The sequence below is a fragment of the Pirellulaceae bacterium genome, assembly GCA_019636385.1.
In the GTDB taxonomy this organism is placed as follows: Bacteria; Planctomycetota; Planctomycetia; order Pirellulales; family Pirellulaceae; genus Aureliella.
In genome coordinates, this window is sequence record JAHBXT010000001.1 from 461,372 (window position 1) to 519,042 (window position 57,671).

Genomic DNA, 57,671 nt, shown 5'->3' on the forward strand with positions numbered 1-57,671 from the left:
GATGGCTCAGCAGCGGCTGTTGGATCTTTATCACGAAAAGGGCATGAACCAAACAGCCATTCAGATCGTCGAGGGGAATCGACCTGACCAGCGGCGGATATTCTTTTCGATCGACGAAGGTCCGGTCGAACGCGTGTGGGCGGTTCACTTCGTGGGCAACAAGCTGTTTCGTAGTGACGTCTTGAAGACCAAAATCCAAACACGTGACTCCTGGCACGGTGTCAAACCGTTTGGGAATCTGGCCAACTCAATCAAGATTGAGGACGATGTGCAGACGCTGATTGAACTGTATCGTTCGCTGGGCTATTTCCAGGCTCGAATTGGCCACCGTATTAACTATCATCCCAACAGCGCCTGGGTGGATGTGACCTATGTGATTGACGAAGGCCAACAGTTCCACATTCGCAATATCTCGGTGATGGGCAATCAGTATCCTCCGTTCACCGATCAACTACTGTTGGACTCGATGGACCTCAAGCCGGGCCAAGCGTTCAATCACGCTAAGCTGAGCAAAGATCAGCGGCGCATAACCGATGAATACTATGGTCGCGATGGATTTATCTTCGCAGACATTGTTCCTCAAGCGGTTTTTCTGGAAGAGCCGGGCTGGTTGGATTTGGTATACAAGATCAGCGAGGGTGATCAAATCGTGGCCGGCGATATCAAGATTCACATGGCGGGCGATTCGAACCATACCAAGCGCAGCGTACCTTTGAATTTGATAGATATCGTGCCAGGGCAGTTAATCGACCGTCGCAAACTGAACGACTCCGAACGCCGCTTGAAACTTAGTCAGATATTTGAAGTCGATCCGGCGCAAGGCGATCCACCCCGCATCGAAGTTCGCCGGATGGATCGCGATGCCGATTACTAACAGTGGTCGCTTTGGAAGTCAGGATTGGGAAATCGTAAACGGTGGCAGCGCAGTCGGCCCACATCGACCAATTACGAACGCGAATGTGAATATGAGTCAACCTAACGCAATTCCGCTGCTCGCCTGCCGCTGTTATGGCTGGTTGGTGGGAACACTCGCCTGCCTGACGTTGGCACTGCCGGGCTGCCAAATCGCTCAGCCGACAGCCAACAATCCCGCGATGACAACCGGTGCTCCTGCGATGCCAGCCATCGTCCGCGGACAGTCACCTACCAGCCCATTTCCCAACAACCAGTATCTCACTAATCCAGCGCCTGCGGGCACCTCCATTCCCTTTCCTCAGACTCAACCGTACACCGCTCAACCAGGGCAACCTGCGGCACAACCCGACGGCTGGGTTACATCGCAAGCCGGTGGAACTTATTCACAGCCGGCTCTGGCCACAACTGAGTTTCCTCAGCCACCAGTAGGGTACACCGCGCCGCAATACAACACCGCGCCGCAATACAACGTAACTCCCTTGCCGTATGCTTCCCCGACCGGCTCGACCCCGTACCAAGAGGCAATCATTGCGCCAGGCGCTATGCAGGGTCAAGCTGCGGTAGCACCTGGAATCGCCAGCCCAAACGGCTGGCAACCTGGGGGAGTTGGCGGTACGGGACTGGACCCTGCGGGAGGTTTAGTGCTACCGAACATAACAGCACCGGGCGGTTATCAACCACGAGTTCAAGTGGCTCCGCTGGACGTCTATTTGCAAGAGGCGCGTACCGGACGCATCATGCTGGGCGGATCGGTTAATAGCGACTTGGGCGTTGCGGGCCAGTTAATTATCGACGAACGCAATTTTGATATCCGCGCCTTTCCGCGCAGTTGGTCAGACCTATTTAGCGGATACGCATTTCGGGGTGCTGGTCAAACGTTCCGCGCTGAATTGATGCCAGGTAATCAGGTTGAGCGGTACACGATTAATTGGACTAATCCCAATCTTTTCGGCTATTTACCCTACAGCTTATCGGTAGGCGGATTTTTGTTCACCCGCATCTACCGTGACTGGACCGAGCAACGGCTGGGCGGTCGTATAGGTCTGGGATACGCCATCACCAAAGATCTATCCATCGGTACCGAGATTCGTGGCGAAAATGTCAATATCTCTCGGCCGAGAATCAATGGCGTGGCACCGCTGGATGCAGTATTGGGTGATAACGAACTGTATACAGCCCGCCTGCGTTTGGCGCGCGACAAACGCGACAGCGTGTTTCTGGCGACCGAAGGAAACTTTTTAGAGCTCATCTACGACCAAGCGTTCGGGAAATTCGACTATCCCCAAGGTCAGATCAATTTCTCGCAATACGCGCGCGTCTATGAACGCCCAGATGGCATGGGGCGTCACGTGCTGGCTAGCACCTGGCGATTCGGGTTCTCGGGTGAGGACACACCCATCTTCGAGAATTTCTACGCCGGTGGATTTTCCAGCATGCGGGGCTTTCGCTTTCGCGGTGCCAGCCCCAAGGAGAGCGGTGTGCAAGTGGGCGGTCGCTTCATGTTCCTAGGAAGTCTGGAATATATGTTTCCTCTGACCGCCGACGAGATGCTGCGCGGTGTGGCCTTTGTGGATTATGGTACAATTGAACGCGACATCACCATAACCGAGGAGAACTTCCGTGTCGCTCCGGGACTCGGCTTGCGAGTCTCAGTGCCGGCGTTGGGACCAGCCCCGCTGGCCTTTGACTTCGCAGTGCCAGTGGCCAAGGCCGCCGGTGACGAAAAGCAGTTGTTCTCGTTCTATATGGGATTTACGCGCTAGCTGACCAATTTCCAACTGGATGCGGCTAGCGTGATTCATCTGAGTGAACGAGTCAGGGGGACAACGATGATTTCACGTCGCAATTTTCTGGCGGCTTCGGCAGCCGCATCAGCGCTGACCGGAAACGCGGTCGCACAAGATTCTTCAAACGCCGGGTCGCAGCGCCTGCGCGTTGGGGTGATGGGACTCAGTCGCGGACTGGCCCTGGCTATCGACTTGGCTGGACTGCCGGGTGTTGAGGTAGCGTATCTGTGCGAAGTTGACGATGATCGACTGGCCAGCGCTGCCCGCAGCTTTACCGAGCAGCGTGGCAGAACTCCGCAAACCGTCAAAGACTTTCGCAAAATTCTGGATGACAAATCAGTCGATGCATTGGTGTGTGCGGCACCCAATCACTGGCACGCGCCAGCGACGATCATGGCCTGCAAAGCGGGCAAGCACGTCTATGTGGAAAAGCCCTGCAGCCACAATCCACTAGAAGGGCAGTGGATGGTAGCAGCTGCCGAGCGATTTGATCGCTGCGTGCAAATGGGCACTCAGCGCCGCAGTGCACCGGGAACGCTTGCAGCCATCGAGAAGCTACATTCGGGCACCATTGGCAAAATTCACTTATCGCGCTGCTATTACCACGCTCTACGAGGTCCAATTGGCAAAGCTGCCGACGGTACGCCGCCTACACAATTGGACTATGACCTGTGGCAGGGGCCGGCTCCCCGCCGGCCCTACCGGACCAATTACGTGCACTACAACTGGCATTGGTTTTGGCATTGGGGCGGAGGCGAGCTAGCGAACAACGGTGTCCACGGTCTTGACTTGTGCCGCTGGGGATTGCAAGTCGATTACCCAACGCGCACGGTCAGCTCTGGAGGTCGCTACTGGTACGACGACGATCAAGAGACGCCCGACACGCAATCAGCATGTTTTGAATTTGCCGACGGCAAACAAATCACTTGGCAGGCAATGTCCTGCAACAAGCGCCACATCGACTTTTTCTGCGCATTTTATGGCGATCAAGGTAGTTTAGAATTGGACGGCGATGGAAACTATCGTATTTACGATCGTCAGGACAAACTGATCGAAGAGGGTGGCGAGACCGCCGTTGGCCAAATTCAGCACCTGACCAACTTCGTCGATTGCGTGCGCCGAGGGGATCGCGGCCAACTGAATCAGCCGATCTTGGAAGCGCACAAGAGTACGCTGTTGTGCCACTTGGGCAATATCGCGCAGCGAACCGGCCGCACTGTAAACACCGATCCTACCACCGGTCAGATCCTAGGCGATGCACAGCAATTAGAACTGTGGAGCCGCGATTATGATCCGGCTTGGAAGGAACAAGTCAGCATGAGCTAATCGGTCCAAGGTCAACATTCTGAGGCAAACGACTAATCAGCCTGAATCATGAACCTCGGTCAGTAGATGGTGAAGACGATATTGGCTCGCCGCGCGAGCGACAGGTACTGTCTGGCCTCTCGCCCTAGCGTGCCATTTTGGCCGCCAGCTTCTGGCGTTTGCTTTTCACAAGTTGTAGCAGTTTGGCCTGGTGGTTGATCCACCAAACGACCGAGTCTTGTCGAGACCACGGAAAACGCTGCGAAAGCTCCTCCAGTTCATCCAGCAGCGACTGCATGCTTGAAGGACGTTCAGACGGATCCGTAGACAAACACATTCCAAGCAGCTCGCCGAAGGGAACAACTGCACTGGGCAAGTCCAGCGTTTCGATTCCAGGCTGTTCATGGGCACTAGGTCCGCTGAGCGTAAACAACGGCGGCAGGTTGCCGGTGAGCAAAAAATAGGCCAGGGCACCCACGGAATATATATCGACGCGGGGATCGGCCAGCCACGGAGCTTTCAGCCGCTCGGGAGCCATAAAACGCGGCGTACCGACCACAATCTTGGTCTGGCTGGCGGTTGGACTGACGCCCGGCGCAAAGGCTTTGACCAGTCCATAATCAAAAAGTTTTACAAAGTCGGGTTCGCCGCCACGATTGCAGACCATAATGTTTTGGGGCTTGATGTCGCGATGGACGACGCCGACTTCATGCGCTTCGGCCAGTGCCCGGCACAGTTGTTTGAGAATAAAAATACAGCGACCGGGATGCAGCGCTCCTGAGTACTCAACAAGCTGGCCGAGATGCGCTCCGTTGATGTATTCCATGGCATAGTAAAACAGCCCTTCTTGGTTGCGCCCAAAATCATAGATGGCGATGGTGTTAGGATGAGTCAACTGGCTGGCTAATTGCACCTCGCGTTCAAACCGACTGATGGCCGTTTGGTCCACGGCTGGACCGCTCAAGACTTTCACCGCCGACTGTCGGCACAGCAGGGCGTGTTCAGCCAGGTAAACTCGGCCCATGCCGCCTTCACCCAGTAGCTCTTGTACTTGATACGGACCGACATCGCTCAGGTCAGCCTGAAGATAGCGCGATGTTCTTAACATCCATAGAAGCGTTAGCCCACCCAGGGCCAGCGTAAATAGTCCTGTTAAGCCAGCGATGGTACGTCGCACATGGGTCGCCATGCCAAAAGCATCTGCGGCGCGTTCTTCGAAGGCGATTCCCAGTTCGTGAGACGGAATCCACCGCCAAGCACCGACAACCGTTTCGCCAACATAGTTGCGATAGCCATCGACGCTCATCCCGTTGTTGCCACTGGTCAATTGCTGGGCCAGTAGCGTTGGTGGCCAAGCTGTGGGAATCAAGTCGGGCAATTGTCCGGCCAATAGATTCACACCTGGATCGCGAATTAGTATCTGCTTGGAGCCCAGGCTGTTGGTAGTGGCTAGATCGAACTGTTCGAGCGATTCGGCGTAGCGGCTCTTGGTGAGTAGCGCACCGCGATCACTGACCAAGTATGTCTCGCCCACGCCCTGCGTACTCCAGCGAGCTACCAGAGCATTGAAGGCCTCGTCCAATCCATACCCCCGAACCATCAAGACCGCTGCAACCGAGCCCGTTGTATCCGTAATGGGCAAAAACACAGACAGTTCTGATTCGTTGTCCTGCAGTCGGTAGTTTTCAGATATCGCTTGACTCTGTGATTGCAGATACATTCGAGCTTGTCCGCGCAGAACCGGGGTTAGCATGGCCGCGCCGGCAGGGGTCACAAACGACCCTACGACCTCTGGTCTGCTCTTCTGATTCCAATCGGCCACAGTAATCATGCGGCGATCCCAAACGGCAAATCGAACCGAGTTACCTGCCAGAGATCGCAACTGCTGCTGAAGCGCTTCGTAAGCTTCTGCCTGGCACAACACCGCCTGCAGCTGTTGCGAATCGTCATCAGCAATTGGTCTGGACAACTCCAACAACTGCCGGATGGGTGCCACGACATTCTCCTGGCGCGACCACGCCAAAGCCTGATCGATCATTTGCGATTCCCATTGCCGCAAGTCGATTACGTGTTGGTCGATCTGCTCGGTCAACCTTTGCGATAACATGCTGCGCAATGACGCCTGTACACGGTTACTGGTCCAGTATCCCGCCATGAGGCCGATCAAACCAAGCAGCAGCGTTGGCCACAGCCAGCGAAAAAGATATCGTAAGCGGCTGCTCAAGCTAGATTGGTAGGTCGCGCTGAGTGTTGATCGGGTGCGGATCTTGGGCGCCGGGATTTCCGGGATGCGCGTGGTGCGCAGAGTATGGAAGTTGAGTAGCGAGCGGACTTCCTGAACCACTTCGGGAGCCGCAGGCTCCAGTTCGGCTAAGCGTTGCGCTTGAACTTCTCGCGACAAATCACACAGTTCCGCGAATAGCTGCTTGGCGCGTTGATGCAATTGAGCATTCAAGACTACAGATCCTGCGAATCAAGCCATCGCCGCAACCACGCCTTGGCCATCGTCCAATCGGCTTCCACCGTTCGCTTGCTGAGATTGAGCCGCTGTGCAACCTCGGCCACTGTCAACCCGCCAAAAAAACGCAGTTCCACAATTTGCGACTGTCGCGCATCGATGCGCTCGAGCGCCTGGAGCGCTTCGTCGATGGCCAGTACATCGTCGGAATCTTGAAAGCTAATCGCGTCCCAATCTGCCAGGCTTCTTTTGTTTGCTCCGCCACCACGTTTCTTGCGTCGACGATGACGGGCCTGGTCAACCAAAGCTCGCCGCATCGTCCCGGCAGCCAGGGCGAAGAAATGGTTTCGAGTCAGCAGGCCGGTCTGCTCTGCGGGCAGTCGCAAATACAGCTCGTGGATCAACACTGTGGGTGATAACGAAACCGTATTCTGCTCGTTCTTCAAATAGGCGGCTGCCATTCGATGCAGATCTTCATACTGGCGCTCGATCCACCGCGAACAATCGACAGAGCCCGTCGATTCATCGAGCGCGTTTGCCTCTGGAGCACTCACAAATGGTCTCTCGGGAAACCCACAAAAATTTCATACATCGGTTGCGGTCTACAGTACCAAGAGTGACGCTTTAGGCCTGCAACACGACCCAGAATGGGATTTAACAACTAGAATTATACCATCTGTTCGGCGGCCTGGGCGACCGTGAACTTTTGGTGCTAGATTTGGTCTTAGAGGGTGTGCGTGATCGAAATGCTGACCAACACTGGCAAGATGAAAACCTATACCACTTAAATCCAGGCGATCACTCTCTTGACGCCGCTCTGGAAAACAACTAGTCTAGTTCTGAAAGCGGAAGCGTATGATCAATCATTTGACCGGAAATTTACTTGGGCTCCTTCTACTTCTCCAGCACGGCGAGTGTTAGGGTCCCGTTTTTCAATTCAATCATCAAGACCCCGATGCTCAATGGCTTCGGGGTTTTTTTGTGCCTGGCCCCAAGTAGCCCTTGAGCATCCCTGAGACGCGGATATCGTTTCCTCAACAGGCGCAGCAAGGACCAGAAAAGACCATGAGCATCAACAGCCAGCAAACCAACACCTCAGGCAGTGCCCCAAGTCTGCGACACATTCGGATTTTCGACACCACCCTGCGCGACGGCGAACAATCGCCGGGTGCCAGCATGAACCTGTCCGAGAAGCTGGAGGTCGCCTCGGCCCTGGCCGAATTGGGGGTAGATATTATCGAGGCCGGATTCCCCATCGCGTCGCCTGGTGATTTTGAAGCCGTTCGCGAAATTGCCAATCTGATTCGCAGCACCACGGTCTGCGGTTTAGCTCGCTGCAATACTGCCGACATCGAACGCGCGTGGGAGGCGCTGAAAGGTGCCACCAGCCCGCGAATTCACGTATTCTTGGCGACCAGTGCCATTCATCGCGAGTTCAAGCTCAAGATGACTCAGCAGGAAATCATCAACCGGGCTCGGCAAGGCGTTGAATTGGCAGCGCGGTATTGCGATGACATTGAATTTTCGCCAGAAGATGCAGCGCGCACCGAACACGATTTCCTGTGCCAAGTGGTCGAAGCAGCCATCGACGCGGGCGCGACAACGATCAACATCCCCGACACAGTGGGTTACACCACCCCAGGAGAAATGTACCAGCGTATTGAACTGCTGATCAACCGCGTGCCCAATATCGACAAAGCTGTCTTAAGCACGCATTGCCATGATGATTTAGGTCTGGCACTGGCCAATTCGCTGGCCGCTGTCCAGGCCGGTTGCGGTCAGGTTGAATGTACGATCAATGGCATCGGCGAACGGGCGGGCAATTGCTCGCTGGAAGAAATCGTTATGGCTCTGCGGACTCGCAGCGATTTATTCGGCTGCGAAACCGGTATTCGCACCCAACGCTTGGTTCCTACCAGCCGTCTGTTAAGCAAGATCACGGGACTGCAGGTTCAACGCAACAAGGCCATCGTGGGTCGCAATGCATTCGCCCATGAATCGGGCATCCATCAAGACGGCATGTTGAAGGAGCGCAGCACCTACGAAATCATGTTGCCCGAAGACGTCGGATTCACCAAGACCGACCTGGTGCTGGGTAAGCACAGTGGACGAGCCGCCTTGGCCGATCGGGCGCGCAGCCTGGGATTTAACATCTCAGCCGAACAACTGCAAAAGGTGTTTGAGCGCTTCAAGGAACTGGCCGACAAAAAGAAAGATGTCTACGACGGAGATATCGTGGCCTTGATCCAGCAAGAGATCACCGGTGCGGGCGCCGATCAAGATGCTTGGAAACTGGTCAGCTACGATGTCTACAACAGCAGCAGCCGACCACCCAAAGTACGCCTAACGCTGTCGCGCGGCGGTCAGGAATCGACAACCGAGGTCGAACAGGGCGATGGTCCCATCGACGCGGCTTTTTGGGCCGTTGAAAAGCTGACTGGCGTCAAAGTCGTATGCAAAGAATTTCGATTGCAATCGGCAACACTGGGGCGGGATGCACAAGGTGAAGTATTGGTGGAAATTGAACATGAGGATCAGAGCTACAAAGGCACCGGCGTGTCTACCGACTCCGTCGAAGCCACTATCACCGCTATGCTGGCAGCCATCAACCGTATCCTGGCCTGCAAGCAAAAGTGATTTGTAGAGTGGACCTGCACGGAGATAAGCGGGACCCGTACTGCCTCCTCACAGTGACGCTAGAAACAGCAACCCCCATGGTTACTGTAGATGAACGTATCTAGCCCCTGCGGCAGTCCGCCAGCATCGCAAATACCGTTTGATGTGGACACAATGATTCCTATGCAGACCCTGCCACCGGCCATCGACATTCAGTGCTTGACGCATCACTACGGCCAGCGCTTGGCCCTAAATGAACTGAACTTGCAAGTGGCCCGCGGTCAGATATTCGCGCTGCTTGGCCCCAATGGCAGCGGCAAGTCGACTCTGTTTCGCATTCTGTCGACGGTGATGCCGTTTGAGAATGGTCGAGCCGGTGTGCTGGGCTACGATGTGCGTCAGCAAGCAATGACCGTCCGCCAGCATCTGGGAGTCGTGTTTCAATCGCCCAGCTTGGATCGCAAATTGACAGTGCGCGAGAATCTACGCTGTCAAGCGGCGCTGTACGGCGTGCGCGGTGCCGAGTTGACGAGCAAGCTCGAACAGCTCTGTAACCAGTTTGGCCTGCAGCATCGGCTAGCGGATCGAGTGGACACGTTATCCGGCGGCTTGCAGCGGCGCGTAGAACTTGCCAAAGCGCTGCTGCATCGACCTCAGTTACTATTGATGGACGAACCTAGCACCGGCTTGGACCCGGCGGCCCGACTGGATTTATGGCATCTACTGCGCCGGCTTCAATCCGAAAACAACATGACCGTTGCGATAACCACACATCTGCTGGACGAAGCTGACAAAGCTGACTCAATCGCCATTTTGGACCGTGGAGTCAATGTCGCCAGCGGTCGCCCCGATCAATTGCGTAGCCAGTTGGGCGCGCAAGTATTGAGCATCACCACGGTCAATCCTCAGCCGATGTTGGATTGGCTGGCACAACAGTCTGTTGAAGCTCGCCAATCAGGCCGCGAGATTCGCGTTTCCGGAACGGGCGTCGCGCAGTTGGTTGCCCCGCTGTCGCAACGATTTCCCGAAGACCTCCAGTCACTGACGATTGGCAAACCCAGTTTGGAAGACGTCTTCATCGCCCGCACCGGCCACCGCTTCAACGGCAGCGTAGGGTGGGATGTAGCAGGGGACAAACATCCCGAATCAATTAGGATTTAGCTGCAGGTTGAAACATAACCGAGCAAGTGAATATGGAACTCAGCTAGTTCGGATTGCGCCGGCCCATCACCAGCCTAGCAGAGTCTGCTTTTAGGATTACCAAGAGATTTGTACATGTCAACGATCACAGCCTCACCCACAGCCGCAACATCATCCGGACAATCAAACCCCTGGTCGGTGGTTGCGATGTTGGCTGTTCGCGAATGGCGGAGATTTTTTCGCCAGCGGCAACGCGTGATGGCCGCGCTGGGGCAGCCCATCTTGTTCTGGTTGTTGTTTGGAACGGGGCTACAATCCAGCTTCCGCAGTGGTGACCAAGATTTCATGACTTACTATCTGCCGGGCACCGTCGGACTGATTCTGCTGTTTACGTCGATTTTCACCACCATCTCCATCATTGAAGACCGGCGCGAAGGCTTTTTGCAGGGCGTGTTAGTCGCCCCCGTGCCGCGCTGGACGATCGTCGCCGGCAAGATTATCGGCGGTGCATTGATAGCCTGGGTACAAGCCATGCTGTTCTTGGCGCTGGCTGTTGCCATTGGGCACGTCGAACTGTCGGCCAGTTTGTTGGCTGCTGGCATACTGATGATCTTGGCTGCGCTTGCTTTGACGGCCGTAGGCACCTTCTTCGCCTGGCCCATGGAATCGACTCAGGGCTTCCACGCCGTCATGAGTCTGGTGCTGATGCCTATGTGGCTGCTCAGTGGAGCCTTTTTCCCTGTGCCCGTTGCACAAACGCTGCTCAGTGGCTCGTGGCTGATGCACTGGATCATGCGCTGCAATCCGCTCACCTACACCATGGCCGGCCTGCGGCACCTGTTGAGCGATCCGTCGGCCAGTATTCACGTGACCAACGGGAGTTGGTTAGCAAGTCTGGGGACATGCTGGCTAGCCACCGTTGCCTTCGTCGTACTTTCCTTCGTCGCCGCCTGGTGGGTTGTCGTGCATCGCAATGCATCCGCCTCCTAAGTTTATGCTGCCATGCCTTGGGAAGGCACCCGGCCAGGCTGCGCTGGGAGGCCTACACGGCCTGCAAATCTCCAATGCGACGACGCCTAGAGTAGCTCAGAGTGGAGCCCAATGGTCAGATTGCCGACGTAATTCCGGGCGACTACCCTCTCAGAGCGGCGCTAATATTTCGCCGCCGCGTCGGGTGGCCATGGCACGCCATGCTTCCAAGTCCACGCGATCTGAAATAAAGGCCACTGATCCATCAGCCCGCAAAGCATTGACACCTGCTGCATGGCGACTGCGAGCCGTCTTCCAGCCAAAGGGGGTGTAGATGGTTGGAAATCCTCCCCCCAAAAATACGCCAATGCAATCAGCGGTTTGTGAATTCGGCAAGTAATAGTGGTTGTACAAGCCATTGCGATACTCGCCGTTGACCCACGAAAAACCGCGTGGATCAGAATAGTTCCAGGTTGGTGCCAAGTTGCATCCTGCGTCGGTAAGTGGAGCTGAGAATACAAAGCGATACCCTACGCGAGGGTCACGAGCTTGGGCGCCTGCTTGGCCGAGTATGCTTTCTGACGCGATCAACGTTTGCGACGTTCCGTCAGTGATGTCTTCCAGTCGCGTCTTTGAGTTCACATACAACGTTCCATCGGTATCCAGCGGAGTGCCGCCACCAGCACCGGTTCCCGTCGTGAACGCATAGTTGGTCGGACCAAAGCTGTCGTGCAGACGCTGCGCCCCATCACTGGGGCACAAAAATGTGGGCACCATGACTCGCGACCCCTCGACATTCTGAGCCGTAACGGCCAAGTTGGCGCTGTACAGGGGTAGCGTTAGGTCCAGAGCGTTATAGGCAGCGGTGTTTTCCAGGTGAGGAGACAGCGAGGCCAAAGCCGACCAGCGATAGAATGTCCAAGGCACGGTGGGGGAGGAGGGATGCTGCTTAGCGACGCTGCCCGGCGGCAGTAGGCTGTATGCCGAATGATAGTTATGCGCGGCGATACCCAATTGCCGCAGATTGTTACTGCAGCTCATTCGACGACTGGCTTCCCGGGCCGCTTGAACAGCGGGCAACAACAAACCGACCAGCGCACCAATTATGGCGATGACCACTAGCAATTCCACCAAAGTAAAACCGCCACCACGAATGACATGGCGATTCGACCAAGTTATTGATCGTACGGACATCGCTGTCGCACAAAATGGCATCTAGTGAACCGTGATATTGCGCAATTGTTGACTGACGTTGTCGCGCATGGCTGTGATGTCGGCGAACGAAATGATTCCGTTCTTATCGATATCCTGATCGCTGCTGGAATTCACGATAGCAGAGACGTTGTCTCGAATCACAGAGATGTCGGCAAATGAAACGGTGTAGACATTGGCCACTGGCCCGTCGACCTCACCACGCAAATGCCCCAAATACAAAGTCACTGGAGCCGCCAAATTGGTGTTGGCAGTTGGCTTGGCAGTCACGCGCAGCCAACGATTTTCGATACTGTTGACGGCCCACTGAATCTCGACGTAGGGCAGGCCAGTTGTTACTACCGAAACCGAAGCGGGCGCAGGTGCGGCAGCCCAAGCGGCAGGGGGATGATCTACCTCTGTGTACGGCCCCTGAGGACTCATCCGAAAATCAAAGTCTGCCGCGTTAATCAGTCCGGGATTTCCCAAACCGGTAAAATGGATGCGAATGCCGGTGATACCATTCTTGGCACGAATCAAGTTGTTCGCAGACAGAGTGGCCGAACCCGGCGTGCGAAAATGCATGGTTTTTCCAGAGTCAACCGCCGTACCCGATCCGCTCCAGCCGACATGCACAACCGCGTTTCCGGCATACATGGCTGGAACCGTCGAAGGCACGATAGCGATGGAACTGTAGGCTGATGTGGCCGAGTCAAAGGTGTCGATCAGGTTGCCGCTGGTATCAAACTTAAACAGTCCACCCCGCTCGCCCCCAGGATCGCCCGGATTTGATTTTCCAAGAGCAGCCACCAGCACATCACCGGCGCTATCGACTGCGATACCTGCCGGACTATTCCCGAAGGAACTTCCCGAACCGGTGCTCTGCACCATCTGATCGGTCACGGTGATCGCGCCAATCAGATTTCCTGTGGAATTAAATTTGAGCGCGCTGTCTGAGTACCCCAGTCCGTGACCAATAAAAATATCTCCGCCCGCAACTTCGGCGACCTGGGTCGAGGACAACTGCGCGGCAGGATCAGCGGTAAATGGAGTTACCGTTGTCCCGTTATAGCGGTGTACACCTGTGCCAGGCGTCGCGATGATCACATGGCCATTGGCCAGCAAGCCAACGCCACTGGTTACGCCGGCAACCGGCACAGCGATAGTCGCCAAGGGAGGGCTGGCTAGCGAAGTGTTGAAAACTCGTACCAAATTAGAGGTGAAGTCGGTCACGTATACTTCGCCGGTCGGCGCTGCGGCCAGTCCACCGGGGCCAAAGCCCAGCATCACAAAATTCAACATGCCACCTGACTGTGCGTCGAAAATGTAAACCCCACCATGATTGAGCGCACTGACATACACTTGGTGATTGTGAGGATTGTAGGCGATGCCCGACAAACCCGGATTGGCGGGTATCGTAGCAAAGGTGGTTCTCGCCTTGGTCGCCTCGTCATAGCGGTAGACGACACCATCAAAAAAACCAGTGACCAGAATATCGGCGCGCACCGCCACTGCATGCATGGCAACCATGAGTGCACACACACGCAGTAAGCTGTGACCAAACAGGGAAACCTTGAATGCTGGACAGATCATGTAGTAACTCGAGATGTAAATTCGTTCAGGAACAGGGCAGGGCAACTAGTTAATCACTTGGCCGTTTTCGGGATTGACTCGCAAGCTGAGTTGCTCGTCGTTGTCCACATAGAAAGCAAAGCCGTTGAACATTTCATGTATGGTTTGCGGGCCATACTCGACGGTGTCGCTGGGGTCAGGGTTGTAAGGATTGAATGGTGAGTTGTCGTAGTGCGCCACCACACGAATCTGAGTTCCCTTGGGGAAAACTTTCTGACCAACAGCAATTTCGTATCCGAGCTGCCATTCAAAATTGAAATTCGGAATCTGCAACAATGTTTCTGGCTCTTGACCTTCCTGAACAGCAAAGTAGGTCATGTCGCGACCGCGAACGTGCATATGCGTAAACAGTCCCAACAAATTCGCGTTGTGAGGCAAAGTATACTTACCCTCAATACGGAACGCGGGATCCCCGGGAGTAATACTCCAACCGCGTGGGTCCACTACAAAGTGGTGCAGCTTCTTACGAATCTCACGGCGCGGGAAACGCAGCCCGACCTGGATTTTAGCCTTCTGTTCAGTGCCAATCGTAGTGTAGTGAATTTGCAAACCCAGTGAAGCTCCTGCCGGCAGCCGATAGGCCACACCGTTGTCGTAGTGCCCCAGATCCAAGGGCTGGCCACCTGGAACGTAACCGGTAATGAACGTATTCACACCGGCGCCATCCTTGGACATGTGAAACATATTGCAGTGGTGTACCACGGCAGTATTGAGCGGTTTAATCTCAAACGCTTCCACCCAGGTCTCCTCGCGAAAAATATGTGGCAACATCACATATTTGTAAGGAATAAAGCCGGTGGGCTCGATCGTATGCTCTTCGGTCATCGTCAGGATGAGATCCGGTTCGCCAATCCGCCATTCAGACTGAATTGGTGCCGGAGGGGTCGGGCTGGCGTTCAAATCGCCGGCGGGGCACCCCGCATCAATCCATGCCAGCAGAGTCCGCTTTTCGTCGACCGACAACGAAGTATCGTTTTGGAAGTGGCCATGCTGGCGCGCCGCATACCAGGGCGGCATGGTTTCCAGTTTGACGACCTCGGCAATCATCTCGGCATTGCCTACGACTTCGTCATAATGCCTCAGTTCAAACGGAGCTGCCGTACCCGCCTGATGGCAGCCGGTGCATTTGGCGTGAATCAGCGAGCCAATAGTACTGGACCAAGTGATGTCGCTACTGGGTAGAGTCGGTTTGACCGGCTCGGTGATACGGCAGCCATCGGCGGGCGTGCTACTGACGCTGACCGACTTGCCTTCCAGAATCTCTTCTAAAGCAATTCTCAGGTCTTCTCGGGACGCCGAGGGCTTTGCTCCGCCCACTCGCATTTGATCATCGATCCGACCGCGATAACGGATTGTATTTGCAGCATCCAGCACCACCACCTCAGGCGTTACCTTGACTCCCAGCGCCTTAGCGCACGAACAATCAAAGTCTTTAACTGAGTAGAACGGCAAACTGAAGTCTATCGCCTGCGATGCCATCTGCTTGACTGTATCATCCGCTCCGACATTGACCGCCACAAATTGGACGCCACGCGACTTAAATTCGGCGCTCAGCTCCACCAACTTCGGCAAGTATTTGCGGACCAACGGACAGGTGGTGGTCGTGAAAACAAAGACTGTGGCTTGATGCTGCCCCAGCTCCTTGAGGTTACGACCAAGTCCACGAATATCGGTGAACTTCAGATCATCTACCGTGCTGCCAATGGGGCGAATGGAATCCTGATCGAGCGGTTCGACGGCATGAATTGCAGTAGATGCGGCTACCAACATGCACGCGACCAATAGTCCACGGAGAGTCATTGTTTAGACCTCATACGATACAAGCCTGGGGGAAAGATCGGCATCCAGCACCGAACTTACAACCCAGGTATTATAGCAAGATTCGCTTCCAGCAATCGCCAATCGGGCGAGAATTCAGGCCGCTAGCAACCCAAACACGCGTCAGCAGAAAGGTCGCAAGTCTGGAGGCAGCGACCCTCGCCAAAGGGTGGTGGGCCATGATGACCGACATTCCACGGTACACGCGACCGTAACTACAACAATTCAATGCGACGACCACCTTGGGGATCAAGGTCGTGGTACAGGCAGATTTCTACCGGCCATAGAGCCCAGGCTGTCAAAATCCAGCTGATGTCAGCTGTCCAGGAGAATACTGGGATTAAGCGTTCGTGCTAAGTACTGCCACCGTTCTATACGCCAGCCAGCCCCATACAGGCCTACGAGTGAAATTGGCGGCAATACTCGTACACGGCCATGGTAGTGGCGGTGACGACGTTGTAACTGGCTGGGGCGCCATAGACCGGAATCTCGACGACCGCGTCCAGTAGGTCTAGCACCTCCTGCTCCAACCCTTCCCGCTCAGCACCAATAACCAAGGCTGTGCGGTGTTGAAATTGATATTCGTACAGCATTTGCGAACTGGTAGTCTGTTCCAACCCCACGCATTGATAGCCCTCAGACTTCAGGCGTATGATCGTTGGTAGCAAACTGCGCGGCGTGGTCAACTTCACATGGTCGATGGCGTCGCGAGCGATCTCGCGATCGACTTTGCCGGTACCGCAGTGGATCAACTGGCCGATGCCTGCACACCCGGCCAGACGCACCAACCGGCTCAGGTTCACATTGCTCCTAAGCGGCGCTGCTACCAAAATAAGTTCATGGGGTCGAGCCAGCGTGTACGGCGGCTTGTGTCGAATATGCTGAAATCGGGGTGTCATAGAGCAAGTGATAGTTGAGTTTAGCCGGGGTTTATTGGGGCTAGTCGGTGGCACCCCAACGCAGCCACCCCCGCGCACTCGGTGGAAGTGGTATCAAAAGGTAGCCAGGGTCGCGCAGACCTTGGAGCCTGAATGATTAATTTCACAGCAAAGGGGTTGACCTAGCTGCTAAAAATGAAGTGCCAACAACCCGCCCATAACCCACATAACGTCATCGCCATCGCTGGCTCTAATCTTCGCCAGCCCCTGCCTGGGGGCTGATGGCCCTCAGAAGCCAGACAACTCAATCTACCAACACCTGGCAACGGCAACCACCCGATCAGTAACATTCAGCGTCTGGCAATGGTGGCTACTAGATGATACAATGAGTGGCACGGTGTAGATTCCGGTGGGAGAGTTTTTGATTGCCTGCGAGCGATCAAAACGCCGAAGGCGCAAGGTGTAGCCCTCAATCGCTCAGGTACCCAGAACTGCCGGAAGTTCGACCGTCTCTGGAGAGAGATTCCGCAAAATAAATTTGCGAGAATCCACCGAAGGGGAAACGATCGCACCATCCCTGCATCACGTGTGTATGCAGCGGTGTGTTGGGATTGGACAGCTCTCAGGTACACGGACAGAGGGGCCAGTTGGTCGTTGTTTACTAGCGCTGCGGTAGTTGCGCTGGCAGCAGCGACGCTTTTGTGGCTTCTATATCGAATGAACCTTGCATGTCCCCTTCGTCTGCAACATCGGCATCTGCACCCTCAGATTCATCTGTCACCTCCGCCTCGGTAGCGGGTCGTTCAGCCAAGCAAGCGAGCGAACAATTGTCGCCGTTTGTTGGTCGACATATTGGTCCTCGATCAGACGAAATCCAGCACATGCTGCGCAGCCTGGGCTTCGAAAGCCTGGAGGCACTGACTGCAGCCGTTGTACCGGCGAACATTCTGGAACTCACGCCTATCGAATTACCCTCTGGTGTCAGCGAACAACAAGCTCTGGCGGAATTGCGGGCCATGGCTGCGCGAAATCAAGTTCTGCGCAGTTTTATTGGCCAAGGCTACTACGGCACGCATGTGCCGCCAGTGATCCAGCGCAACGTACTGGAGAATCCAGGTTGGTACACGGCCTACACGCCTTATCAACCGGAGATTTCTCAAGGCCGCTTGGAGGTGTTGTTTTATTTCCAGACGTTGGTTTGTGAGCTGACCGGGATGGACATTGCCGGTGCTTCGCTGCTGGATGAAGCCACGGCAGCCGCTGAAGCGATGACGCTAGGCTTGCGACATGCTCGCCCCGGTGCCAATCGTATTCTCGTATCCACCGCCTGCCATCCGCAGACAATCGCCATGATCCACACGCGGGCCCAGCCGCTGGGGGTGGAGATCGTCCAATTCGACGAACGTCAAGGCGTGGCGGATTGGCAAGGAGTTTTCGCGCTGTTGGTACAGTATCCGGCCAGCGATGGACGGGTTGAAGATTGTACTCCACTGCTGGAACAAGCCCGGTCCCAGGGCGTGCGGACCATCGTAGCCAGTGATTTACTGGCGCTGATGCTGTTGAAAAACCCGGGTGCGATGGGTGCAGATGTTGTCATCGGATCAGCCCAGCGATTTGGAGTGCCGCTGGGATTTGGCGGTCCGCACGCCGCCTTCCTGGCAACTCGCGATGCGTACAAGCGATCGCTGCCCGGTCGGCTGGTGGGCCAAACGATCGATACACACGGTCAGCCAGCTTACCGCTTGGCGTTGCAGACTCGCGAACAACACATTCGTCGCGAGAAAGCAACCTCGAATATCTGCACGGCTCAGGCACTGCTGGCTATCATGTCTACGCTGTACGCCATGTATCATGGTCCCGAAGGCCTACAAGCTATAGCGGCTCGCGTCCACAAGCAGGCCAAGCGGCTAGCAACTGCGCTGTCGGCAGCCGGTTATCAACTGCGCCATGGCTCGTTCTTCGATACGCTGGCCGTTCATACGGGTGCTCAGACGGCTGCAGTCATGCGCCGGGCTGTCGATGCTGGTTACAATCTGCGCGGCATCGACCAGCAGACCATCGGTATCGCTTTGGATGAGACTACGACCGAAGAAGATCTGCACAATGTAGCTCAGATCTTCGGTGCTATGCTCATGACTGACGATCCAGCTGTGACGACAATTGCCAAGGCAACTCCAGTCTCCGATCTGGGGATTGGCAAACAACTGTTGCGCCAAGACCAAGTGTTGACTCAACCAGCCTTTCATGCATACCGCAGCGAGACCGAGATGATGCGCTATCTACGGCGTCTGGCCGAGATGGATATTGCGCTGGACCGGGCGATGATACCGTTGGGTTCGTGTACGATGAAGCTGAACGCGGCCGCCGAATTGTCGCCGGTTTCTTGGCCTGAGTTTAGCCACATCCATCCGCTGGCACCTGCGGACCAGTCTGCTGGATATCGGCAATTGGTCGAGCAATTGGAAAGCATGTTATGTGCAATTACCGGCTATGCTGCGGTGTCGCTGCAGCCCAATGCCGGGTCGCAGGGCGAGTATGCCGGGCTACTGGCGATTCGTCAGTATCATCAATCGCGTGGAGATGGTCAGCGCGATATCTGCTTGATTCCTAGCAGCGCTCACGGTACCAATCCAGCCAGTGCGCAGATGTGCAACATGCGTGTGCAAGTCGTGCAGTGTGACGCAGCAGGCAATGTCGACCTGACCGACCTGGATGCCAAGATCGCAGCCCACTCCGGACGCATCGCAGCCATCATGCTGACCTACCCTTCAACGCACGGAGTGTTTGAGGAAGGGGTGCGCGCGATATGTGACAAAGTTCATGCCGCTGGCGGCCAGGTGTACATCGACGGAGCCAATCTGAACGCGCTCGTGGGACTGGCCAAACCGGGCAGCTTTGGTGGCGATGTTTCACACTTGAACCTGCACAAGACGTTCTGCATTCCGCACGGTGGTGGCGGTCCCGGAATTGGCCCAGTGGCAGTTCGCGCCCATTTAGCCCCATACCTGCCGCGTGATGGACGCGACAATGGCCGTGGTGGGCCGATGGTCAGTGCCGCCGCCTTTGGCAGTGCAGGCATTCTGCCGATTTCGTGGATGTACATTCGCATGATGGGTGCCGCGGGATTGCGGCGCGCGACCCAAGTAGCCATTCTGAGCGCCAATTACATTGCTCAGCAACTCAAGAGCAAGTACCAGGTGTTGTTCACCGGTCGCAGCGGCTTGGTAGCTCACGAATGCATTTTGGATACGCGACCGTTGCAAGCTGGCGGTTTGATATCGGTAGACGATCTGGCCAAACGGTTGATTGACTACGGCTTTCACGCTCCAACCATGTCCTTCCCGGTAGCCGGGACGCTGATGATCGAACCAACTGAGAGCGAATCATTAGCCGAGCTAGATCGCTTTATCCGGGCGATGCTGTCGATCTACAGCGAATATGAGCAGGTGCGCGACGGAGTCTGGCCCAAGGACAACAATCCGCTGCGCGGTGCACCGCATACGTTGCAGTCGATTTTGGATGACAGCAAGTTAGCCTACCCCAAGCGACTAGCCGTCTGTCCTGATCCGCACAGCGACTACCGCGTCAAATACTTCCCGCCCGTCGGCCGCGTGGACAATGTCTATGGCGATCGCAACCTAGTATGCGCTTGCCCGCCCCCTGCTCGGTATGAGGAGTAGGCGTGTGCAACATGCCAGTAACCCGATCACGCAGGTGGTGGTCCGGCTCAGAGCCCGACCGACTGCGTTTGATCTGAGTTGCTGGCCGGTCGAATTCTCTGAGCCTCGCTGCCAGATTGCGCCAGCTCCGCTGGTCTCTCCCCTACAAGCCTTTACGAAGGAGAGTCCACCCTAAATAGACGCCGGTCCCAATGGCGAAAGTGGCCAGCATGGCGATGAATTGCTGGGTGCGCTGCTGGGCTGCGGCCACCAAGAAGCAGAGACTCATCGCTAAGTAAATGGCGGCGGACAGTTGTTCTATCCTGCCCAGCGGCGGAGAGTGCGGTTGACGGCGGCGAATCCACCACAGGGCCGCGACCGTCATGGATCCACACGCTGATAGCGTCAGCCCCAAGTAGGTCATCAGCTCCAAGATGCTTCCGAGAAACACAGCGACAATACTCAGCACGGCTTGCAACGCGATGGCCCAACGAAAATTGTCGGCATCTAATATCTTTGGCATAACCCCATCTGCAGCCATTTGTCGGTAGACTCGTGGACCGAGCATCAACATCGCAAACACGCTGGTCAGCATGGCTAGCAGGATGGTTGCGCGCAGCAGTTCGGCCAGTCGGTCGCCACCCAATACTTGTGCCGCGATCAGGGCTACATTTTCGCGCCCACTGCCATCTGCGTGCACTAACGCTTGAGGGCCTGGTGCGTACACAATTATCCAGTTCAATACGCAGTACAACAGCGTCACAAGTAGCGTCCCCCACAACATAGCTTGCGGGACTTGGCGGCTGGTGCGCGGCGACTCGGCGGCCACGTATACGGCAGCGTTGAATCCGGTGTAGCTGAGAGCGATCCAGGACATCGATCCCACCAAGGTCCACCACTGGCTGACCTCGGGTGGCAAAAGATTGCCGGAGCGCTCAGGCAACGGTGCCCCGCCGAGCCAGTTCCCAGCGCTGAATTGCCATAATCCTACAATGATAAACGGCAGCAGCAACAACAACTTGACGGCCACCAAACCGTTCTGAGTCCGCGTGCCCAGGCGTATTCCGAACGCGTGGCACAGCGCTGCGACCATAATGCACACGGCCGCAACCCAGGCAATCTGCGGTTGATCTGATCGCGTTTCGGGTAACAGATGTACTGCCGCGGCTTTAGCCGACAATGCAATGGGCGCGGTGAATCCAGCTATCAGCGAGATCCAGCCAGCCAAAAAGCCGATGCTCGGATGCGCCAATCTGCTCAGGAAGGCATACTCGCCGCCAGAAATTGGCAGTCGCGACACAAGACTGCCGTACGCGTGGGCTCCACTGATGGCCCACACGCCGCACAGCATCCAAGCCAGCATCACGCGACCTGGATTGCCCAGCACCGAAAGTGAGAAACCGCTGGAGGTAAATACACCCACGCCAATCATGTTCGCTACGACCAGTCCGATCAACGACGCAAACCCCAACGATTTCTCGGGGCTGACTGGACTGGGCGAATTGGCGGTATCTGTTTCCGATGGTGGCATGGTTGCATTTTAGCTGGCTAAGCGTCCAAGGGTCTTGTAGAGTGGGTCCAGCGGATGAGTATCGAAATCTTATCGCAATGCATGAAGTCACTTCTGGGCCCAAGCGACGCAACCTCGCGCCGGCCCACCACGGACATGAACCGTTATGCTGATAGTTTATCTGTGAGCGGGTGATTGTCATGGCTACCCGAATATGCCATGCTCTTGTCTTGTGACAATGTAATGGTTCGCGTTCCATCCAGCAGCGCAGCAAACGACAAAACATGACGCAGACAATTAGCTTTCGACAGCAGGTCAATCGGTACTTTGACTCGGCAGCGGCTTGGACCAAACACGACCCAACGCTGCTAGCACAAATTCGCGAGTGTAATTTTGTGGGTCGATTTGCGTTTCCCGTTGAGCTGGACAATGGCAAGATCCAAGTCATCCATGCCTGGAGGGCGCAGCATAGCTGCCACAAACTGCCCACCAAAGGCGGCATTCGCTTCAGCACTTCGGTCAACGAGGACGAAGTCACAGCGCTGGCCAGTCTGATGACCTACAAATGTGCGATTGTCGATGTACCCTACGGCGGCGCGAAGGGCGGTGTGGCCATCGACCGACAACGCTACTCGGCTGCAGAATTGGAACGGATCACGCGGCGATTTACCTTTGAGTTGAATCGCAAACATCTGATTGGTCCCGGCATCGATGTGCCTGCGCCCGACATGGGTACCAGCTCGGCGGAGATGGCCTGGATTGCCGACACCTATGCGACGCTGAACAACGGCGAACTGAATGCGATGGCGGCGGTTACTGGCAAACCGATTCCGCTGGGCGGCATACGAGGCCGTACGGAGGCCACCGGGCTAGGTGTGTTTTTTGGGGTGCGCGAAGCCTGCAGTATGGTCCAAGATATGCGTCGTCTGGGACTATCACCCGGTATCGAAGGCAAGACGGTCGCCATTCAAGGTTTTGGCAATGTGGGCTACCACACCGCCAAGTTTTTGGCTGAGGCCGGTGCGAAAGTGATCGCTGTCGGCGACTTGGCGGGGACGATCTGTAACTCGCAAGGGCTGGACATCGCAGCCGTCGACCAGCATCGGCAGCAAACCGGTTCGATCATCGGCGCTCCAGGCTCACAATTGGCTTCACCCGGCAGCAGTGTGCTGGAGCTGGAATGCGATATCCTGATTCCCGCCGCACTGGAAAACGTGATCACGCATGAGAACGCAGGCAAGATTCGCGCCAAGATCATCGGCGAAGCCGCCAATGGGCCCACGACGGCCGAGGCCAATCGAATGCTGGTCGAGCGCAATATTCTAGTCATCCCCGATGCCTACCTGAACGCAGGGGGAGTGACAGTATCCTATTTCGAGTGGCTCAAAAACTTATCCCATGTGCGTTTTGGTCGACTGGAAAAGCGTTTTGAAGAACTGTCATTTCGGCGGTTGGTGGCTGCGCTTGAGTCAGCCACGGACAAGCGGTTTGGAGCGAGCGAGATTAGCATGTTGACGCAAGGGGCCGACGAGCAGACTCTGGTCCGTTCGGGATTAGAAGAGACGATGGCTAGCGCTTATCAGCAGATTCGCGAAACGCATTTGATGCTGGATGGCAAAGTCGATCTACGGACAGCCGCCTTCGTCAACGCTATCAACAAGATTGCCGTCTGCTACGAAGAGCTGGGCATTTTCCCGTAATTCGTTGCCCCTGAGGCCACTCAGGTAACAACACCCCAGTCGGTCGCATAGCTTACAACTGCTACCTAGATGTAAAGTCTATGCAGAGTAACGTGATATCAAGCTGAAGGATCAGGATAGCGCGGCTGGAGTTGACGTTACCAAGCGATGCCAGCCGACTGGCTGGTTCCGGCTCACGTTCAGCCGTTGGATGGCTCTTCCTCTAGTTCTCATGCATCTCCGTTGTTGTCGTCTAGAATTCTAATGTACCCATTCTTCGAGTCGATCTGCGGACTTGCGAAAGCCTGGGCTGGTGTGGGACACAGACTGGCGGCGCGTGAGGCAGGCGGGAGCGCATCCTGCAGACTAAGACTGGGCCTGAAACTCGGCTCAGCCTTGGGCCGGTTTCATGTGCGATTGCAGATAGTTGGCGCGTTCAATGTTGCGTTCGCTGCCGGACAAGTCATGCCCGAGCAGTTTCTGTAAATGAGCCGGCTGTGTTTGCACAAACAGTTTGTTGATCGTGGGGATGTCGATAGCCTGGATCAGGCCCAAGTTAACTCCCATGCGAACCTTAGACAGATAATGCAGCGTCTCTTCGCTGCTGATCTTCTTGGCGGTACACAAGATCCCATAAGCGCGGCTCACATCATCGTGCAGATCTTGCTCACTTTCGACGAGCAAAAACTGTCGGGCCTTGCGTTCGTATTCGATGATTCGCGGCACGACTTCGCTGACGGTCTGCACCAATTCATCTTCGGTGCGCCCCAGCGTAATTTGATTACTGACCTGGTAAAAGTCGCCCATGAATTGTGAGCCCTCGCCGTACAGTCCGCGGACAGTCACGTTGATCTTCTGCAAACTGCGAAATACCTTTTCGATCTCGCGGGTCACCACCAGCGCGGGCAAGTGCAGCATGACGCTGACGCGAAGTCCGGTGCCAACATTGGTTGGGCAGGCCGTCAAGTAACCGAATTGCTCGTGAAAGGCGCAATTGAGTCGTTCTTGCAACAAATCGTCAATGGCATCAATCTGCTTCCATGCTTGTTGCACATCCAAACCGGTACACATAACTTGAATGCGCAGGTGATCTTCTTCGTTGATCATAATGCTAAAGCGCTCATCATGGTCGATGGCCACCGCGCGATCACCCGTGCCTTCGGCCAGTTCCAAACTCATCAATTGCCGCTCAACCAAGAAATGGCGATCGATATCTTTGAGCGTTCCTACCCGCAGAAACATCATGCCGGACCAATCTGGGACAGACTGGATGTGTTTGTGAACCGTCTTGACGATCTGTGTTCGTTCTTCGTTGTTGGCCCGACGAACAAACGGGAATTCAGCCAGGTTGCGTGCCAGTCGCACGCGACTGCTAATGACGATGTCGGACTCGGGGCCCGATCCGCGTAGCCACTGTCCACACTTGCCAACCAGATCGTTAATTTCCACGATTTACGACGCTTTGATTAATAACAGCACTAAATGATTGAATCTGGTGTTTCTCACGAGGTTGACCAACGGTCAGCTCAACCTTCATCGGCTGAGTGCGGTGGAGTCTGTTGGTTGATTTCATCCCAAACCGCTTCATCACCTTGTTGAGTCCGCTGAATCCAGTCGCGAATTTTGCTAGCCTTTTCGTAATTCTCGTGGTTGATCGCATCCTGCATCTCTCTGCGTAGTTGCAACAAGCGATGCTGACGATCTGGTGCTCCCAACGGCCGACTGGGGCGTTTGCCTTGGTGGGTTGTCGAGCCGTGAATATTCTTGAGCAGCGGTTCTAAATCCGGCTGGAAGCATACATAGTCATAGGCACATCCCAAGCGACCTGCCTGACGAAATTCAGCAAAACTAAGTCCACACATCGGGCAAGTCTTCTTGTCGAGCTTGGCAAGTTGTTCGGCGGTCTGTTCCAGTTTGAGTTGTTTGGCCAACAAATTGGCCAAGGCATTGGGCGGGACGTCCTCGGTCTCTTGAGCCAGATAGATTCTGGCATGCTCTTCGCATAGATGCACCTTCACCGGACCGCTGGGCTGAGTCAGCTCGGTAATGTGAAACGTGGCAGGCTTTTCGCAATGTTGACACTTCATGACGGGCCGCGTGAATCAAGTTCAATTGTCGTTCGGAAGGTTAGACACAAAACGATACAATTTGCAGGACTATGTAAATGGTTAACATGAACAGGGTAATCCGAAATGCGTTTCCCATGATCTCACCGATAATCAAGTCTCGCTTTTCATGGCGAGTCGCACCGATAACCGCTGCGCTAGCGGCTAATAATGGCACATACATTAACAAGTACATCCACGAAACGCTTACCAACATGATCCATGCTCCGAAAACGACGAGCCCACGCCCGCCAACTCGCTCAGTACAACTTCACCTAGCCTGTAAACTCACTTGCCTGTATCCGCCTCATTTATCTACAGCCTCATTTATCTTCTGATGGCGGGTTTTTCTTATGCGAACCTGGTGGCGGCAAAGGCCCAGAGTAAGCATCATAGACCGCCAGAATATTCAGCAACCCCGCGACCATCGTATATAACGTTCCCAGATCAAACCCAGATGCGGTCTTCTGATGCCACAGGTCCAATTGTTTGGTGCTGGTGGGTGCCGCAAAAATTGCTTGGTTATCGTCCGCATCAACGTTCGGGTCGTTTTCGAAAAACCAACCTTCAAACAGCGCTGAATTGCCACCGCTTTTGCGCCATGCTTGAACTGCAGCGGGGATGGCAGGTAGCCCCACGCCTGCTTGCAGAACATACTGCCATCGACGTTCCACCCCATTCCATGAAGCATACACGCACCGCCCACCCGACACGATCATTCCCACGATCAGGCAGGACATAATCGACACAAAGTAGATCGCGGCCTTGAATTTTCGCTCTTGATAGTAATGTCCGGCACCGGGGACCAGCCACCCCAGAAAAGCTGCTAACCTGCGATTGTGCAAATTCAGCGGTTCGCCATCGGCAATCACGAACTCGCCTGCCGTGGATGGATTGCGGCTTTGAGCCATACAGTCAAACTCGCTTGCTACCCAGGGCAAATATGTGTGCCACTGGAGGGATCGTTAGTGGTTTTGTGGCGTGTCGCAGCCGACTTACTCAGAATCAAACCGATTCTGATCGGGCGCGACCGCAAGGAAACTCTCAGATCGGTATTCTATCCGGTTTGGTGCATGGGCAAAGAGTAGTTCAGTCTCTACCACTGCCACGAATTGCCGTCGGCCCCGCCTGCCCTTGAAACTCCTTCGGTCAAATTTTCATTCGATTCTCAAAGTAGAAATATTGGACTGCCCAGCTAAACTGGTCCAGTTCGCTGCTGATTTTGGCTTATATTGGTGGGGTTAGGCCAGTTGATTCCAATGCCATCTGCAGCCACCCTTGCCAGAGAGCGGACGCAATGTGCTGGTCCACGACCTAGTAACCGAAGCGACTACAGATTCAGAACTCCGATCAGAAATTTCAGCCATGCACACGTTGACGAATTGCATTGTTTGGGGATTCCATATAGCTGTTTTCGGATGCTGCCTGTGCCAGAGTCTGCGGGCGGATGATTCGCCGGTGCGAGAACTTCGGCAATTTGAGCGACAGCAGTTAACCGGCACTTACTATTCGGAAGGCATCGCTGTTGGAGATCTCAATGGCGATGGCACCCAAGACATCGTTTATGGTCCGATGTGGTACGCAGGTCCCAGTTTTGAGCAGGGGCATGAAATCTATCCGGCGGTTGCCCAACCAATGGAAAAATATGCCGACCATTTCTTTGCCTGGGTCTACGATTTCGACGGCGATGGCGCTCAAGACGTGTTGGCGGTTGGCTTTCCAGGCACAGCCGCCTATGTCTATCGCAATCCCGGCAAAGGCGTTGGTAAATGGAGCAAGCATCAAGTGTTGGACTGGGTATCCAACGAATCGCCACAGTTTACTCAATTAACCGGCAATGCCACACCGGAACTTATTTGCACACGTGACGGGTTTTTCGGTTTTGCCACGATTGATGCCAGTCGTCCATTGGAAGCTTGGACGTTTCATCCCATCTCGGAGAAAATCGCTCCTGCGCGGTTTGGCCACGGATTGGGCGTCGGCGATGTCAATGGTGATGGCTTGATGGATGTGATTCACTCCGGCGGCTGGTTCGAGCAGCCGGCCAGCGGAGCCAACAATGGTCGTTGGCGATTGCACGAGGTGAGCTTGAGCAACGCATACGGCGGTGCCGATATGTTCGCTTATGATGTCGATGGCGACGGTTTGAACGACATCATCACCTCCGAGGCGGCACACGACTTTGGCATTTCCTGGTACAGGCAGGTGCGCGACGGCGATCACACCAGGTTTGAGCGTCAGGTCATCATGGGGCAGCAAGCCGCTGACAGCCAATACGGCGTACTGTTCACTGAGCCGCACAGCCTTCGCGTGGCGGACATCGATGGTGATGGCTTGCAGGACATCGTCTCAGGCAAGACCTACTATTCGCATCACCGCCAAAGCCCGATGTGGGATGCTGGTCCGGTCGTGTATTGGTTCCGTCTAGTCCGTACGGAAGCGGGCATCGATTGGTTGCCCTATCTGATTGACTCGGCCAGTGGCATCGGGCGGCAGGTCATCGTGGCAGACATCAACGGCGATGGATTGCCAGATGTGGCCACTGGCGGCATGTTGGGGGCTCATGTGCTGCTGCAAAAGGTTCAGCAGGTCAGCGAGGAGCAATTCAGGGCCGCGCAGCCCAAACCGTTCGTCGCCCCAGCACCTCCGGCGACACCGGCAGCCAAGCGACTGCGCGGTTCGCGCAATCCAATTGGTGCCGACGGAAAGATCTCCGACGCCATCGAAGCCGAAAAATTGAAAGTCGACGTCAGCCGCGGCACGGCACAGCAGCAGTCGATGCAAAGTTTTCCGGAGGATCGCTGGAGTAGCGGTAAGCAGCTCTGGTGGACCGGCGGCAAGCCCGGCGATCGGCTGACTGTCGAATTGGACGTTTTGGCCGACGTGACCGCTGTGCAACTGGTTCTAACCTGCGCTCCCGACTACGGTGTCGTTCAGTTCTGGATCGACGACCAGCGGTTGGGCGAGGCCGTCGATCTGTACGAACCTAAGGTTGTTACGTCTGGCCTGTTGGAATTCGCATCGCCTCAACTTCAGGCGGGTAAGCATACGCTGTCAGTTGAAATAGTGGGTGCCAATCCCAAAGCGGTGCGGCGTTTCATGTTCGGCATCGACTGCATTCGGTTTAGGCAATCCAATCAGCCGCTGAGCGGCCCGCTGGATGGGGTACCACCTGTGTCCAGTGACGGACGCAAATTGAATCTTGACTTTGAAACGGGCGATCTGACCGACTGGACGGCAGAAGGCCAGGCGTTTACCGGCCAACCGGTTCGTGGGGATGCAGTCGCCTTGCGCCGCGACGACGATTACAGTCGGCATGAAGGCAACTACTGGGTTGGAAGTTATGAACGGTCCGGCGATGCACCTCAAGGTACCTTGACCAGCGTCGCCTTTCGAGTTTCTCAGCCCTACGCGGCGTTTCTAATCGGTGGCGGCAACTCTCCGCAGACGCGGGTCGAGCTGTTCGTGGAAGGCCAAGCCAAGCCGTTCTTCGTAGCCAGCGGCAAACAGACTGAAAAACTCTCGCCGGTCGTGGTGGATCTGCGCGAAGTGCTGAACAAACAGGTTTATATTCGACTGGTTGACGAAAGCTCAGGTGGGTGGGGACATATCAATTTCGACCATTTTCGACTGCACCCGCAAAACCCTGTTGGCTCGATTCCCACCGAACAAGAGTTATCCCCTGACCAGTATCCCTACGCTGGGCTACCGGCCCAGCAAGCCGCTGCGGCCATGAAGCTGCCTGAAGGTTTTCACGTTATTGCCTGCGCTGCGGAGCCGAATGTAAAACAACCGATCGCCATGGCCGTAGATGATCGCGGGCGAGTCTGGATCGCTGAGGCATACGAATACCCAATCCGATCTAAAGCCGAAAAAGGGCGTGATCGCATTCTGATTTTTGAAGACACCTCTGGCGATGGTGTGTTTGATTCACACACCGTGTTCTACGAGGGCCTGAATTTGGTCAGCGGATTGGAAGTCGGGTTCGGGGGCGTGTGGGTTGGTGCAGCCCCCTACTTGCTATTCATCCCGGATGCCAACGGCGACGACATTCCGGATGGCGAACCTCAAGTATTGCTCGACGGCTGGGGCTATCAGGATACGCATGAGACACTCAACACGTTCTGCTGGGGGCCGGATGGCTGGTTGTATGGTTGCCACGGCGTCTTTACGCATTCCAAAGTTGGCAAGCCCGGCACCGAGCCTGATGCACGGGTGCCAATCAATGCTGGTGTCTGGCGTTATCATCCGTTGCGGCATGAATTCGAGGTGTTTGCCCACGGCACGAGTAATCCCTGGGGACTGGATTTTAATGAAGTTGGCCAAGCCTTCGTCACCGCCTGCGTCATTCCGCACCTGTATCACATCATTCCGCAAGGTCGCTATCAACGCCAGGCGGGCCGACATTTCAATCCCCATACTTACGACAACCTCATGACTATTGCTGACCACTTTCACTACCTGGGGCCAACTCCTCACAGTGGCAACAGTCGCTCCGACGCAGCGGGTGGAGGTCATGCACACGCAGGCGCATTGATCTATCAGGGCGGTGCCTGGCCCGATGAGTATCGCGGCGCACTGCTGATGAACAACATCCACGGCCAGCGGCTGAACATGGATCGTTTGATTCCATCCGGTTCAGGTTATGTTGGCAAACATGCTCCCGATTTTCTTTTGACCGGCGATCAGGCATCGCAGATTCTGAATATGCAACTGGGCCCTGATGGGCAAGTGCTGATGATCGACTGGTATGACATGCAAGCTTGCCATCGCAATGAAGTCGAGGTACACGATCGTAGCAACGGACGGATTTACAAAATCTGCTACGGTCCTCATCGCGCGGTACAGGTCGAACTAGCTAAATTGACCGACGCGCAGCTCGTACAGCACACGCTTAGTGAAAATGAGTGGTACGTCCGCCATGCGCGGCGATTGCTCCAAGAACGTGCGGCACGCGGCACCCTGGCATCTGCCGCAACCGACCAATTGATAACGATCGCCACCACGCATGCGAGCGTGAGTCGACGCCTGCGCGCCATCTGGGCCCTGCACGTTGTCGGGACCTTTGATCAAGGACTATACGGCAAGCTATTGACCGATAGCAGCCCGCAGGTACGCGATTGGGCCGTGCGCTTGCGCATGGAGCAACTCGGCTATCGGCCGTCAGCAGACGAGCTGCAGCAACTCGTTCGGCTGGCGCAGCACGATACTTCTCCCGTGGTGCGCTTGTCGCTGGCATCGGTAGGCGCGCGACTGCCCACTGCGCAGCGCTGGTCGCTGATGGAAGCCCTGACCGGACATGGTGGGGATTCCCAGGATCATAACTTGCCACTTATGTACTGGTACGCCATGGAGCCATTGGCCGACGAAGATCCAGATCGTGCCATGGCATTGGGCATCAGGGCCGGCCAGAACATTCCGCTGCTGCGCGAATTTATGCTGCGGCGCCTAGCAGCCTCTGGCGGTACCGGCGATGTGCAGCGGTTGGTCAATGCGTTGGGGCGAGTCGATTCGGCTGAGATTCAACTCACGTTTTTGTCAGCAATTCAATCAGCATTGGCAGGTCAGCGACGTGCGCCACAACCCGACGGCTGGCCCGCGTTGTACGCTCAACTTGCCAGCAGTTCGTCCGCAGCGGTTCAATCGGCGGCAACGCGACTGGGCGTCGTATTTGGTGACGCGGCGGCCAGGCAACGACAACGCGAAATCCTGGCTGATACTAGTGAACCCGAATCAGCACAGTTGAGCGCCCTACAGTCGCTGCTGTCTGCTGGCGATGACCAATTGGTCAAGCCGTTGCTGGACATCATCGGCCAACGTATGGACCGCGATCGGCTGGTCGAACAAGCCATTATTGGTTTAGCACAGTACGAACAGGACACTGCAGCTCAACAATTGGTCAACGTCTATGATCGCTTGACCGCCAATCAGCGACGCGCCGCCATCGCAACATTGTGCGCGCGAAAGAGTAGCGGACACGTTCTGCTGGATGCAATTTCCGCTGGACGCATAAAAGCTGCTGACTTGACGGCTGACCTCGCGCGACAATTGGAGCATTTGTCAGATGCTGGATTGTCCGAGAAGCTGGCCAAGCAGTGGGGACAAGTGCGGCGCACAGCTGAAGATAAGTCGCAACAAATCAAGCACTATGCGCAATTGATCCACCGTAGCGACTTGCCACCCGTTGATCTGGCATTGGGGCGTGCATTGTTCGCCAAGACATGTCAGCGCTGTCACGTATTGTATGGAATCGGGCAGCAACTTGGACCAGACATCACCGGTTCAAACCGCACCAACATCGACTATCTATTGGAAAATATCGTCGACCCCAGCGCTGTCATGGCCAAAGAATATCGCCAGTCGATCGCCCTGACCTACGATGGCCAAGTTATCACGGGCATCGTCCGCCAAGAGACGGACGCAGCAGTCACGATTCAAACTGCGGAAGCTAGCCTGGTGGTGCCCAAGGCCGAGATCGACTCGTTAAGCGAAAGCCAACAGTCGATGATGCCCGATGACCAACTGAGCCAGTTTAGCGATCACGAGGTTCGCAGCTTGTTGGCCTATCTGCGTCACTCACAACAAACACCACTGTTGGCGACTACCGAGAATGCTCGCGACCTGTTTAACGGGCGCACGTTGGATGGCTGGTCTGGTAACATGCAGGTGTGGAGCGTGCAGGATGGCGAGATCGTCGGCAGTAGCCAAGGGCTGCACCGCAATGAATTCTTGGTCAGTGATTTACTAGCTCGTGATTTCAAACTGTCGCTTGAAGTCAAACTGGTGGACAACAAGGGCAATAGCGGTATCCAGTTCCGCAGTCGTGTCTTGCCCGAAAACGACGTGGCCGGCTACCAAGCCGACATCGGTGCGGGCTGGTGGGGCAAACTGTACGAGGAGCATGGCCGACAGATTTTGTGGAAGCAGGGAGGCGAGCAGTTTCTCAAATCCGGCCAGTGGAACACCTATGAAATTGAAGCTATTGGCAGTCACGTCCGCACGTGGCTTAATGGCAATCTGTGTGTGGACCTAGACGATCCCGCGGGAAGCCGAGAAGGCATCTTTGCCTTGCAGGTTCATAGCGGCTCGGCAACCGAAGTACGATTCCGCAACCTTAAGCTGGAAGTCAAGTAAGGCGAGCCAAGTATTGGTCGCTATTCTGACGCTCTCGGTGGGCCAACTGCATTGCTACCGTCACGAGGCAGTGGCTACTGGGAGATTTCGCCGTTTGCCTGAGCAATCACGACGCGCCAGGCTCCCTTGGCTCTCGGCCACAGCATGTCACAACTCGTGTTTGGCGGGTATACTTAGCGGCCTGGCCTAGAACGCAAACCGTTTCCAATATAGGAGAGTAAATCATGCGAGGCGTAACCGGTTGGCTGATGTCGGCGCTTGTGGTGCTGGTCGGAATCAGCGGCTGTGGAAAATCTGAACCCCAAGCCACTTCACAGAATCTGTTGCCTGACGAAATGCCTGTGTGGTTGGAGTCCTATGACGATGCTCAGGCTGCCAGCGCGCGGACCGGCAAGCCGATTTTGGCAAACTTTACCGGTAGCGATTGGTGCAGCTGGTGCATTCGCCTGCACAAAGAAGTGTTCTCAACCGCCGAATTTAAGAAGTGGTCTGACAAGAATGTTGTGCTGTTGGAGCTGGACTTTCCGCGTCGCAAAGAGCTGAGTGCCGAACTGGCGCAACAGAACCAACAGTTAGCCCAAAAGTTTAAGATTCAAGGCTATCCCACGATCGTCTTTATAAACTCGGCAGGTGAACAAATCGCCACCTACGGATACGACCAAGGTGGTCCTGAAGTTTGGACGCAGCGAGCCGACGAACTGCTAGGCATCTACCCCACCGCCACACCATCCGCAACGAATTAGGCGAGTGGCCAATACGACAAGCCTGTAGTTACTTGCCAGCCTATGGCCTGTTGCGATTGCCGTGCTCTCCATCATTTGGTGCTACCCGCCAATATCCAGTTTGGTCATCCGCTGAGGGAACGACTTACTTTTTTCCACACACTGACCAATATCGGTGCGGCCGACGTTGGTGCGTTCTATCAGCCTGGGGATATCGTAGAGAAGACCAACGCTTCGCAGCTCCAAAGTCGCTGGCCGTAAGTTGGACTAGATAATTGATGAAGCGAATGGAATCTCCGCTGGTTATTTAACATCAGCTTGCAGGTGTTGGTCGGCGAACTGCCTATCGCCACATGGCTGAACCATTGCGAGCGGCGGGAAGCACAAGGGGCCGATGCGCAGACTGTCCATCGCCGGGGAATAGATTGTGCGGGGGAATCGGGGTGGCCGGCTGACCACTGGTCGAATGCAGCTTGCGTTTGTACCAATCTTGCGAATCGTTAGCTGCATCGGCAGCTTGCGAATGCAATGGCTCAGGCCGATCCTGTACCGCGCTTGGTATAGGCTGGGCGGCGGCCAAGGCAATGGCTTGATCCAGCGAAATCAATGATTGCGAACGTTCCGGTAGAATCAGCGGGACTGCCGAAGGGTCCTGAGTCGATGCACTGGTCGCGCTGTCCACGGCAGCGCTGCCGGCCATCGCTAACGGATCGCTGGCATGCGAGGGCGACAACGAAAGCGCCTGCTGTCGATCGCGCAACGGCGGTGCACTGGATTGAGCAGCCGATGCAAGCTGCACATCGGCTGCTGTGCTTTGTTGGCGGCGCAGGCGAGGCGCGTAGGCTAACAGGTCTTTCGGACTATCGTCGATCAACCATTGATTCCAATTGACCTGAAAGTCGCCAATCGACTGGTAGCCGTAGGTCTGTGCCAGCGCCTGCGGCCAGTTCTCTGAACGCATACCCGCGTTTAGAAATTGGATGAACTCGTGTGGGCCAGCTTGGTCCAACAGGAATTGCACTGCCGAATGCCCTTGAGCATAAAGTGGCAAAATATCTTGAGGATATTCCTTCAATCGAAACATTTCATTGAAGGCCAGGCCCCGTCCCGATTTTAGAAACTGGCGTAAGAAGTGGCGATGTTTCTGCTTCTCTGCTTCATGTTCGACGGTGGTCGCCGCGCCTTCGTCGGCCCATCTGGGAACGTACTTGTTCAGTCGGCCGAAGTACGTGGCCAGCAGAGTGTGCGTAATTTCATGAGGTAAGACACTATCCAAGATGCGCTCACGTGTTCCTTGCACGCTCATCATCCAATTGCCGGGAATACCATGGCTGAGCGCAAATCGCGTCTCGCCACCTGCACCTAAGTTCTCCGAGTCTTGTACATGGATAGGACAGCGCTGCGACCAGTCCGGCAATTCGTGACCAAACCAATGCATGGCCAGCTCTTGGCGTTGCGATTCGGCAGCTTCCGCCACCTGCTGAGCCCAATGCGACTCGGACGCAAACACGATAAAGTTTGTGGAATGCGCCACGAACTGACTGCGGCGCGGTGCTGGTGTTGTTCCGCGCACCACTGAAGGTCCAAGCTGTGCTGGGGACATTACGGGAACTGAAAACGGCATCATGTTTGGAGCCATCCCGGGCAGCATCTGTGGTGTGACGCTGGACATCATCGGACCAGGATAGGCCGCATGCATGTGAGCCGCTGGCGGGATCGCCTGATGCAGAAACTGCGCCTCAACAGCGGCCGATAAGCAGACAGATAGTACTAGCCCCAGGACGGGGCGCAATCGACGAGCCTCCATGCTCGATTCTCCCTTTAATTTTGCTCTATCACGACAGTTCCCGTCGCGGTCAGGCGGCAGTCTAGTTAACCCACTCGACCGTCGAAAGTGCAATCCGTTGATAGCATTACCGTGATCCGATAGCAGCAAATGGCGAAAGGTTGTACAACTGTGGAGTCATGAACGTGTGCCGACCACGAAATTCGCGTGGATGCACGATACATTGAAAGGACTTGACCCAGTGGATCAAACGCGACAGCCGCTGGCATCGCAGGCACCAAGTGAACTGCCCACAAACCAGCGTGAACTGCTAGCCAAGCTGCTCCGCGAGCGAGCTGCAAGCGAATCGCGATTTGCGATGTCCGCCGGGCAACAAGGGCTATGGCATGCCTACCGCCGCAATCCGAATTTAACTGCCTTCAATGTCTTTCTGCCCACGCGAATACGGGCTGCACTGCAACCCGAAGTTTTGCGACGAGCGATCAATCAGGTGGCTGAGCGCCATGCCGCCTTGCGGACAACGTTCAGCGATCATGCTGGCCAGTTAGCGCAGATTGTGCACCGACACCTGGAACCGGAGTTCATTTGTCGCCCACTGCCCGGCGCAACGGATGAAGCCATACGCCAGCGATTGACGCAAGAAATGCTACGACCGTTCGATTTGCAGCGCGGACCGCTGCTGCGAATCAGCGTGTATCAATTGGCTGACGACGACTGGGTTATATTAGCGCTCACGCATCACATCATCGTTGACTTCTGGTCGTTGATTCTAATACTCAGCGAACTTCGACAACTCTATCCGCAGCTGGCCAGTGGCCAGGAGTTGCAACTGCCTGCCGCGGTCGACAACTACCAGCAGTTTGTAGTTGAGCAACAGGCGATGCTTGATGGCAACGAAGGTTTGCAGCTGGCCCAGTTCTGGCGTGAGACCTTGCAGAATACGCCACCGGTACTGGAGATCCCGAGCGACCGTCCGCGCCCGGCTACATTTACTCACCGCGCCGACTGCACGGCGATCCGTTTCAGTCGCGATGTTTCACAGCGCGTGGTGCAACTGGCCAGTCGTCTGCGGGCCACATCATTTGCTGTTGTTCACGCAGCCTTGCAGGTACTACTGAGTCGATACAGTCGCCAAGAGTCATTCTTTATTGGCAGCCCTTTTTCTGGTCGATTGCATCACAAGTATGAACAGACGGTCGGATTTTTCATCAACATGCTGCCGTTAAAGGCGGAAGTACGCGGGCAACTAACGTTTGCCCAGCTCGTGCAGCAGACTTCACGTCATTTGGTTGACACGCTGGAGCACGAAGCGTTTCCAATTGCCGAAATCGTTCGCCAAGCTGGTATCGCCCGTGATCCCAGCCGTAGCCCGCTGTTCCAAGTCAGTTGCACGTTTGAAAAATCGCATAGGCCAGAAGAAGCCGGGCGCGGGGGATTCTTGTTTCCTGACCAGACGACGGTGTTTGACTTCGGTGGTTTGAGACAGGAAAGTTTCTATGTACCACACCCGACTTGCCATTACGATCTGGAGTTCGTGTTTGAGCAAGCGGGCGACAGGCTGCAAGGCATGTTGATCTTCTGCCAAGACTTGTTCAACGCTTCGTCGATGCAAGTCATGTCGGAAAACTTCAGTTCGCTGTTAGATAGCCTGTTGGCTCATCCCGAAATGCCACTGGCCGATGTGCCTTGGGACATGTTTCAGCATTTCACGGGCAAGCAGAGGCAAACTTCCGCAGCGACTGACGCCAGCTTAGCTCTGACGACCGTCCATGAGATGATCCTACAGGCGGCGGCTCGCAATCCAGGCGGATTGGCGCTACAAGCCGACGGGCAACAGGCGACCTACCGCGACTTATTCATGGTAGCTCATGGGTTGAGCCATCGCTTAAAGGCTTGGGTTACACATACCGACCAGTTGGTGGCTGTCGTTTGCCGGCAAGGCAGCCATGCTTTCGTTGGTATGTTGGCGGTTCAGTTGGCCGGTGGTGCCGCTGTACCTATCGACGCGACGCAACCATCGATTAGTTTGAAACAACTGCTGGGCGATGAAAACGTCCGCTGTGTACTGACCGACTGTCGCGAGCTATTGCCCGACAGCCCATCGATCCAGCGAACATTGGATATATCGTTACAGCCGATGGCTGTTGCTACGCCGCGAGCTGCCGCAGTTGGCGTGGCCGCCGGCGACTTGGCCTACATGATCTACACTTCGGGATCCACCGGCGTCCCCAAGGGCGTGATGGTCCAGCACGGCAGTATCTGCAATACCTTGGCCTGGCGAACACGAGCACTTCCGCTAACCACCCAAGACCGCGTGCTGATGCTGTTGTCTCATCAGTTTGATGCGGCACTGGGGATTGCCTGGAGTTGTCTGGCGCAGGGAGCGACACTGATCTGGGCGGACCAGGCAGCACAGCGCGATCCAATTCTGTTGTTGCAGCAGATTCAGCGCGACGCAATCAGCGTGCTGCCGTCTGTCCCAAGCCTGCTGAAGATCTTGGTGCAACATCCGCAGTTCGCTCGCTGTGGGAGCCTAAAACAGGTTTGGACCGGCGGTGAGCCGCTGCCGCCAGAATTGCCGACCTTAATTCGCTCCAAATTGCCGGTGCAAATCTGGAATTTGTACGGTCCCACGGAGGCTGCGGTGGAGGCAACCGCCGAGGATGTCACGCACTATTGTGCCAATCAAAACATGACCATCGGTCGGCCGATCGACGCGATGCAAGTATTGGTGCTGGGCGAGCAGTTGGAATTGCTACCCGATACGGTACCGGGCCAACTGGCGATTTGCGGACCAGGGTTAGCGCGAGGTTACTTTGGCGATCCGACGCTGACTGGGCAGCGTTTCGTGACCAGCCCACATTTGCCAGGCAAGCGCCTCTATTTGACAGGCGATTTGGGACGACGACTGCCCGATGGGCGGATCGAATTCTTGGGAAGACTGGATCATCAAGTTAAGGTTCGTGGCTATCGCATCGAACTGGGCGAGATCGAATCTGTCATCGAGTCGCATCCACAAGTTGAGCGTGCAGCCGTGATTGTGGATCAACCCGATTCCCCCAGCGCGCAATTGGTGGCCTACGTTGGTCCAGTGGACAAGTGCAGCTTGGACCCCGAAAGCTTGCGAAGCTACCTGGCAGCTCGATTGCCGCATTTCAAAGTGCCTGCGGCTATCGTCAGCCTGACTAGCATGCCACTGACCGGTAGTGGCAAAGTCGATCGTCGGCGTTTGCCGCAACATGTGCCTCCACAATCTTGGCTGGAACGTAGCGTGCCACCTCGAAATCCGTTGGAACAATATCTGGCAGACCAGTGGTCCACTCTGCTGAATTTGCCAACGATGGGGATTCATCAGAATTTTTTCGCGGTCGGTGGCAGTTCGCTTCAGGCTGCCATACTGACCGGACAATTGAGCGACCAATTGGGAGTTCATGTTCCGACCGCCTTGCTTTTTGATCTCGCCGATATCGCTCAAGTTGCCAGGCGCCTGGTTGAACTGCATCCACAGGTGATGATGACGCGCTTCGGACTTGAGTGTGTCGAGTTCTATCAACAAACCGAAAATACCACCGTCAGCTCCAGCGCTCACCCACTGCTGGCTCCGCTGAAGCCATCGGGCAATCGGCCTCCGATTTTCATGGTTCACCCGCCTGGTGGCATTGTGGTCTGCTATCGTGAGTTGGCGCAGCACTTGCCTGAAAGTCAGCCGCTATGGGCAATTCGTTCCCGAGGCTTGCACGGTCATGAACAACTGCCCGAGTCGATTCAGCAGATGGCCAGTGAATACTTGGCGGCTCTTGGCTGGGTTCAGCCCGCTGGTCCCTACACCCTGGGAGGTTGGTCACTGGGCGGCCTCATAGCCTACGAGATGGCTCGACAATTGATCGAGCAGGGGAAGCTGGTCGAGCGGTTGGTTTTTCTGGATACGACCATTCCCGAAGGCGCGACCGATTGCGTGCCATTGGATGAGCAGGTCAATGTGGGGCAAGAGTATGGTATCCAGCTAACATTGGATCAGCTTGGGGAACTTTCGCCAGAGCAGCAGTTGCCGCTACTGCATGCACATGCAGACAAACTGGGAATCCTAGACCAGCAGTCGCCAAAGGATGTCGTGGCCCGGGTGCTGAGCGACTTGCAGAATCTGTTTCATCATCACGTCAAGTTGTCGCGGCAATACAAGCTGCAGCCCATCCCGGTGCGGCTGTTGTTGTTGCGGCCCCAGGAGGTACCGTTTGAGCTGGCGGTCAGTCCAGATCGCGGCTGGCGCCATCTGGTGGATGATGTGCAGGTTCACATGGTTCCCGGCCATCATCACAGCATGGTCCAGTCGCCGCATGTTAGCAAACTTGCAGCCATACTAGCCCAGCAACTACAGCTTATGGCACCTTGATTGGTGGCAAGCCATGCAAGTCATGCCCAGGCTGCGTTAGGTTGATAGGATTTCCGACCGACGCATAGCGGTCAGTCAACTCCAACCGGCAGTCAGCGGTTTGTTGGTAACCAAAGCCGACGTCGGACACTGCTGGGCATCTGACAACGAACTGGAGCCCGTCTCAGAAGGCAGTTCGATGCGCGTTGGTTGCGCCTGGCTGGTCATCTGCTGAGCGCCAATCAGAAAGCTACTGAACTGCCATTGGCCAGGATCGCTTGCGTCAAGACTGGGATTTGGAACCCAATCCACGGGCTTAGAGATAACCGGTCCAAGATAGGGGCGGGCGAAGGCCAAAATCTCTTCATGCGGTAGTTGGTCAGGTAAATTCACGCCGCGATTGGGATTCTGCAACATCCACACGATGGCTCCCAGCATCGACGAGGCGACTTGCAGCGTCGTTGGATTTTGACCCGGCACCAGCCTGCGGGATTCGTGAATGTCTAGCAGGCTGCCGATCCACCAAGCTCCATAGTCGTGTCCCATCAACAGACAACCGAGAATGTCAGCACCTTCGGTGATGTCATCATTGAGAATCCGCAGTTCTTCCTGCAATCGCAGGTCTCGAGCGCGAAGTTCATACAGCGAGGCTACCGCACTGTCGGTCGGCCAATAGGCATAATGGACTGTCGGCCGATAGACCACCTGATCATGCGAGTCAGTCACCGTCAAATATTCGCTAATGCTAAAGGCTTCGCCGTGGCGGATGACCATGCCTTGGATTGGACCTCCCGGCACCCACGACCGAACCAACGTATCCATACCGCGCCGTGCAAGAAAAATCTGATTGCGCGGGCCGTGAGCATGCTGTCTGGCACCGGCAGGCAAAGCCTGCTCGTGAGTTCCCCAGCCCATTTCCGCCGGAGCGATTCCCTCTTCGTAAAAGCCTTCGATGCTCCAGGTATTGACGAATTCATTGGGCTGCTTAGGTCGGTCGGTTACCTGAGTATCGCGTTCGCTGATGTGAATGACCCGCGTTCCTGTCAACCAAGCCAATTGATTGAAGGCTTGATCGTCGATGGCGGCCCGCAGCCGACGTGCACGTTTATCATTGGGCCTGTCGGCCACAATCCGTTCGGCGATCTCTAACAGCGCCACTTTGACCAGGTGCGAAACCAATCCTGGATTGGCTCCGTGATCGAGCACTGCCGTGGGGCCGTCGTCCGGTTGTTGCCACGACTGAACCAAGTGGCGAATTTTCATCTGGCGAGCATACAACGTCTGCTCGGCATCCACTTTGGTGTAGGGATCCCACTCCTCGACCGAAGTGTTGATGTACAACACTCCGCGCTGATGCGCCCAATCCAACAGAGTCCGCGTTTCAATATTCCAGGCAACATCGATCAACAAATCACCGCGATCAAGATGTTGGCCCAGTACCTGCTGGTAGTTTTCAGGAGTAATCTGAAGCTGCTTGTATTGCACACCGTGCCGCAGGCTGGATGCGATCCTGCCTCGATTGTCCACCATGTCGATGACCAGAATCCGGTCAGCAGGCATCTGGAGATGGCGGGTGATCAGCGGCAATAGACACTGAGCCACACTTCCACATCCCAGAACAACAATACGTCCAGAAAAGGGGACGCGAGCAGCGGCGGATACATGCATCTATAGAGTACCTCACTTGTGGCAAACGGACTTTGCTGACGCCTGGTCAGATTGCTAGACAGTTAGCAACCTGGGACACCAACGGAAAGAAAACGGGTTAATTTCTTAAGTTCGCACGACGAACAGGGGAGATTGTCCTGCCGTCATTAAATTGTCGAAGGAACAGCGGCAATTTGCCAAATGGCAATCAAGTAAATTCTGTGCCACTATTGTACTACCAAACACCGCCAGTTGTCTATTGCCGCGAGCCGTTTTGGCCAGACGGATTGCGAAACTGGAGCACGCCGTCTTCCAGCGAACCGCTGTGGAACATTTTTTTATCTTTGCGGTAATTCTGCGGATTAATCCACGGTTCCCGATCGCCTTGTTTGGGTAGTAGATGCACGGCTCGCTGGATGTAGCCAGGAGTAAAGCCTTCGATCCATGGCCTGGGCTGCATATCGGCGTCCTCAGGCCGCAGACACGGCTCGACGATCTGCGTACCGGTCTGGTCCATGTGGTTGATCAACCGGCACACGAACTCGGCAATCAAATCCGCCCGCAGCGTCCAACTGGCGTTCACATAGCCAAACACGGTGGCCAAATTGGGCAAGCCGGTGTACATCATGCCTTTGTAGGACCAGGTGTCCGGAAAGTTAACTCGCCGGCCGTCGACTTCGACTTCGGCCTCGCCGGCCACAACTAGGTTCAGGCCCGTCGCCAGAATTAGGATGTCCGCATCCAGATGCTGCCCCGAGCGCAGCGCGACTCCCGTGGGCGTAATCGACTCGATCTGATCGGTGACGACACTAACTTTGCCGCTGCGTATAGCTTGGAACAAATCGCCGTTGGGCACTAGACACAACCGCTCGTCCCACGGGTTGTACCGCGGACTGAAATGCTTTTCGACATCGTAGTCCGCCCCTAGCTCTTTGCGCACCCGCTTGAGCAGTAGTTTGCGGGCCTTATCCGGAGATCGACGACTCCAATTGTAGATCACCTGCTGCAAAAACACATTCTTCCAGCGTGTTACGGCGTAAGCCCACTTCTCTGGAAGTACTCGGCGCAGGCCATTGTTAATCAGATCTCGATCGGGCATGGCGATGACGTAAGTTGGCGAGCGCTGGAGCATGGTTACATGCCGGGCTTTGGAGGCCATGGACGGCACGAGCGTCATCGCAGTGGCTCCCGAACCAATTACCACCACCCGCTGATCCGTGTAGTCCAAGCCTTCCGGCCATTGCTGCGGCTGCACTACCGGACCTTGAAACTGCTCGATACCCGGCAGAGCGGGTACGTAACCTGAACGATAGCTGTAGTACCCGGAGCAGCCCAGTAGAAAACTGGTGGTATAGGTTCGCAACTGATGATCGCTGCCACACTGCACCGTAACCGTCCAGCGGGCGTCGCTGCTGGACCAAGCTGCCTTAACGACTTTGTGCTCTAGTCGTATATGTCGCTGAATGTCATTCTCGGTAGCCGTCTCTTGGATGTAATTCAGGATTGCTGGGCCATCAGCAATCGCTTTGGCAGCTTTCCATGGCTTGAAGTTGTAGCCCAGCGTATGCATGTCGCTATCGGAGCGAATTCCAGGGTAGCGAAACAAATCCCAAGTGCCACCGATCGTACTGCGGGCTTCCAACAGCACAAATCGTTTGGAGGGACAGTGCAGTTGCAGGTGCCGGGCGGCACCGATGCCGGACAAGCCCGCACCGATAATGATTACATCAAAGTGTTCCGCTGACTGATTCACCATTACCTCGATAGGGCACTTAGTCGATAGATCATGCTCAAAAGCTACCGCGCGAACTAAGTCGCACAAGCGCATGCACTTCCAGAAATTGTCATTTCTTCGGTGGCAAAATGACTCGGCCTTGGACGCCCACATCCAACCGGAAAACCGCACCCGGTTTGCCATCGGCTCCAATACTGCCCGTGACAAACAGTTGGTCGTGATTGGGGCCGCCGAAAGCGACGTTGCTGGTAAGCTGATTGCCGCCGTCGTACTGTCGTATCAGTTTGCCGGCCGGGTCTAACACCTGCACCTGCTTCATACCGTAGTGCGCAACATACAGGTTGCCTTGAGCATCCAGACACATGCCATCGGGTTGATTGTCTTCCCATTTACCGCTGGCGCTGGTCGGCAGTTGCGCGAAAACACGCATTGGGCCAACTTTTCCCGGCGCAATCACCGGATACTCCAGCACACGATTCAATTGGCTTTCACCCACCAACAGCCGCTGGCCGTCCTGTGTCAGCACGATTCCGTTAGGGAAAGCCAACCCCGATGCCACCAGATGTGTTATGCCCGCAGCGTCCACAAAGTGAATGGTGCCGATCGGATTATCCTTGCCGGACTCGCCGGGGTCCGTGAAATAAAAGCCGCCTGCCGGGTCCAATGTCAAATCGTTGGGACCGCGCAGCGCCACACCGTTGCACTGCGTGGATGCGGCTGCGAGCGGTACCCCCGCCGCATCTAACCGCAGCACCGCGTGTTGACTGGCATCACATACCAAGTGCGTCCCATCGGCTAAAATCTTGTGTCCGTTAGGCGCACCGGTAACTGCAAATGTCTGGTTCTGGCCATCGACACGAAACTGGGTAATCGTCTTACCCCACGAGATGTAACCCCGTCCACCATGATCGAAGACGACTCCTTCGCAATAGCTCGCTACTTCAAACAGGTTGACAGGCTTTACCGCGTCGCTGGCCGGCAATTCTTGGCCGACGATCATCGGCACGCTCGGCCAACTGCAAAGCAGTAGCACCAGCCCCACGAAAACTCTCAAGCAATTCATAATTAACGACCCATTTTCAAGTGTGTGACGATCACTCGGTTCAAGGAAGCATTCTATCCGAAGTGCATGGGTCCAGCGATCAACCCCAGGGCGAAAGTAAGCAGATAAACAAGGAGCAATTACTACTCACTCGTAGTGGTGGGACCAGCGGGGCCGATGACAAACGATTCAGCAAGACCAAAGAAAACGGACTGAAACTAAGATCGCTCACATAAAAAAGGGCCAGCCCCGCGCCGGCCCACCACTTACCAGTGCATAATTTATGCGTCAGCAACGCTACAGCATCACACGGCCATGAGTGCTACAATGAACTGCATTCTAGCGATAAAGGCTGCTCATGTTTCAAACGTGGAATTCGATCGCGCTGTGGAAGCGAGTCTTGGCTGGGCTGGTTGTGGGACTGGTCGTGGGTTTGTGCCTGCGATACTCGTTGCCCGCTGAGCGCAGTTCGACCATCGCCGATGTTTGGCTGCGTCCGTGGGGCGATGGCTTTGTACGACTGATTCAGATGCTGGTCGTGCCGCTGATCTTCACGACGCTCGTCTCTGGCGTGGCCGCTATGGGCGACCCCAAAAAACTGGGCTCATTGGGCTCGCAAACCATTGCGCTGTATTTGCTGACCACCGTATTTGCTGTCAGCCTTGGACTGGCGATGGGCAATCTGCTTCGTCCCGGCGTAGGCGTCGACTATAGCTCGGCCAGCCAAAGTGATGTTGAAAATGTCCAAGACACGCTCAAAATCGCCGAGAGTGCAGGCGGCATTGCTCAGCGACTACTAGCGATCATTCCTAGCAATCCGGTTCAATCCTTGGCGCAGGCGGATGTGCTGCAAATCATCTTCTTCGCCCTGCTGGTTGGTTTAGGCATCGTCTTAACCGGTCGCCCCGCTGAGCCGGCGAAGTTGTTTTTCGATGCGGCGGCTGAGGTTGTGATGCGCATCACCCTAATGGTCATGGAGCTAGCTCCGCTGGGCGTCATGGCGCTGATGGCTTGGGTCATGGCCAGTAAAGGCGTTGGCGTGCTGTACAACCTGTTTTGGCTGGCAGCGGCGCTCTATTTGGCCTGCGCGTTTCAAATCCTGGTCGTCTATGGCCTGCTCTTAATCAAGCTGACCGCGCGGCTGCCGATGTTGGCCTTCTTTCGAGGTATCGTGGATGTCCAGGGCGTAGCCTACTCGACCTCATCTTCCAACGCCACTTTGCCGGTTAGTATCTCTTGTGCCGAGAAGAATCTAGGCATCGACAAGTCGATCGCCGGCTCGGTGCTGCCGCTAGGCGCAACGATCAACATGGACGGAACGTCGTGTTATCTGGGACTGATCGCGCTGTTCGCCGCGCAAGCCACCGGCATAGAACTTAGCTGGTCGCAATACCTCGGCGTAGCGCTGACCGCCACAGCGGCATCCATTGGTACCGCCGGCATCCCCTCGGCCAGCCTGCTATTGGCTGCTTCGGTATTGAGCGTCGTGGGCATCACTCACGAGCAAGCGCTGATCGTCATCGCCTTTATCTTCCCCTTTGATCGCCTGTTGGACATGATGCGCACGTTAACCAACGTTACTGGCGACATGGCCTGCGCCAGCGTAGTTGCCAAATGGAACGGCGGATTAGATGAAGATGTCTTCCGGTCAGCCAACGACACATAGCTGGCGCTGATTAAGCGCCATAGCGTGTCTCAGCCCGCTGGTAGCGTAGCGCGTTGTCAATTCAACGTCCAGGCCGGCCACAGACCTAGTGACAATAAGTCATTGACCTTGCAACTGGCGGCTGCCTCGATTGCTGCACACTTCTGGCTATTCAAACGCCAGACGATGCTGGGATAGTAATGTTGGACAATTGCACAGACACGTTGTTGCGCATGGCAGTGATATTCGCAAACGCAATGACGCCATTTTTGTCGATGTCGCAATCGCCGGCGGGGCCGACAATTCGGGACATCCCGCCAGAAGTGCTAGGCTGGCTTTTGATTCATACGCATCTTGACTAAAGCTTGCCGCTAGAATTCTGCCAAGGCTATCCATTGCCAAGCTGCGAGCTTCCGCCCGATAGCCCCCGATAGCCAGAGTCACATTGCCTCCGTTGCCGAAATCTTCGTCAAGTGAACCATCGTTGTTGTAACGGGCAAGTGCGAAGGCTAGCACAGACTCATCTTCGGTCAGGGCGGAGCCTGCAACTAAGGTTTTATTGTCGCCTGTAAGAACCAGAGTAAAGATATGACTGTATTCATAATAGCTAGAAGGGTTGAATCGTGTGATAACTTTTCCATTGGTGCCGAAGCTAGAATCCAGCGATCCGTCAGCATTGTAGCGCGCCAATGTAAACGCATTGCTAAAAAATTCTGGATGTCTAATTGCGAATAACCAGCCGCGATGATCTTGCCGTCCGATGAGAGAGTCATGCTGCGGGCTTCCGCCCAGCCATCGCCAAAACGTTTGACTGAATTGTCGCAGGAGCGATCACACGATGACAAGTAGCAGTCGAAAGCGGTTGTTGTTCGCTTCTACTGACCATCATCCGAACATCCGGCGTATTCAGCTCGTTAATCCGCCGGTGTAACACGCCAGAGCATTGTGGAAAGCCAGGGCGTGTTGTACACGCCCTGCTGGTGTTAGATTCGTGCTAATTGGGAAACACAAATCCCAAGTGCAATTCAAAATGGCGACACTGCAATTGGTGATGGTCGTCGTAGCTCATGTTGCCAAAAAATGGATGGGGAGGGAACTGCTGGACGCTCATGAAATGGTTGTAGGCCCGTTCCAAGTGCTGAAAACCGGCCTCAACTGTTACGTCGTCTTCCGGCCAAAAATAGGCTTGCGCCTGCTTGGGCAACTTGAAGCCAGGCCGGGGTTGCGAATGAATGACTTTGCTGCGTACAAGTCTTCCAAACAATTTGCCATACCAGGGAATGGCAGGAGGCGGCGCTGCGCCTGAAGCTGCGTCGAGCGTTCGCGCTAAGTGCTCCATAATCTGGCCGAATGCATAGTGGCCCGATGTGGTTACTTTCAGGCTGGACAGCCGGCGAGCTTCCTCGACAGCCTCGGGCAACGTGTCGAAATGAATCTGACGAAATGAGCGGGCCATGATGGACTTGCTTTTAATCAACTAGCCACTCGCAGCGCGTCGATGACTCGGTCGGTAATTGCCGTAGTTCCCAGGCAGGTAGCACCAGCTGGGGCGATGTCCGCAGTGCGATGCCCAGCCGCTAATACACTGCGCACTGCTGATTCAATACCCGCCGCTTCGCTCTCCAGCCCGCAAGAGTGGCGGAGCATCATAGCGGTCGCCAGAATGGTAGCCAGCGGATTGGCAATGCCTTTGCCAGCAATATCGGGAGCGCTACCGTGAATCGGTTCATACAATCCCGGGCCACCACTGCCGATCGACGCGCTGGGTAACATGCCCAGCGATCCGGGCAGCATGGAGGCTTCGTCAGTTAATATGTCTCCAAACATATTGCTGGTCACCACGACATCAAAATTACGGGGCTTGCTGATCAGATGCATAGCCATGGCATCTACCAATACCACATCGTATTGCAAATCGGGATATTCTTCCTTGGCCAATCGAGCGCACACGCGGCGCCACAGTCGACTAGCTTCCAGAACATTTGCCTTGTCGACCATCGTCAGCTTCTGGCGACGCCCACGAGCCGCATTGGCGGCCAGACGAAAAATGCGTTCGACTTCGTAGGTGTCGTAGACCATGGTACTGATAGCACGCTGGCCACCGTCGGGCAAATCCTGGCAGCTTGACGGCCCAAAGTAGATATCTCCGGTCAATTCACGGAAGAAGAGGATATCGGTACCTTCGACAATTTCGCGCTTCAGCGGCGAAGCGTCCAGCAACTCCGGATAGGTCGTGATGGGTCGCAAGTTGGCGAACAGGCCCAACTCCTTGCGAATGCGTAACAATCCGGCTTCGGGTCGCGTTTTAGCGTTGGGGTCATCCCACTTTGGACCGCCGACAGCACCCAGCAGCACTCCACTACTGGCGCGGCAGGCCTGGACGGTTGAGTCAGGCAGTGGATCGCCGGTTTGATCGATGGCGATGCCGCCAATCAAGTGTGTCGAATAATCAAAACGATGCCCCCAACGGTCCGCCACCGTCCGCAACACACGCTGGGCCTGAGAAACGATTTCAGGGCCGATGCCATCTCCAGGCAGGAGTACAAAATGAGCTTCCAAGGTGAAATTCTTTCCTCGACGACAACTGGGCAACACGAGCGCAGCAACAGGCCTTTTGGGAAGGCGACATCTTAGCATGTTATCCCGCCGTCGTCTTGGCGTAACGGCGGGATTCAAGCACTTCCCAAGCCTGGGTAGTCAGACCACCGTCTGGCGCGGTAGCTACCAAGCTGTAACTACAAGGCTGTGGCGACGTTCGCCAGAGTGGGTAAGGCTGGACCGATTCTGACGATTGTGCTATTTCTATACTGGGTTTTGGTGGTTTGGAGAGCAAAATCCAAGCGACTTTCAGGCTAGCGTAACTCATATAATCATACCAGTGATTCGCTCCCCTTTGGCACTGTCAAACTCAGGAATATTCCAGCATGTCCACGGAACGCCCCAATACTGACCGCAAGGCCCTGTTGATTAACTTGGATCCCCGACGCTACGGCTCATTTGCCGAGATCGGTGCAGGCCAGGAAGTTGTGCGGTGGTTCTTCCGAGTTGGCGGTGCGGCCGGGACGATCGCCAAGAGTATGTCGGCATACGACATGAAGGTCAGCGACGCGATTTATGGCGAATGCGATCGGTATGTCAGTCGTCAACGCCTGGAAGATATGCTCAAGACGGAGATCGAGCTGAATCAGCAGCGTTTGCAAGAATCTCGTGGTGATTCAACGGCATTCTTTGCCTTTGCCGACACGGTATCGGCGCGCAATTATCGCGGAACCAACGAATGCCACGGCTGGATGGGAATCCGCTTCCAAGCGCACCCGCGCGACCAGGTCAGCCAAATCATTATTCACGTGCGAATGCTGGACAATGACAATGCAGCCCAGCAAGAAGCCCTGGGCATCGTGGGCGTCAATTTGCTGTACGCTGCCTTCTTTCTGAATCACGAGCCGGATGCATTGGTGGAATCGCTGCTGGACAATCTGAGCACGCGACGAGTCGAAATCGACATGATCGAATTTTCCGGCATCGCCTTCCGCCATGTGGACAACCGCGTGATGAGTCTACGACTGGTGCAACTCGGCTTGACCAATGCCGCCATGTTTTCGGCTAAAGGCGAAGTCTTACAGCCTTCCGAAGTTTTGTACAAGAAGAATATTCTGGTCGAGCGCGGCAGTTTCCGTCCGGTGACGCATGTGAATATGGACATGCTGCAATCGGCTTACAATCGCTTCTGCCAAGAGCCCGGAGTTGACCCCAACGACGTGATTACCTTGGCCGAAATCACCATGTGCCGGTTGCGCGACAATGGTCAGGTCGACCTGCGCGACTTTCTAGCGCGAGCTGACATCCTGGCCGCCTGCGGCATGACTGTGCTGATTTCAGACTACTTCCAGTATTATCGCTTAGCGGCATACCTGGCGCGCTACAGCAGAAAGAAGATCGGGATAACCATGGGCGCCGGCAGCCTAGTGGAGCTGTTCGACGAGAAGTATTACGCTGAGCTGGATGGCGGCATCCTGGAATCGTTTGGACGCTTGTTCAAGAACGACTTGAAGCTGTACATCTACCCGCTTTTGAATCAACAAACCAATGAACTGACGACCGTTCAGAACTTGCAGGTTGCTCCAGAGATACGCAAGCTGTATGAATATCTATGCGACAAGGGCTGCATCGAACAATTGCATGCCTCTTCGCCACAGCACTTAAAGACGTTTTCGCGTGATATTTTGAAACAGATTCAAAGCGGTAACATGAGCTGGGTTGATCATGTGCCCACTCAGGTAGCCGAGTTGATTCAACGCCATGGTTTGTTCGGATTTCGACGTCCGCAAGCAAATGCCAAGGTACGCAGCAGTTCGGCACCGATCATTACCAGCCCCTTCGCGCCACCAGCTACCGGCGCGGCGGCTGACACAGGTTCGGTCTAGCCACCCATGCAGTTGGCTTGATAGCCGATGTGCTATGTCAGCCCGGGCGGTTGATGGCAGGATCAGTCAAAAATGATTCAATCCGATCAAGTCACTCAGCAACTGGTTCAGCGTGCACTACAAGTTCGCCGACGAGCTTATGCGCCCTACAGCAACTTTCTTGTGGGCGCAGCTCTATTGGGAAGCGATGGTCAAATCTACGCCGGTTGCAATGTCGAAAATGCTTCTTTCGGACTGAGTATCTGCGCTGAACGAGTTGCCATCGCCACGATGGTTGCCTCTGGCTGCCAGCAGATCCAGGCCATGGCCATCGCGCTGCTGGGCGATGGTTCGCCGTGCGGTGCCTGTCGCCAGGTTCTAGCCGAGTTCGGCACCGCCTTTCCCGTCTTTCTGGTGGATGCCACGGATAACCAGCTTCGCCATCATTGGTTGTCGGACCAATTATTGCCGGACGCCTTCCGCCTGAAAACCAACGGCTGATCGTTTCCTATTGCCCAGGCGGCTCTTCTCAAGCTAGCAATAACGCGCTGTGGCCAGTCCAGCTGGCTGTTCATTTATCACAGCATGCCCGGGGCAGCGGTAGTTGGTAGCGATTATTCCGAATCTATCAAATGTTTCGAGGGCAGGGTGCCGATAAGCTCGAAAGTAACGATTGTTCCGGTAAGGCGAACTGTATTCTCGCGCGCTGGCCGAGGGGATACTAGCAACCGAATTGAACGACGCAAACAAGCGCCAAAAAGCTGCTGGAGAGAATTCAATGAGAGTGCCCACGGAGCGCAAGACTTGGCTCATACGGTGTCTAGCCTTGGCGGCCAGTCTAGGGATAGGCGCGATGAATGCTGCCGATGCTCAGCAGTACTTGGCTGGAGAATTACCGTCTAGCGTCGCGTTTCCCGGACCTGCGCCCATGGAATATGGCTCGCCGCAGGATTGTGATGGGGCATACGGTTGCGATTCTTATATCGCTAGTTCGCCAGGTCTGTTTGGATTTCGTTGGCTAGGTGACAACGGCTGTGGTGCTGAAGGCTGCCGATCGTCGGGCAGCGATGGATTTTTGGGCGGAGGCCCATGTGGAATCGGAGGTTGCCCTCAGGGCGGTCGCTGTGGCGTGTTTGGGTGTGGGTCTGGCGGTCGTGGCTGCTCAGGTTGTGGCCCAGCCAGCTGTTTGAGTGCAGGATGTGCCGGAGCCATGGGGCTATGTGGACTCTGCAGTTCGCCTGGGTCTTTGCTGCCGGGACATTTAGTGCAGCGGATGCTCGGCCCATTAGCACCCTACTCCGAAGGCACGGGATCTCAGCGTTGGTTTGACGTCTACGCCGGGACAATCGCCCTGGCCAGGAACAATGGCTTCGGCGGTATATCTTCACCAGTACAAGACTTAGCTCAAACCACTGCCGTGTTTGAAGAGACGCATTTGATCAGCACGATTGGAACCGGCCCGGGCACACCCGCGCTGTACAGTTCCGATTTGGATTTAGACAAACTGCGTTATGGTTTGGAGCTGATAGGCAACATTCAAACCGGCCCGGGGACAAACGTTGAAGTGCGCTACTTCGGTTTGAATAAGTGGTCCGATTCCCGTTCGGTACGCCGCAATTCGCCAGATTTGTTCAGCGTGTTCAGTGAGTATGGTACGAATCCTGGAGGCGTCGACCCCGGCTTTGATGACACCGATCGTTCATTCATCCACACCATCTCCTACGATTCAAAGATCGACAATGGCGAAGTGAATTTTCGTCGCCGTTGGATGGCCTACAACTCGATGCTCCAGGGTTCCTGGCTGGGCGGCATTCGTTACTTGCGATTGAACGAAAAATTTGGCTTCGCCGCAGTTGGTAGCCAAGACAATACGTTCACCTTTGATCAACTGCGATTCTTCAACATGGATACCAAGACGAATAACGATTTAGTAGGTTTTCAAATTGGAGCCGATGTGTGGCTTGGGTTGATTCCCGGCATATCCTTGGGCAATGAAGTCAAAGCCGGCGTCTACAACAATTGGGCCAAGGTGGACACAAGCGTGGTTGCCAATTCCGTCCCAGGAGCGCGCGAAGTGTTGCGCAAAGAGAGCGCAGCGTTCTTGGTCGAGTATAGCGCACAAGCCGTCTATCGGTTGACCTACGCCTGGACGATTCGCGGTGCCTACAATCTAGTTTACGTGGATGAAGTTGCGCTGGCCCCAGAGAACTTTAACGCTCGCGACATGTCCAACGCTCTGAACAACAGCGTCTTCGGAATCAACCGCTTTCCGTTTATCGACGCGGACGGGCACGCGTTCTATAAGGGCTATTCGGTAGGTGCCGAGTTTCTGTGGTAAGCAAACCTGGAGCCCCTTGGCGATCTGGAAACATCCCTAGTGTGTTCCGCCGGATGGTGGATGACTGGGGTCAGCCCGCTATTTCGGCCCCGCTATTTCGGCCCCGCTATTTCGGCCCCGCTATTTCGGCAATGGGCCGCTGAGCTGAGCCACAACCTGCAAAACGCCATTCAGATGCGCCAGACGCGGTCCGTATCGATCGACGAATTCATTCAGAATGTATTCGCCATCTAACAGGTTGTCTTGCTGGTCTTCGATCTCATCGGTCAATTGCTGCAAGAATTCCCCTTGCACTTTGGACAGGACTTCAGCGGCGCGACGGCAAGAATCCGCCAAATGAGGGTTGGCTTCTTTCCATTGTTGCAGCTCCATGTTGCGCTGCTTTTGAGCGCTAACGGTGGCTTGCACCAGTTGTTCCATCAACTGATTTTGGCGCTGTTGGGCGATCACCAGTTGATGCATCAGCGCCAGCATAGCTTCATTGCTGTTCTCAGTTTCGCTATTGCTAGCAACCGCTCGCGACGGTTCAGGAGAGACATCGATGCGAAACATGGGAGAAAACTGTGTTGGATCGCTAGCCACTATCAAACTCCACGAGAACAGACCGGCCACGAATTGGAATTCCGCTTTGAAATTGGCTGGCTGCCTGCGGGATGCAGTGCCAGAAGCCAATTTCTAGTCAGCAGGCTCAGTATAGTCAGAGCAGTAATCTAGTCGAGTGTTTTGCCGCCAACATCAGCTTATAAACCGTTCGACCGGCCTCATAGCCCTCATAATACCTACGACGCGAGCCCTGGACCGCACCAGGTTTCTCCAGGAATTCCAATGTAACGGCAGCAATTGGCGGACACTTGGCTTTTGCGGAAGTCGCTCAAGTAGCCCCGGCTTCAGTTCCGAACAAGGATGCAACGGTTGTCCAACGCAAGTCGCTCCCTGACACCTGCGCCTACCGCAAGCGCCCGCCCGGCAGCAATACACATGGCCCCGACGAACCCCACTGAACGGCAGCGTTAATGACAGCAATCACTGTTGGATTTCTCACGGTTCGTCGCCACCAGGAACACGGCTATTTCGGTGGATATCTGGTGGTCAACGCGCTGGCGCGTCCGCTGGAATTCCATTGCACCCTTCCGGTGCGACCCAGTCGCGCTCAGGCACTGCTGTACGGACCGACGTTGCATGATTTCATATGCGGCGAACAGATTGCCAAAGCACTCATCAACAAAGCCAAATTGAAGCCACAGTTGATCGTTACCGACAGCATGCCAACATTGGCAGTTTCCCTGATCTGCGAGATACCCACGGTTCGCTTGATTTTCCCGCAACAGTCGGATGCTGAGCCCCCCACGCTGTTGACGCCTCATCAATCGGGACTGCAAGCCTCGGCCATGAGCGTACGTGGATACGAATTTGAAACGGTAGACGATGATCGGCAGAAGGCGTTAACGGTCGAACAGGTCCTGAGCCAATTGAGCGACAAGTTCGACTTGCACGAGCCGTTTGATCGGATCGTCGAAGCGCTGTACGAGGCGCATCCGATTACCAAGGCTGCTTAATTGCTTGCTCAAGGAATCCGAGTTTGATCGACAACGGCCAAGGATGGGCGGGTATTCAATTCAGTGCTGCGCTTGAGGTCAATAGCCCGCCAGCGGATATCGAGATGTTTCCGAGCGGCTGGCAGGTGGCACTCAACCGTGAATTGCCAGTCGCATTTGCACCCTCAGCAACCATCGGTTCCGAGGTGGATGATATCGCGGCGGTTTCTATCCGCCTATCAGCCCCTGTACCGCAAGTAGTTGGCTTTTTACTGCCGGAAGCTGCCAAGTTGCTTCCCACATTAGAAACGGCTGACACCCCAGACGCGACAGAAGCCCGAACCGAGCTTCAGGCACAGGCAGGTTGCATTGCACCAACAAATCAGGCGCGGCGGACGCAAACCAGAATTCAACCACCTGCCGACTTGGTGAAGCTGGAAGACCGTTTGTATTTCGTGCTGCAACCGCCGTTGGAAACGATGTTGTCTTCCAGCAAGCTGACTTTCCCATTTACGCCGTTTCCCTATCAGTACGAGGGCATCGCCTTCTTGTTCCCGCGCGAAGCGGCGATCTTGGCTGACGAAATGGGACTGGGCAAGACGATGCAAGCCATCAGCACGATCCGCATGTTGCTGCTCGCTCGACAGTTGCGCAGTGTACTGCTGATCTGCCCCAAACCGTTGGTCACCAACTGGGTCCGCGAATTTCATCTGTGGGCGCCTGAAATACCGGTCAGCGTTATCGAGGGCGACGCCGCCAAGCGCCAGTGGATATGGAATCAACACGCTGCGCCGGTGCGCATTGCCAACTATGAGCTACTGATGCGCGATCGCCATTTACTGACGGAACCAGCAGTACACTTCGATTTAGTGATGTTGGACGAGGCGCAGCGCATCAAGAATCGCGATAGCACCACAGCCCAAATCGTACGCTCATTGCCCAGGAAGCGTTCGTGGGCGCTGACCGGTACGCCGATCGAAAACTCGGTGGAAGATTTAGTCAATATCTTTGAGTTTCTCTCACCTGGCTATCTGCGCGACGACATGCACCTCAAGAGCATCTCCAAGGCGACACGCGACTACATTCTGCGGCGCACCAAAGACAAGGTGTTAACTGAGATGCCGCCGAAAATGTTTCGCGATGCGGAACTGGAACTTACATCCGATCAACAAGAGACGTACAAAATCGCCGAAGACCAAGGCGTAATTCGATTGACCGACATGGGCGAAACGTTGTCGATTCAGCATGTTTTTGAGTTGGTGCTGCGACTGAAACAGATTTGCAATTTTGACCCTGGCACAGGCGCCAGTTGCAAGTTGGAACGACTGGAGGCCGACATGGAAGAGATCGCAGCCAGTGGCAAGAAAGCGATCGTCTTCAGTCAGTGGGTCGATACGCTTGAAAAACTGACTCAGCCGCTGCAGCGATTCGGACCGATGCACTATCATGGGCGTGTTCCCTCCCATCGTCGCGACGAAGTTATTCGGCAGTTCCGGGAAGACCCCAGTAAACATCTGATTTTGATGAGCTACGGAGCGGGAAGCGTAGGCCTGAATCTCCAGTTCTGCGAATACGTATTTCTGTTTGACCGTTGGTGGAATCCGGCGGTGGAGGATCAAGCCATCAATCGTGCGCATCGTATCGGTGTGCAAGGCGCAGTCACCGTGACACGCATGATGGCTCTGGGTACTATTGAGCAACGCATCAACGATGTGCTAGAACAGAAGCGCCAATTGTTTCAGCAATTATTTGCCGAGGCCGGTCCGCCATGCACAATGGGCTTAAACCATGACGAGATTTTTGGACTGTTCAATTTGTCCGTTCCCAAGCCTAAGCGGCAGTCTGCGTAACTGCATAGCTCTGCGTGGCCAGCCAAAATTCTCGATGTTCGGCGAGCCAAGGTAATGCTAACTCGACTTCTGGCGCGCGCTGTCTATTACCCCACGCTGTGGCACAACATTGTGCTAGGGCGTTGGCTGAAGCTGCGCCATTGGTGGGATCGCGTCGATCCGCATTGCATTCTGGGGGCCGTACCGCTGAGGGGGGATCCACAATGCTTGAGCGAATTGGGCGTCACGGGTGTGGTGAACATGTGCGACGAATACGCAGGCCCCGAATCCGAGTATCAGCGGCTGGGTATTCAGCAACTCTGGTTGCCAACCATCGACTTTCATCATCCCTCGGCCGAGCAGGTGCAGCGCGGAGCGGAGTTTATCCAGCAGCATAAGCAGCGTGGCGGACAGGTGTATGTGCACTGCAAGGCAGGTCGGGCCCGCAGCGCGACGATCGTCCTTTGGTGGTTGGTCAAGTATGGTGGCCTGACGCCGCAGCAGGCGCAGCAGCAACTACAACAGGCGCGCCCACACGTGAACCCCCGAGTTTTCAAGCGTCCGGTCATTCAACAGCTTGTGCGACAGCTAGGTCAGCCTACCAAAGGCACAAACTAATACCAGTTCTGATTGAGCGGCTTGACGACCAACTCAGCCACATGCACGTTGTCAGGCAGGTTGAGAACCGACATCAGCAGCTCGGCAACATCGTCCGGCTGCAAGATGCTGTGCTTATGCTGCTCGGTTACCGGACTGGGGCGTTGCTCAAGAAGCGGCGTGTTTACTTCACCGGGATAGACGTTAATCACCCGCACGCCATCGGACGCAACTTCGTTGGACACGCAGGTTCCCAAGGCGGTCATCGCAAACTTGCTGGCCGAATAGGCGATGCCACCCAGTGCGATGGCTCGCTTGCCAGCAATCGATGAAATATTCATGATCGTTCCGCAGCGTCGAGCCCGCATCGCGGGCAGAACCGCATGCATGCAGTTGTAGGCCCCAGTAGCATTGACCGCCATCAACTGGTCCCACTGCTCGGGCTGCATCTGCGCCATGCTGCGATTTTTGATATTAGCGCCTGCGGCAATCACCAGCACATCAACGGTCTCCAAGCACTCGAACGCTGACTGAAAGAATTCGCTCACGCGATCGCGATCCGCAACGTCAACCGCTTGGCAGATGATCCGCGTTCCCGCCGCAGTTTCCTGCAGAGCCTCCACGCGCCGACCACCAATTACCACCCGCGCCCCGGCACGATCCAGCGCTCGAGCCAACGACGCTCCCATCCCGCTACCCGCACCAATTACCACTGCGTGCTTTCCAGACAAACGATCAAACATACCTAATCCTGCTGACTCACGGATTCCGACTGCGTTCAACAAAGCCGACCGGCCTGCCGTTTTACGTCTGGCCGAACGGCGTTAGTGTAAGGTAAAAGTGGGACGTGTGTAGCCAAAAGCCAAGCTTGGTGAGGCGACAGGTCGAACAGCGACAGGAGGTGACAACAAAGTCATCGGTGCACAGCAACTGCCAATGGCCATCGCATTGATCCGACCGGGGGACGCTCAACTGCCCGCGCGCCAGCGTCACGTTCACACCGAGGGCAGTCGCCGCATTATATCTAGCGGTTTAGGTTAACCGTCCTGTGGGCTTACATTCATAGCGGTAGCACCGCGTGCAGCATCCTACGGTTACAGGCTACGGTTACAGGTGAGGGCCGCCAGATTCTATCCGATAAAAAACTTGAAACGCGGAGGTGCCAAGAGGAAGCGGATGGTCAATCTGAGCATCCACCGCGACACTGGGTTTTACAATCTGCAGCGC

The 57,671-nt window shown here is 55.5% G+C and carries 38 protein-coding genes and 1 riboswitch (1 of these 39 cut by a window edge); of the genes, 18 read left to right on the forward strand and 20 right to left on the reverse strand.

The window, feature by feature from the left end; all coding sequences use genetic code 11:
* The 3 genes from KF752_01755 to KF752_01765 form a co-directional block, all read left to right on the forward strand.
* A protein-coding gene (locus tag KF752_01755; GenBank protein ID MBX3420259.1) for a hypothetical protein crosses the window boundary here: on the forward strand, positions 1-874 show its 3' portion. It extends 554 nt beyond the left edge of the window; the window shows 874 of its 1,428 coding nt (coding positions 555-1,428); the start codon falls outside the window, past its left edge; it ends in the stop codon at positions 872-874.
* Positions 861-2,678, forward strand: a complete 1,818-nt coding sequence (locus KF752_01760; protein ID MBX3420260.1) for a BamA/TamA family outer membrane protein — start codon at positions 861-863, stop codon at positions 2,676-2,678. The genes KF752_01755 and KF752_01760 overlap by 14 nt, the downstream gene beginning before the upstream one ends.
* Before the next feature lie 66 nt (positions 2,679-2,744).
* Positions 2,745-4,028 carry a Gfo/Idh/MocA family oxidoreductase gene (locus KF752_01765; GenBank protein MBX3420261.1) on the forward strand — a complete coding sequence of 428 codons (1,284 nt, stop codon included), beginning with the start codon at positions 2,745-2,747 and terminating at the stop codon, positions 4,026-4,028.
* Positions 4,029-4,152: 124 nt separating this feature from the next.
* On the opposite strand, the gene KF752_01770 is transcribed toward KF752_01765, so the two are convergent.
* Both KF752_01770 and KF752_01775 read right to left on the reverse strand, forming a co-directional pair.
* A complete protein-coding gene (locus KF752_01770; protein ID MBX3420262.1) occupies positions 4,153-6,462 on the reverse strand; it encodes a serine/threonine protein kinase in 2,310 nt (769 codons plus the stop codon).
* Between the two features lie 2 nt (positions 6,463-6,464).
* A complete protein-coding gene (locus tag KF752_01775) occupies positions 6,465-7,019 on the reverse strand; it encodes a sigma-70 family RNA polymerase sigma factor (GenBank protein ID MBX3420263.1) in 555 nt (184 codons plus the stop codon).
* Positions 7,020-7,530: 511 nt separating this feature from the next.
* On the opposite strand from KF752_01775, the gene KF752_01780 reads away from it, so the two are divergent.
* From KF752_01780 to KF752_01790, 3 genes are all read left to right on the forward strand, one after another.
* Positions 7,531-9,102, forward strand: coding sequence for a 2-isopropylmalate synthase (locus KF752_01780; GenBank protein ID MBX3420264.1), 1,572 nt, complete (start codon positions 7,531-7,533; stop codon positions 9,100-9,102).
* Between the two features lie 90 nt (positions 9,103-9,192).
* Entirely contained in the window at positions 9,193-10,242 is a 1,050-nt protein-coding gene (locus KF752_01785; protein MBX3420265.1) for an ABC transporter ATP-binding protein, read from the forward strand.
* Positions 10,243-10,428: 186 nt separating this feature from the next.
* The gene (locus KF752_01790) at positions 10,429-11,211 is read left to right on the forward strand and encodes an ABC transporter permease (GenBank protein ID MBX3420266.1); all 783 of its coding nucleotides are present in this window, start codon (positions 10,429-10,431) and stop codon (positions 11,209-11,211) included.
* Positions 11,212-11,361: 150 nt separating this feature from the next.
* Here the strand turns inward: KF752_01790 and KF752_01795 are convergent, their stop codons facing one another.
* The 4 genes from KF752_01795 to KF752_01810 all read right to left on the reverse strand — a co-directional run bounded on the left by KF752_01795 (position 11,362) and on the right by KF752_01810 (position 16,730).
* Positions 11,362-12,384, reverse strand: coding sequence for a DUF1559 domain-containing protein (locus KF752_01795; protein ID MBX3420267.1), 1,023 nt, complete (start codon positions 12,382-12,384; stop codon positions 11,362-11,364).
* Between the two features lie 21 nt (positions 12,385-12,405).
* Positions 12,406-13,974, reverse strand: coding sequence for a hypothetical protein (locus tag KF752_01800; protein ID MBX3420268.1), 1,569 nt, complete (start codon positions 13,972-13,974; stop codon positions 12,406-12,408).
* A gap of 45 nt (positions 13,975-14,019) precedes the next feature.
* Entirely contained in the window at positions 14,020-15,813 is a 1,794-nt protein-coding gene (locus KF752_01805) for a redoxin family protein (protein ID MBX3420269.1), read from the reverse strand.
* Positions 15,814-16,229: 416 nt separating this feature from the next.
* The gene (locus tag KF752_01810; GenBank protein ID MBX3420270.1) at positions 16,230-16,730 is read right to left on the reverse strand and encodes a TrmH family RNA methyltransferase; all 501 of its coding nucleotides are present in this window, start codon (positions 16,728-16,730) and stop codon (positions 16,230-16,232) included.
* 379 nt (positions 16,731-17,109) lie between these two features.
* Positions 17,110-17,213, forward strand: a riboswitch (glycine riboswitch).
* 224 nt (positions 17,214-17,437) lie between these two features.
* Here KF752_01810 and gcvP point away from each other — a divergent pair.
* Entirely contained in the window at positions 17,438-20,389 is a 2,952-nt protein-coding gene (gene gcvP / locus KF752_01815; GenBank protein ID MBX3420271.1) for an aminomethyl-transferring glycine dehydrogenase, read from the forward strand.
* A gap of 142 nt (positions 20,390-20,531) precedes the next feature.
* Here the strand turns inward: gcvP and KF752_01820 are convergent, their stop codons facing one another.
* Positions 20,532-21,899: an APC family permease gene (locus KF752_01820; protein MBX3420272.1), complete on the reverse strand. Its 1,368-nt coding sequence runs from the start codon at positions 21,897-21,899 to the stop codon at positions 20,532-20,534.
* Between the two features lie 263 nt (positions 21,900-22,162).
* On the opposite strand from KF752_01820, the gene KF752_01825 reads away from it, so the two are divergent.
* Positions 22,163-23,578 carry a Glu/Leu/Phe/Val dehydrogenase gene (locus tag KF752_01825; protein MBX3420273.1) on the forward strand — a complete coding sequence of 472 codons (1,416 nt, stop codon included), beginning with the start codon at positions 22,163-22,165 and terminating at the stop codon, positions 23,576-23,578.
* A 369-nt stretch (positions 23,579-23,947) separates the two neighbouring features.
* Here KF752_01825 and KF752_01830 read toward each other — a convergent pair whose 3' ends face one another.
* The 4 genes from KF752_01830 to KF752_01845 all read right to left on the reverse strand — a co-directional run bounded on the left by KF752_01830 (position 23,948) and on the right by KF752_01845 (position 26,573).
* Positions 23,948-25,006 (reverse strand): protein arginine kinase, encoded by a 1,059-nt coding sequence (locus tag KF752_01830; GenBank protein MBX3420274.1) that lies wholly within the window; start codon positions 25,004-25,006, stop codon positions 23,948-23,950.
* Between the two features lie 77 nt (positions 25,007-25,083).
* Positions 25,084-25,644: a UvrB/UvrC motif-containing protein gene (locus tag KF752_01835; GenBank protein MBX3420275.1), complete on the reverse strand. Its 561-nt coding sequence runs from the start codon at positions 25,642-25,644 to the stop codon at positions 25,084-25,086.
* A gap of 40 nt (positions 25,645-25,684) precedes the next feature.
* A complete protein-coding gene (locus KF752_01840; GenBank protein ID MBX3420276.1) occupies positions 25,685-25,879 on the reverse strand; it encodes a hypothetical protein in 195 nt (64 codons plus the stop codon).
* A 106-nt stretch (positions 25,880-25,985) separates the two neighbouring features.
* On the reverse strand, positions 25,986-26,573 hold the full coding sequence (locus KF752_01845; GenBank protein MBX3420277.1) for a hypothetical protein: 588 nt from the start codon (positions 26,571-26,573) through the stop codon (positions 25,986-25,988).
* Between the two features lie 454 nt (positions 26,574-27,027).
* Between KF752_01845 and KF752_01850 the strand changes: the two genes are divergently transcribed.
* Complete coding sequence (locus KF752_01850; GenBank protein MBX3420278.1) at positions 27,028-32,796, forward strand: DUF1080 domain-containing protein; 5,769 nt, start codon at positions 27,028-27,030, stop codon at positions 32,794-32,796.
* Positions 32,797-33,020: 224 nt separating this feature from the next.
* Positions 33,021-33,539, forward strand: coding sequence for a thioredoxin family protein (locus KF752_01855; GenBank protein ID MBX3420279.1), 519 nt, complete (start codon positions 33,021-33,023; stop codon positions 33,537-33,539).
* Positions 33,540-33,861: 322 nt separating this feature from the next.
* Here KF752_01855 and KF752_01860 read toward each other — a convergent pair whose 3' ends face one another.
* On the reverse strand, positions 33,862-35,325 hold the full coding sequence (locus KF752_01860) for a hypothetical protein (protein ID MBX3420280.1): 1,464 nt from the start codon (positions 35,323-35,325) through the stop codon (positions 33,862-33,864).
* A gap of 166 nt (positions 35,326-35,491) precedes the next feature.
* On the opposite strand from KF752_01860, the gene KF752_01865 reads away from it, so the two are divergent.
* The gene (locus KF752_01865) at positions 35,492-39,694 is read left to right on the forward strand and encodes an amino acid adenylation domain-containing protein (GenBank protein MBX3420281.1); all 4,203 of its coding nucleotides are present in this window, start codon (positions 35,492-35,494) and stop codon (positions 39,692-39,694) included.
* Positions 39,695-39,769: 75 nt separating this feature from the next.
* Here the strand turns inward: KF752_01865 and KF752_01870 are convergent, their stop codons facing one another.
* The 3 genes from KF752_01870 to KF752_01880 all read right to left on the reverse strand — a co-directional run bounded on the left by KF752_01870 (position 39,770) and on the right by KF752_01880 (position 44,118).
* The gene (locus KF752_01870) at positions 39,770-41,341 is read right to left on the reverse strand and encodes a saccharopine dehydrogenase NADP-binding domain-containing protein (protein MBX3420282.1); all 1,572 of its coding nucleotides are present in this window, start codon (positions 41,339-41,341) and stop codon (positions 39,770-39,772) included.
* Positions 41,342-41,576: 235 nt separating this feature from the next.
* Positions 41,577-43,076, reverse strand: coding sequence for an NAD(P)/FAD-dependent oxidoreductase (locus tag KF752_01875; protein MBX3420283.1), 1,500 nt, complete (start codon positions 43,074-43,076; stop codon positions 41,577-41,579).
* An 88-nt stretch (positions 43,077-43,164) separates the two neighbouring features.
* Entirely contained in the window at positions 43,165-44,118 is a 954-nt protein-coding gene (locus KF752_01880) for an SMP-30/gluconolactonase/LRE family protein (protein ID MBX3420284.1), read from the reverse strand.
* A 337-nt stretch (positions 44,119-44,455) separates the two neighbouring features.
* Here KF752_01880 and KF752_01885 point away from each other — a divergent pair, with 337 nt between their 5' ends.
* Positions 44,456-45,763, forward strand: coding sequence for a dicarboxylate/amino acid:cation symporter (locus KF752_01885; protein MBX3420285.1), 1,308 nt, complete (start codon positions 44,456-44,458; stop codon positions 45,761-45,763).
* A gap of 147 nt (positions 45,764-45,910) precedes the next feature.
* On the opposite strand, the gene KF752_01890 is transcribed toward KF752_01885, so the two are convergent.
* From KF752_01890 to leuB, 3 genes are all read right to left on the reverse strand, one after another.
* Entirely contained in the window at positions 45,911-46,432 is a 522-nt protein-coding gene (locus tag KF752_01890) for a hypothetical protein (GenBank protein MBX3420286.1), read from the reverse strand.
* 304 nt (positions 46,433-46,736) lie between these two features.
* Positions 46,737-47,198 (reverse strand): DUF1569 domain-containing protein, encoded by a 462-nt coding sequence (locus KF752_01895; GenBank protein MBX3420287.1) that lies wholly within the window; start codon positions 47,196-47,198, stop codon positions 46,737-46,739.
* Positions 47,199-47,215: 17 nt separating this feature from the next.
* On the reverse strand, positions 47,216-48,301 hold the full coding sequence (leuB, locus tag KF752_01900; GenBank protein MBX3420288.1) for a 3-isopropylmalate dehydrogenase: 1,086 nt from the start codon (positions 48,299-48,301) through the stop codon (positions 47,216-47,218).
* 365 nt (positions 48,302-48,666) lie between these two features.
* Here leuB and KF752_01905 point away from each other — a divergent pair, with 365 nt between their 5' ends.
* From KF752_01905 to KF752_01915, 3 genes are all read left to right on the forward strand, one after another.
* Positions 48,667-50,166: a TonB-dependent receptor gene (locus KF752_01905; protein MBX3420289.1), complete on the forward strand. Its 1,500-nt coding sequence runs from the start codon at positions 48,667-48,669 to the stop codon at positions 50,164-50,166.
* Positions 50,167-50,238: 72 nt separating this feature from the next.
* Positions 50,239-50,646, forward strand: a complete 408-nt coding sequence (locus tag KF752_01910) for a cytidine deaminase (GenBank protein ID MBX3420290.1) — start codon at positions 50,239-50,241, stop codon at positions 50,644-50,646.
* Between the two features lie 277 nt (positions 50,647-50,923).
* Positions 50,924-52,483: a hypothetical protein gene (locus KF752_01915; protein ID MBX3420291.1), complete on the forward strand. Its 1,560-nt coding sequence runs from the start codon at positions 50,924-50,926 to the stop codon at positions 52,481-52,483.
* A 120-nt stretch (positions 52,484-52,603) separates the two neighbouring features.
* Here KF752_01915 and KF752_01920 read toward each other — a convergent pair whose 3' ends face one another.
* Positions 52,604-53,035, reverse strand: a complete 432-nt coding sequence (locus tag KF752_01920; GenBank protein ID MBX3420292.1) for a hypothetical protein — start codon at positions 53,033-53,035, stop codon at positions 52,604-52,606.
* A 461-nt stretch (positions 53,036-53,496) separates the two neighbouring features.
* Between KF752_01920 and KF752_01925 the strand changes: the two genes are divergently transcribed.
* From KF752_01925 to KF752_01935, 3 genes are all read left to right on the forward strand, one after another.
* A complete protein-coding gene (locus tag KF752_01925) occupies positions 53,497-54,039 on the forward strand; it encodes a hypothetical protein (GenBank protein ID MBX3420293.1) in 543 nt (180 codons plus the stop codon).
* A 104-nt stretch (positions 54,040-54,143) separates the two neighbouring features.
* On the forward strand, positions 54,144-55,868 hold the full coding sequence (locus tag KF752_01930; GenBank protein ID MBX3420294.1) for a DEAD/DEAH box helicase: 1,725 nt from the start codon (positions 54,144-54,146) through the stop codon (positions 55,866-55,868).
* 54 nt (positions 55,869-55,922) lie between these two features.
* Complete coding sequence (locus KF752_01935; GenBank protein ID MBX3420295.1) at positions 55,923-56,465, forward strand: dual specificity protein phosphatase family protein; 543 nt, start codon at positions 55,923-55,925, stop codon at positions 56,463-56,465.
* On the opposite strand, the gene KF752_01940 is transcribed toward KF752_01935, so the two are convergent.
* Positions 56,462-57,187: an SDR family oxidoreductase gene (locus KF752_01940; protein ID MBX3420296.1), complete on the reverse strand. Its 726-nt coding sequence runs from the start codon at positions 57,185-57,187 to the stop codon at positions 56,462-56,464. The two genes, KF752_01935 and KF752_01940, sit on opposite strands and share 4 nt — an antisense overlap.
* Positions 57,188-57,671 lie beyond the last annotated feature (484 nt).

Coding starts and splice junctions, on each gene's coding strand:
- KF752_01905 (MBX3420289.1), top strand. CDS start 48,667: ATGTCCACGGAACGCCCCAATACTGACCGCAAGGCCCTGTTGATTAAC.
- KF752_01845 (MBX3420277.1), bottom strand. CDS start 26,573: ATGGCTCAAAGCCGCAATCCATCCACGGCAGGCGAGTTCGTGATTGCC.
- KF752_01925 (MBX3420293.1), top strand. CDS start 53,497: ATGACAGCAATCACTGTTGGATTTCTCACGGTTCGTCGCCACCAGGAA.
- KF752_01880 (MBX3420284.1), bottom strand. CDS start 44,118: ATGAATTGCTTGAGAGTTTTCGTGGGGCTGGTGCTACTGCTTTGCAGT.
- KF752_01940 (MBX3420296.1), bottom strand. CDS start 57,187: ATGTTTGATCGTTTGTCTGGAAAGCACGCAGTGGTAATTGGTGCGGGT.
- KF752_01785 (MBX3420265.1), top strand. CDS start 9,193: ATGAACGTATCTAGCCCCTGCGGCAGTCCGCCAGCATCGCAAATACCG.
- KF752_01875 (MBX3420283.1), bottom strand. CDS start 43,076: ATGGTGAATCAGTCAGCGGAACACTTTGATGTAATCATTATCGGTGCG.
- KF752_01855 (MBX3420279.1), top strand. CDS start 33,021: ATGCGAGGCGTAACCGGTTGGCTGATGTCGGCGCTTGTGGTGCTGGTC.
- KF752_01860 (MBX3420280.1), bottom strand. CDS start 35,325: ATGGAGGCTCGTCGATTGCGCCCCGTCCTGGGGCTAGTACTATCTGTC.
- KF752_01895 (MBX3420287.1), bottom strand. CDS start 47,198: ATGGCCCGCTCATTTCGTCAGATTCATTTCGACACGTTGCCCGAGGCT.
- KF752_01850 (MBX3420278.1), top strand. CDS start 27,028: ATGCACACGTTGACGAATTGCATTGTTTGGGGATTCCATATAGCTGTT.
- KF752_01810 (MBX3420270.1), bottom strand. CDS start 16,730: ATGACACCCCGATTTCAGCATATTCGACACAAGCCGCCGTACACGCTG.
- KF752_01825 (MBX3420273.1), top strand. CDS start 22,163: ATGACGCAGACAATTAGCTTTCGACAGCAGGTCAATCGGTACTTTGAC.
- KF752_01910 (MBX3420290.1), top strand. CDS start 50,239: ATGATTCAATCCGATCAAGTCACTCAGCAACTGGTTCAGCGTGCACTA.
- KF752_01820 (MBX3420272.1), bottom strand. CDS start 21,899: ATGCCACCATCGGAAACAGATACCGCCAATTCGCCCAGTCCAGTCAGC.
- KF752_01885 (MBX3420285.1), top strand. CDS start 44,456: ATGTTTCAAACGTGGAATTCGATCGCGCTGTGGAAGCGAGTCTTGGCT.
- KF752_01840 (MBX3420276.1), bottom strand. CDS start 25,879: ATGTTGGTAAGCGTTTCGTGGATGTACTTGTTAATGTATGTGCCATTA.
- KF752_01760 (MBX3420260.1), top strand. CDS start 861: ATGCCGATTACTAACAGTGGTCGCTTTGGAAGTCAGGATTGGGAAATC.
- KF752_01920 (MBX3420292.1), bottom strand. CDS start 53,035: ATGTTTCGCATCGATGTCTCTCCTGAACCGTCGCGAGCGGTTGCTAGC.
- KF752_01935 (MBX3420295.1), top strand. CDS start 55,923: ATGCTAACTCGACTTCTGGCGCGCGCTGTCTATTACCCCACGCTGTGG.
- KF752_01790 (MBX3420266.1), top strand. CDS start 10,429: ATGTTGGCTGTTCGCGAATGGCGGAGATTTTTTCGCCAGCGGCAACGC.
- KF752_01870 (MBX3420282.1), bottom strand. CDS start 41,341: ATGCATGTATCCGCCGCTGCTCGCGTCCCCTTTTCTGGACGTATTGTT.
- KF752_01800 (MBX3420268.1), bottom strand. CDS start 13,974: ATGATCTGTCCAGCATTCAAGGTTTCCCTGTTTGGTCACAGCTTACTG.
- gcvP (MBX3420271.1), top strand. CDS start 17,438: ATGTCCCCTTCGTCTGCAACATCGGCATCTGCACCCTCAGATTCATCT.
- KF752_01805 (MBX3420269.1), bottom strand. CDS start 15,813: ATGACTCTCCGTGGACTATTGGTCGCGTGCATGTTGGTAGCCGCATCT.
- KF752_01795 (MBX3420267.1), bottom strand. CDS start 12,384: ATGTCCGTACGATCAATAACTTGGTCGAATCGCCATGTCATTCGTGGT.
- KF752_01765 (MBX3420261.1), top strand. CDS start 2,745: ATGATTTCACGTCGCAATTTTCTGGCGGCTTCGGCAGCCGCATCAGCG.
- KF752_01835 (MBX3420275.1), bottom strand. CDS start 25,644: ATGAAGTGTCAACATTGCGAAAAGCCTGCCACGTTTCACATTACCGAG.
- KF752_01930 (MBX3420294.1), top strand. CDS start 54,144: ATGTTTCCGAGCGGCTGGCAGGTGGCACTCAACCGTGAATTGCCAGTC.
- KF752_01780 (MBX3420264.1), top strand. CDS start 7,531: ATGAGCATCAACAGCCAGCAAACCAACACCTCAGGCAGTGCCCCAAGT.
- KF752_01915 (MBX3420291.1), top strand. CDS start 50,924: ATGAGAGTGCCCACGGAGCGCAAGACTTGGCTCATACGGTGTCTAGCC.